Here is a 43,157-nt window from a genome sequence, read left to right as displayed (position 1 = left end):
CGGACACCTACCAGGACCACGACAGCCCCGAGAAGATGTACGCCCAGGCCGGGCTCGATGCCAAAACCATCGTCCAGACAGCCCTCGACACATTGCCGGCAGCCTCCGGCAAGGCGGAGCCGGCCAGCAACGTCGTGAGCGTGCGCCGCCGGCCGCGCTGAACCCTGCCGTTCGGCGGAGCGAAGCGCGACAGGCTCCCTCTCCCGTGCGGGCGAGGGTAGGGGGGAGGGGTTCTCGCCCTCTCCGGACAGACCCGATCCCTCACCCGGCTCTCTGCGCGACCGGACCTCTCCCGCACGGGAGAGGGGACCCACGCCTCATCCTGCGCAGCCCTCAGACTGAAGCACGGTCGCCAAAACCGCCCCTACCCCAGCGCCTGCGCCACCGCCTTGCCGCAGGCCTGCGTGTCGGCGTTGCCGCCGAGGTCGCGGGTGCGCAGCGTCCGCTCGGACAGCACCCGCTCGATCCCGCCGACGATCTCGGCCGCCGCCGCGTGCTCGCCGAGATGCTCCAGCATCATCGCCCCCGACCAGATCTGGCCGATCGGGTTGGCGATCCCCTGGCCGGCAATGTCCGGCGCCGAGCCGTGGACCGGCTCGAAGACCGAGGGATGCACCCGCTCCGGGTTGATGTTGCCGGACGGCGCGATGCCGATCGTGCCCGTGCAGGCGGGCCCCAGATCCGACAGGATGTCACCGAACAGGTTGGAGGCGACCACCACGTCGAACCGGTCCGGGTTCAGGACGAAATGCGCGGTCAGGATGTCGATGTGGTACTGGTCCCACCGGACGTCCGGGTAGGCCTCGGCCACCGCTTTCACCCGCTCGTCCCAGTACGGCATGGTGATCGAGATGCCGTTCGACTTCGTGGCCGAGGTCAGGTGCTTCTTCGGGCGCTTCTGGGCCAGCTCGAAGGCGAACTTGAGGATCCGGTCCGTCCCGTGCCGGGTCATAATCGTTTCCTGCAGGGCGAACTCCCGATCGGTGCCGGCGAACATCCGGCCGCCCGCGTTCGAGTACTCGCCCTCGGTGTTCTCGCGGACCACCCAGAAGTCGATGTCGCCGGGCTTGCGGTCGGCGAGCGGGCACTTCACCCCCGGCATCAGCCGCACCGGGCGCAGGTTGGCGTATTGGTCGAATTCCCGCCGGAACAGGATCAGCGAGCCCCAGAGGGAGATGTGGTCGGGCACCCGCTCGGGCATGCCGACCGCACCGAAATAGATCGCGTCGTGGGTCTCGATCCGCGCCTTCCAGTCTTCCGGCATCATCCGGCCGTGCGTCTCGTAATAGTCGCAGCTCGCGAAATCGAACCAGTCGAGCTGGAGCGAGAAGCCGTGCCGCTTGGCCGCCTGCTCCAGCACGCGCACGCCTTCGGGCACCACCTCCTTGCCGATGCCGTCGCCGGGGATCACCGCGATGCGGTAGCGGCGCTGCGGGCTGCTGGTCTGATCGGCCATGGGTCCTCTCAAGAGTCTCGGATACCGGGCCTTGCAGCAAGCTCCGGTCGTGGGCGCCAGGGTGGCGGAGAAGGGGATCCGGTCAACAGGCCGGCCTGACAATCAGTCGGTTTCGCCGGCCATCGCCCGGCGTTGGCGGTCGAGTTCCTCGCTGTAGCGCTTGAGCGTGTGGCTCTCGGTGAGCAGGCCCAGCACCTTCCGGCTCTCGACGCTCTCGACCACTGCGAGCGCCTCGCTCTCCGTCCGGTCGAAGGCGGCGGCGGCATCCTTGGCGTTCATGCCCGGCGTGAGGAACGCGTCGGCCTGCAGGAGCAGGTCGGCGAGCACGGGCCGCGCGTCGGCGGCGGAATCCAGGGCGGCCGCGTGCGCCTCCGGCACGTTCACGATCCCGGCATAGCGTCCGCGCCCGTCCACGACGATCACCCGGGAGGGCGAGCCGAGGGGGTGCGCGCGCAGGAAGGTGGGCAACGGCGTGTCCAGAGCCACGGTGCCGGGATTGCGGCGCATCAGCCGGCCGACGGTGAGCGACCGGATCCAGCCGACATCGTGGGGGCTGCGGATGCTCTCGCCGCGCAGGTGGAAGCGCCAGGTGGCGAAGGAGTAGCCGAAGGTCTTGCGCACGGTCAGCGAGGACGCGATCACCGCCGCCAGCACGACGCCGGTGATCGGCAGGCTGCCGGTGACCTCCAGCGCCAGGAACGTCATGGTGAGCGGCCCGCCGATCACCGCCACGGCCAGCGCGCTCATGCCGATCACCGCGTAGGCGAGCGGCGTGAGGCCGAAATCCGCGAGCGGCGGCACCAGCACGGGGGCGAGGGCCGCGAACAGCTTGCCGGCGATGGCGCCGAGGAACAGGGACGCGAAGAACAGGCCGCCCCGGAAGCCCGAGCCGATCGAGATCGCCGAGGCCGTGGCCTTGGCGGCGAACAGCCCGGCCAGGACCGCGATGCCGTGCCCCTGTCCCTCGGCGGCGAAATGCATGTGCAGGGCGCCGTGGCCGCCGGAGAGCACCTGCGGCGTCGCCAGCAGCGCCAGCGCGCCGACGCACAGGCCCCCGAAGGCGGGTGCCGCCACCCGCGGGACGCCCGATGCCTGGACCAGGCGCTCGACCAGGGTGACCCCGCGCATGATCAGGATCCCGAGGCCCGCGCAGACCAGCCCGAGGGCGAGGCTCGGCAGGATCTCCAGGCTGGTGACATGCGAGGTCGTGACCGCCTGCATGTCGCCGAGGTCGACCAGGGGCTGGGCTGCGATCAGCGACCGGGAGATCAGGTTGCCGCAGAGCGCGGCGACGACGACGGGCGTCAGCGTGGCGATGGAATAGGTGCCGATGATCAGCTCGAAGGCGTAGAAGGCCCCGGCGAGCGGCGCGCCGAAGCCGGCCGCGATGGCCCCGGCGGCGCCGCAGCCCACCAGGGTACGCAGATCGCTGCGCCGCACTTCGAAGGCGATCCCCAACCGCGAGGCGAGTCCGGAGGCGATCTGGGTGTAGCCGGCCTCAAGCCCGACCGAGGCGCCGGACCCGTTCGAGATGACGTTCTGGAAGGCGAGATAGAGGCTGTCGCGCAGGGACATCCGGCCGCCATGCAGGGCGTTCGCCTCGATCGGGTCGATGGCCGGGCGCTTGCGCGGGCCGCGGATGTAACTGGCGGCGACGATCACCAGGCCGAGGACGGCGCCGCCCAGGCATGGGCCCACGAGCAGGAGAACGGGAGACACGGCATCGACTGCGCTGAGACGCGCGCCCGCGGGCAGCTGGTAGAGGACCTCGCGCAGGCTCTGGGTGATCCAGGTCATGGCGGAGACCGCCACGCCGGCGACGCAGCCCACCAGGGTCGCGAGGGCGACGAGCCCTCCTTCGCTGCGGCGGACGAGGCTGCGCAGCCGTCCGGGCGCCTGGACGAGGCCGATTCCGGCCCAGCGCCCACGAGCCCGTCGGTCCGGCCGGGCAGCCGTCCGAGCCGGGGCATCGGCTGATCCGTCGCCGGGTGCCCTGCCCCCACCGGCGGCGCCCGCTGGCTGTCGCGCGCTCACGGTCCGCTTCTTCGCCTCCGGTCCGTCCGATGGGCCAGGCCGACGCATCGGCCTTGACGCCGCAGTTACAGCCGGGCCCGATCCCGTTGCAAACGGGGGCGCGCCCGGGGCCGCGCGTCTCCCGGGCGCAGGGGCCCGGACGGCTCTATCCACGGAGTCCAAATCCCGTGCACACATCGCCTTGAAAACTGCCGCGGCCCACGATACACCCCGCGCCAGTGCCGCCGTAGCTCAGTTGGTTAGAGCACCAGATTGTGGATCTGGGGGTCCCCCGTTCGAGCCGGGGCGGTGGTACCAAGGACTTAGCTGGTTTCAGACAGCTCGAATGTGGGCCGGGGGTAACGCTGGGGGTAACAGCGACCCCTGGTTTTCTTTTCCCCGCACCGGACGCGCGAGCGGGACTTGCTTTGGTTCCTGCCACAGACCTGAGGCCTGAGGCGGTCCGCCGCATTTTTCCATGCGGGAGCCGGGGCCACATCACAGCCCGCTCGTCACGAGCCTTCGACATCGGCCGCGACACGATCGCGGGCTTCGCATCATGGCCTCCATCAAAATTCGTGTGTCCGCCGACGGGACCTATGCCGTCTGTCGCAACGGCGCCGCTGTCGCTTCAGGGCTGACCCGTGCTCAAGCCGATCACCTAGTGACGGTCCTCGGCTGGATTTCGTAGGGGGTAGAGGCCTGTCCATTTCCGCCCGCACCTGATGCGCGAGCGGCGTTCGGGGGGGCGCGATTTTTGGGTTGAAATGTACCAGTTCAGACATTAGGCCGCCGCCGCTGGCTTCAGGCTGGCCGTCCACGCCCGCCTGCAGATGTGCCCCTCAGCTGTCGAGGGCGGGCGTGGATGCGTTGACCCATTGCCGTCCGCACCGGATGCGCAGTGGACACAGAAACGTGATCGAACGCTTCGATTGAGTTTAACATTTCGGCCTCGTCGACATCGGTCGATCTCCACGCCCGCCGCCTGGTGGACCCCTCAAGCCCCTGAATGGTGGGCGTGGATGCATAATTTTTGCGTTGGCTCCGCGTCGGGCCTTCTCCCGACCGCCACGCCCGCCCAGACGTTCGTCCCCCCAACCGAGGGCGGGCGTGGATGCTGACGAGTTCCTGCCAACGCCACAGATGCGCGAGCGGCGTTCAAGCCTGACCATTTCGTAACCCCAACTCCGGAACCATCGATCGGCACCGCGGCTTCGTGAGACGCCACTGTTTCCGGTGGCGGCACGAGAGGAACTACCCCTTGCGCACATCGATGATCACCGCGGCTCTGCTGGCCGCGCTCGGCACCGCCGCCCTCACCATGCCGGCCTCGGCCGCGCCTCTCAGCCCGGCCCCAGCCGCGGCTGTCACTGGCGCCCAGGACAGCATCACCAACGTTCGCTGGCACCCGATCCGCCGCATGCATCGCGCGGAACGTCGCTTTATGCATCGGCACTTCCGCCACCGCAGGTAGCAGCCAGGCAGTCGCTACTGGCGACCCTGCTGGAGGCCCGGCCGCGGTGTCACCCGCAGCCGGGCCTTTCTTGTGCGAGCTGACGCACATCGTCAGCGCATCGCTGCCAGCGACGGCAGATCCGCCCGAGCTGCCAGGGCTTCCGCTAGCCGCACCCGCTCCCGCGATTGGGCGAGAGCAGCATCTGCATCGGCGATCAGCGCGTCGTGCCGAGCGAGATCGAAGCGGGCGAGCCGGAGCATCCGGACCGCGAGGAAGGCGTAGATCAGCCGCATAGCGCCACCACCTCATGCAAGAGAGCGATGAGCGCGCGATGCCCCTCATACTTGTCGCCGTCATCGTGCTCGGCGATGATGAGGCGCGCCTTCGCGGCGAGGTCTCGCAGTCCTTGGCTTGGCTCCTGAATGGACCGCTGAACGACGATCATGAAGCGGTCGATTTCCGCATCCATCCGTTCATCCGGCCATGCGTCGTCTGGGTGGTTTGGATCTTTGACCCAAGCCCACCTAGCGGCCGCAGCGTTGCAAACTGCAGCAAGGTCGGAGGTCGGAGCGGCAAGAGCCGGCACGGATGCCAGCGGGGCCGCGAGGATGGCGCCGAGCGCGGCGCGACGGGACGTGCGGCCGCTCATAACTGAGCTCCCTTCAAAGCGTCGAGCGCATCCCCCAAATGCAGCTTGAGGTCGTGGCTATGGTCCAGCAACAGACGGGCGGGCACGGTGAGCGCGTCCGCCGTGATCTCGCCGTCTCGCTCGCCGAGGTACAGGAGCAGTTGCCCGATCCGCTCAATGGTGCGGATATGGTCCTCCATAGCCATGACGTACGTCAGAGCCGGATTGCGCTCGCTCATGTGCGGCCTCCCTTCAGGGAGGGAGCGCTCGCGTCGGCTGCCCGCATGTTGCGGATGGCCTGTGTGACCGGTCCTACCTGTGCTGAAGGCAAGCGCGGGCGTTCACCGCCGCCGAGGGGCGGTGTAGGGTGGTGGGTAGCCATGAACAGCACTCCTGGTGCGGTTGGTGGTTAGGGCCGTGAGCGAGGGTTCCAGCCTTGCTCCGGCTCGCCTTTTTTGCTAAACCTAAAACATGCACCTGTCAATTATGGCTGAACCAAAAAAGCGCGGCCGCCCGGCGACAGGACGCGATCCGATGTACGGCTTCCGTATGTCGGACGGCCTCCGCGATGGCATTGACGATTGGCGTGAGGCTCAACCCGACAAGCCCTCTAGATCCGAAGCCATTCGCCGCCTCGTGGAAGAAGCCTTGAAGGCGAAGCGATCGTAATGCGCTGCGCTCTCGCCTATGCGGTAGCCGGGAGCGCATTGGCGGTGATCTCCGCCCGAGCAGATGAGCAGCTGCCAACGATCAATGGCACGGCTTATTGCACTACGACTGCCGAACTCGTGGATGACGAGGCCTTCGGGCGGCAATGTCTCGACAGCGAGGCCAAGGCTGAAGGCCATGTTCGCGCGCTATGGGCGGAGACGCCCGACAGCGTCCGAACTGCATGCGTGAGGGAACTCATGCTGGTGACACCGTCCTACCAGACCTTGTCGACCTGTATGTCCACGATGGTGGGCGACATGTGGATGTCCGGCGAATTGAAGGTGGTCCCTCGCTGAACTCCAGCCTCGCCTCGTCGAGGACTCGATGGCGGCGAGTTGGTGATGACGGCTCGAATTGGTGCCCTATCTCGGCCCGACGCTGGTCAACGAGAAGGTGCATGTCTCACTTCCAGGCTTCCCGCTATTCCGATCGCACAAGTTCGCAGCTGAAAGCGGAGACCCGCGAGGCTACGTCGCTTGAAGTTTGGGAAGAGATCGAGGAGGAGCGCAAGGCCGTTGACGAGCGCACCGAACGGTTGCGGGCGATCCGGCTAGCGCGCGAGAATGACGCTTCCTGACTGGCTCACCGGCCAGGGGTTACCTTCGGCACCGCGAGGATCCGGAAGGTTTAAACTGAGAGATACTACATGGCCGATAACCACAGCAAACAGCGAATGCAGGCTGAGGCCGCGTTTGCAAAAACGCAAGATCGTCCTGGCGATAATACCTCTAAGCAGCCGATGGCCAGTGCCGCCGACCAGAATACCGCACGCCTGAAGGCTGCGCGCCTCGAACGGGATGCCGCCAAGGCGGGGTCCAGAAAGCCGTGATGCACGACGCCATAGGCGAAGCCCTCACCGAGCACCTGAAGGCCAAGGGCTATCTGAAGGGTGATCCCAAGCCAGATGTCTAAGCTGCCCTTTAATGCCCGCGGCCAACTGTCGACACCGACCGCGAGAGACGCAGCTCGTCAGCAGCAGGCGGAACAGGCTCAGAAGGAATTCGACGCTGAGAAGCGCGAGATGGAAGAGCGGACAGCAAAGCTGCGAGCGATGCGGCTAGCACGGGAGAAGGCTACCTCCTGAGATCATCTTCATCGAGCACCCGAAGGCAAGGCGGTCGTAGAGAGAGGAAGAGCATGGCCGGGGATCGACACACCTCTGACGGGTCAGTGCGTCCACTTCCGGAAAGCCTAAACCGGCTGCTGCTTATTGACCCGACACACCAGATTGAGTGGGTCGGCGATCCCGTCGCGGAATACCTCCGACCGACCGTGGTTGACCGCGTGCTGTGGTGGTTCAGCGTCGCGGCCTTCGGGGCGGCTGCTTTCATCACGAGCGCAACCATGACGATTAGGCTGTTGCAGTGAGCCAGATCCCCACCGAGCACCTGAAGGCGAAGGGTTATCTGAAATGAGCGCTGACGACGCTCAACGCTCTAGCACCGCTCCGAAGCCTCCGCCTCCAAGTGCCTCTTAGCCCTGGTGAGCACTGAGCAGGGGTCGTGACCCTTGGCCTTCGCGAGTAGCAGCAGGTCCGTGATGAGATCTACGACATCACACGCTGGCACGCCGCCTATCCAGCGCCGGGCAGCCCCTTCGGCATGGATGTAGGCGTCGAGAGCGGCTTGGGCGAGCTCAATCCGTTCAGTCTTTGTAGCCATGGACGTTCTCCTCGCCGCCTGGCTTGTTAGAACGTCGAGCCAGTACGGCCATGCGCTCGCTGCGCTTGAACCAAACCTCGCGCAAATCTGGAGAGTTCAGGCCGCTACTGCTCAAGCGGTGACAATCTGAGGCTTGTGCCCGCTCAGCGGAGCCGAAGCCATCCGCCGCCTCGTGGAAGAAGTGCTGAACGCGAAGCCGTTGTGAGGGGTTGAAAGTAACTCTGAGGATGGCGTGGACGGATGGAAGTGGCCAAGCCTAAACCGGATCTGGTGAGCGTCGGCGATCTACTCCAGGCTAAGGCGATCACGCAGACCGATATCGATGCCGCGGTAAATGCCTTCCTCGCCAACCCACGAGTCGGGCTGTTCAAACTGGCTCTGGGCTGCGTCGTCGATCTGACTGCCGCGGTGAAGGCCGATCGGCACGCAACAGCTACTCTCAAAGAGCCGACTGCCCGACCAGGCAGCAAGCGAGCTGCAGTCAAATCAGCCCTCCTGCTCGCGCGCCCGGTTGAGCGCTGAGGCCGTCCTCGGAGCCGCTCCCGGCATCTTCATCGACGAGAACGGCGAGGGGCCGAGGGCGCAGCTACGGAAGGCCGCTTCCGATGCAACCTAGAGCTTCGCGCCTGCTGACGTAAGCAAAACGTGCCCTAAGTCTCTCGCCCATAGGTTGAGAGGAGCGCCGATGTCCGAGAACCCCAGCCATGTTCAAGGCTACCGTGAGACGAAGGCGGCGAAGGCTGCCGAAAGGTACGACCGAGCAAACGAAGTCTGGACCGAGGTCGAAGCTGAGCGCCGAGCTGTCGACGAGCGGACCGCGACGCTACGAGCACTGCGGCTGGCGCGAGAGCGCGCTGGATCCTGATCGGCTCGCGGGCAGGGCTACGTGCGGCATCGACAGACGATCGTAGGGTCATCCGGCCGGGATGCGCTACGCTCTGACTATTCAGGCGTCGGCTATCGGGCAATCCGGCCCATCCTTCCAGGGCCTGCCGTCGTAGCCCTCCATCCAAGCTCTACGCTCTGGCGACTTCGCTGGGTACGGGCATGCGTCTTTGGAGCGCCTGATCGCGCGAGCGTGAGCCCCTTCAGAAATGGCCTTCATGATCGGCGGCTGGCGCATATCCATGTCACCCTCCTTCAGGCAGAGACCGTCTTGAAGGTAGAACCTGCGGGAAGTCTGCGGGGATCCTCGGACTGTTGCCAGTAGTTTGTCGCCACCGCGAAGGTGTCGCGGTATATGCGAGGCTGAAAAATCGGTGTATGGGTAGTGGCCTTAGCTTTGTGAGGGCCTAGCCATGCTGAGGTCATTCGAAGAACGCGAGCGTGCGGCCGAGCTTATCTATATACATGGCGAGGAGATGCGGTTCACAAACCACATCGCTGGCATCCGAGCGGTCGCGGACTTAGCCATACGTTTGCTGGGTTTGGATGGGATGACATCAGAGGCCTATGCGCGGGCACTGATCGCCGCAAGGATCGAGGGATTGAAGCCTGCTGCGTTGCTGGAGCGTGTCCGTGCGGATTTAGCTGCCAACGGTGTGGAAGTGCCGCTCGCGGAGTTGGAAGCCGAGATGGTTCAGACCTCAGCACAGCGCAGCTTCGCGGATGGTCGGATGGCTGGCCCAACCCCTCAGCGTAACTAGCGACTACCGCGAAGGAATGGCGCCGAAGGCTAATCCGCCCTTGCCATCGGCTGCCCATGGTTCTGCAAGGCATGAGACTTTGCCGAGGGGCATGAGCATGGCATTGTGAGGCATGGCCTACACCGTCCGCATGCTGTTCCTGAACCAAGGCGAGCCTCCCCCGACCGAACAGCTGGATGGCACGTTTGCCGGTCTGCGAGAGGCATGGGATGCGGGGACCGCTCGCGTTCCGGAGCTTCAGCTCCGCTCGATTGAGACGGCCTTTCAGGTGTTCGACGAAGCCGGCCAGATCGTGGAAGTGACTGCCGGACAGATCGATAGCTGAAGTTCAATCCGCCTGCGCCATCTGCCGCCCGTGGGTCTGCACGATGTCGCGGGACAGGTTGCCGCTGGCCGAGCGGCAGCCGAAAAGGAGCAATTTTCTTGCCCGCTACCAAAGAAATATTTCAGTACACGTATAAGGATGCAAGCAGCGGAAATGCCGATCACGCTCTGGTTTTTAGCAGCACACTTCTGATATGGGCTCGCAGCTTTTCTTTGCGCTGAAAGCCCCGATTGTCGTCAACCTTATCTGACTCATCAGATTTCGTCATGGCTGTGCCCCAAGCAAGGAGCGCCACTTCAGCGGCCTTACGGCCTTGTTGAGCGGGCGGCCCTCAGTATCTGTAATGGATCGCGTGGCAAAAATCTCGACATCATTGTAGCTCAGCCGGCGAATTCACGTTTCAGAATTATTAAGGTTTATCTCTGCTTTGTGCGGCCAACCGATCTGCCGAGAGTGGGCTGCCGAGCCAATGAGTCCTCACGAGGGCTGCAGCTAGTGGAGCGATCTAGTTGTCTGAGCGCTTCTACTTCGACCTTGAGAATGGCGTAATAACCATCTCCGATAAGGAAGGTGTCGAGGCCGCCAGCCTTGAAGAAGCGATGGACGAGGCGCGCAAGGTGATCAGTGAGATGGCTGAGGAAATCGCCGAAGCTTTTCCTGGAGAGACGTGGTTGCTGGTCGTGAGGGACGAGGCCGGTTCATTGGTTGCCCGATTGCCGATCAAGGCGTGATGCGGCCGCCATTCCGCAGATCAAAATCACGAGCGCTCCGCAGGAGCCATCATCCGCCCTCGGCTCAGCACCACGTCGCGGAATAGGTTTCCAGCGGTCGAGGTCGGGACCCGAGCGTCAGGCATGGTAGCCGGCAGCGAACCACCTTCCGCCGAAAGCGTTCCAGACTCTCAACAGCAAGGAATGCGACATGAAGGTGATCTCGGCGACCGTCCTCGGCCTGGCGTTACTGAGCGGAGTGGCTCCAGCCCTGGCGCAACCCTACGGCGGGCGCGATTACGGCTACGATCGGGGCGACTACGGCTCCCGCGATCGAGGCTACGGAGATCGTGACCGCCGGGGTTACGATCGCGATGATGACCGAGGCTCGCGAGGCAGGCGTGGCGACTACGCTTTCAATGAGGAGGAGTATCTGCGCTGCAATCCAGACGTGCGCCGAGCGGTCATTGGTCGGGCAATCAAGTCCGGACTGGAACACTACCGGAAGGTCGGGATGGCGGAAGGCCGGAAGCTGAGCTGCTAATTGGGATTAGCCACGGGGCAGCCAGGTAGGTCTCGAAGCCGCCCGCACCGGATAGCCGGGCGGGCGGATCTCGATCCTCAGCCGCTCAAGTTGGCTGAACCTCTGTGTCTTCGACTTCGGGATCGTCCTCTTCCGGCACGGTGGGCTTTGGTGAGGGCTCGATCTCATCGAGGCGCGAGGGATCCTCGATCAAAGCGCCGGGATCTTCTCCCGGCATCGGGGTGTCAGCCTGCATCATGGGGAAAGCCTCCGTTGCAGAAGGCTACGTTCCGCGATCCGCTGCGTTCCCCTACAGGATCTCAGGTGCCCGCGGCCGGAGCCATCGTCCGACCTCGCTGAAGCACCACATCCTTGAATAGGTTGCCAGAAGCAGAAGACCGGACTCGCGTCTCCGGCCCTGGCTTCTCAATCACGTTGGTGACGCTTCCATTCACCTCGACTTTTTGCCCGCCCACAACTCCGGCACGACCAGCAGAGGCGACGAGCCGACCCTCGCCCTGCTGCATCGCCTCGAACGCTCGCCAGGCCTTCTCCCGGGACGCCCAGCCTTCGCCGTCGGCCTGGCCGACATCTGGGCGCGGCATGCCGGGCAAGCGATCGGACACTGCTCCAGCCCCCTGGCGCCGCAATCGGTCGAGGTTTGGCTTCCGGAAATCATAGGCAAGCGCCGGATACTTCGGCCGCTCAAAGCCGCCGATGAATTCCTGCAGCTTCTGCTCGCCGCTCGGCGCCTGCAGGATACGGTTCCACACCCCACGGTAGCGACCGTTCAGCGTCTCGTTCCGGAAATGCTGCTGCTGAGCCCCGAGATCGGTCCAGTCAGTGCCCATGCGCGGGGCCATCGCTTTCAAAGCCTCAAAACGCTCAAGCCGCCATTGCGCCGTGCCGAACGCTGTCGGACCAATCCTTCGCTTCGGATCTTTATAGTCACCCTCGGCCTTCGGGTTCAGGTTGGCACCCGACTCACCCTGCATCCCGACCACGATCGCACGGGCCGTCTCCAGATCGGCGCCCATACCACCCTGGCTGATAGGGGCTTGGAGGAACTGGAGCCAGGATCCTACGCGCGCCTTACCTGCGGAAGTGCTGGCGCCCGGGTTCCAGCGGTGACCGTGGACCGTAACCTGATCATCAGTTTCGCCAGATGACTTGCCGCCATCGCCGCCAATCCCTGGCAACCGAGGCGTCCCACCACCGAGCCCAGGGATGCGGCCGTCGGGCTCTGTCGGCACCATGGCCCCACCGTCGTAGCCCGGGACCTTCTTCATCAAGTACTTCCGGAAGGCCTCGCGGGCCGCGTCACGCTGAGCCTCCGGGATTGGACCGGTGCCACCTGGGCCACCGCAGATCCGGGCGCTGCCGAGCGAAGCCGCTTGAACCCTGGCATCACTGAATAGACCATCGGCGTCCAGGCTCGATTTTTGAGCCGTGGCTTCCTGCCGGGTCTTCAGCTGCTCGCTCAGGCCGTCGACCGACTTGCGCAGGCGCTCTGTCGATTGGTCGTAGTCCTTCTGCCGTTGCTCGGGCGTGCGCGCCTTGAGGCGGCTCAGCTCCGCCTCGGCGTCGGCCAGCTTCTTCTCCGCGACCTCCTGCGTGTCGAGCAGCCCCATGCGCTGCTGCGTCCGGCCGATCAGGTGCTGCGAGGCATCCTTCGACACATCCCGCAGCTTGCGCAGCCGGTCGACGTTCTCCTGAGCGTTGATCTCGTCATCACCCACCATCGGTGCGAGCCGGCGGGCGAGCGGGCCGCTAGCGCCATCGAGGTGCCGCAAGGCCTCGGCCGGCTTGCCCTCGTTGAAGCTTTTGATCGCGGCTGCGATCTCCTTCACGCTTTCGGCCCGCGGCTTCACCAGCATCGTCGTGCTCGTGAGCATCTGCTCGGCGCTCTGGCCAGCTGACTTCCAGTCGATCTTGCCCAGTTCGTCGCCGATGTCGTGCATGCCCTTACGCACGCCGTCGATCAGATCCTTCCGCTTGCCGGAGGCGATGTCGTCGATCCACGATGTGAACCGCTCGGCCGGCTCCATCAGCTCGGAGGCGATCGTCGTCCCGATCCGCGACATGGACGAACGCAGATCAGCGAGCGCCCGCTCGTACCGCTCGGCAGACTCGACGGTCTTCGGATCGAGCGGACCCAGCTTCTCCGCGGCTTTGGCGTTCAGGTCCCGGATCGCGCCGAGATGTTTGTCGCCGAGCCGGCCCAGATCCATGTTGCCGAACAGCTTCTCGGCGAAGCGGCCGCGGTCCACCGCGTTCGGGATCTGCTCCATGAACTCCTCCGCCATTTTGAGGGCTTCGTCGTTGTTCGTGGTGCCTTTGAGCTTGATGGCGAACTGAGCGACCACTTGGTTCTGCGACTGCAGGAAGCCCATGGTTTCGCCGACGCCCCGGCGGATGTCGCGCATGTTCTGAGAGAAGGTCTTCGCAGCCGCCGAGGAGGCATCACCCGACACGCCGAACTTGCCGGCCACCGACTGGAATACCCGTGACCTGGCCGGCTGGCTTTGGACCGGGCTGATTGAGAGGATCAGCCTGGACCAGAGGAGTTGGGGATGAAGCGAGGTCAGAAGACGAGCGCGGAGCAGGTTGTGCTCAAGCTGCGCCAGATCGAGGTGCAGACAGCCCAGGGCAAGAGTTTGGCCTTGGCCTGCAAGGAAGCGGAGATCTCCGAACAAAGCCACCGTGATGCGTGCCTGCGTCAGGAGATCTTCTACTCGCTGAAGGAAGCGCAGATCGTGATCGGTCTATGGCGAAACACAGACAACCGCGTCCGCCCGCATTCGTCGTTAGGCTACCGCCCGCCCGCGCCTGTCAGCGACCCGGATCGGGCCTTCCGGCTACCCATGGCAGCGACCATGCAGTCGCCTCGCAAATGGCCCGGTCCAAAATACCGGTCCGGTCAGTCCGCGGCGTATCCAGCGCCACGGGCTTCAGGTCAGGACGGCTCCGGCCAATGCTGACGTAGGACGCGACGTGTCGGTCCTGGCGGATGTTGGCGATCGGGAGGTTCATGTCGATCTCCCTCAAGCTGCACGAGCGAGGGCGGGAGCGGCTGGCGGGGTGCGGGGACCGTCATCCGGGCTGAGCCGCACACCATGACGGGCGAGATGCGCACGCAGGCTCTGGCGCGTGAACTCGCTCATGGTCTGGCCGCGCTGGCGGGCGGTAGCTTCTACGGCTCGGGCGAGGTCTGTCTCGACCTTCAGCCGGAGCAATGCGACTCGTCGGAGCGGGTTAGGCATCGTGCAGTCCACCGCGTTGCATTTGCGTGGCATTTACAGTGCTATCTTGATGACAATCCAGCAATAGCAATGGTATCGACATCTAATGCCGGACAATTTCCGCTGTTATGCTGTGTTATTCATTGTTATGATTTTTTGAACTGGCGCTGAGTTGTTCTGTCGCAGCGACCGCTGCTCATTTTCCATCGCGGGCGCTCTCTCTCAGCCCCCTCCGCATTCCCCACCCTGAAAGGTGAGGTGTGGAAAGGTGTGGAAGTGGGGGTAAAAAGCCCTGTTCCGAACTCCCCACCACCACCCACCCCCTTGATTAGGGGGTGGGTGGTGGTGGGGAGGGCAGCGAGCGTCTGGGCGAGGTGTGGAGGAAACGGCCACATGAATGACCGCAGCGTCGAATGGACCCTTGGTTCTATCGAGCGCGCGTGCGATGAGAACTGATGCAAATCAGCGACTACGACTACGGCGAAAGCCTCGAATGCCAAGCCTGTGGTTCCGTCTATGCTGCCACCGGTGACGGCGGACACATCCTGACGGAGGACGATGCCCGCTGCGTCTCATGCTGGAGTGTCATGACCCATTGGCCGCAGCGAGTATCCTTCGAGATGATCGAGACGGCTGTGGAAGCTGGGCGCTGACGGCGAACTGACGCTCAGGACTCTTAGTCGGCCGCCAATTCGCCGACTTCAATGTATGGCCGGTCCATTCCCTTGTTGTCCTTGCCGGTGACCACCACGAACATGCCGGTCTCGATCCAGACCTTGGGCATGGCTTGGACGCGCTTCTTTCCGGCAGCGTCGAGTTCGATACCGAGGTCTCTGGCTATCGGGATCCCGACCCACTCCTTGGACTGAGCATTCTCCCGCCACCGGCCTTCAGCGACTGCGCGCTGAGCCTTCCGGAGGTGATCGACGGTCAGTCCCTCAAGCATGTCCGGCCACTGCCAGGGCTCGACGACGGCGACGTGATCGCCACCGTCGACAGAGTCCGCGGGGCCGTTGCCGAGGTCGACCGGCACGAGGTGAAACCATTCGCTGCGCTCGGGTGGCGGGGCGAGGTTCGCCTTGCCATTGTCGGCACGGAAGTAGCCGCGGTTTGTCGGCAGCCCGGCGCGGTCCGCCTGCTCCTTGGTCATGGGATTGAGCACCCGGGCGCTGCGAGCGGCCGCCAGCAATGCGCCGGCTCCGCGGCCGTCCTCGACCGTGTACTCGCCTGTGGACCCGCTCTGTCCCTTGCGGACGTGGTGGATTAACTCGACGGCGGCGCGGCCTTCCTCCGCGACGCGGTTCCAGGCCTTGGCGACGATGTCGATGGCGGGGTTGTCGTTCTCGGTCACGCGGTGCGAGCTAACGAACGGATCAATCACCGCTACGTCGATCCTGTTGTCGAGGACGGCGCGGGTTAGCCCCTCCACAACTGGCTCGGCGACCTTGGTGCCTTCGCGGGTGGTGGTGGCGATGACGATGCTAGTGGTCCGGCCGGAGTTGAGGAACAGGCGCCCCTCAACCTCGGCCGGCTTGATGCCGTAGTGTAGGCAGATCGCGACGACGCGGCGCTCGATCTCCTCCATCGGGTCTTCGAGGTTTAGGTCCCCGCCAAAGCAGGCGCAATTCGTCGTCGCTCAGGACTCGGTCGCGCCTCGTCTCGGCTGCCGGCGCCTTGATCCGCACGCACGGGTTCGCGTCAATGACACCGCGATCGGTCGCCCAGTTGAACAACTTGGACAGCGCCGCGCGCGTGCGGTTGGCTGCCACAGGCGTTCCGGCATCCACGATCCCGTCGAGCAACTCGATCACGTCGCGGCGACCGATATCCTGGATCTTCCGGTCGTCCCATGCCGGCAGCACCTTGGTCCGCAGGATCCGGATCGTTTCCTCAGCCGTGCGAGGTCGGTTCCGGGGCTTCACGTGCCGCTCGATGAAGCTCTCAATCACCGAGCCGACCAAATCCCGCGTCGGCAACGGTGCGACAATTTTGCGCTCCGCGACCGGATCCTGCCCCAGGGGCACGGCATGAAGGGCCGCCCTCCCGTCGGTTCGAGCTTTGGCGAGATCGAGAGCCGGGTAAGCACCGAGGGTGAGCTTCCGTGTCCGGCCTCCATGCCGGTACCGGACCGCCCAGCTTTTCGCGCCGGACGGCTGGATGATGAAATACAGCCCCGGCAGCGTCGCGTCGGGGATCTCCAGCCGGCGCGCAGCATCTGGCTTCAGGCGTTCTATGGCTTGCACGGTGAGGACTCGCGCTGCCACTCTGGTGATCCTCCAGGGTAACCAGGGGTAACAGAAACGGGCAATTGTGCCCTGTTACTCCAGTGTTACTAACAAAGCATCACAATGGCAGTTTTTGCTAGGTCTGGCAAAGCCGTTGACCGCTCCCGAACCACCTGAATGTTAGGGCTTGTTTTGCTCCCTAACCAGATTGTGGATCTGGGGGTCCCCCGTTCGAGCCGGGGCGGTGGTACCATCCATTCAGCTCGACGGCGCAAGGTTTGGCGGATCGCCAGCCCCTTTTGCGTGTGCGGGCACGCGGCCATCGGTCGGATCGGGCCCATGCCAGCGCGCACCGAACCCGATGACGCGGGTGCACCGCGCCGAAGCCGAACTGTACACGGCCGGCTTCCCAAGGCGCGCATGTTATAGAATCGCCCTATTTGGCCGCATACAGTCATCAATGGGAGTTAATTATCTTCGTTGGCGTGAAGACTGACATGAAGACCACGACACAGCAGGATCAGCTCGAAATCGTGAGCGCCCTTGCGGCCTCGCTGGCCGACCGGATGCTGATGGAGCGCCTGAGGCAGGGGACATTGCCGCTCGGAAATGCCAGCCGGCTCTGGACCGCCTCGCTGCTCCTGGAGGAGCATGCGCGCCCCGTCCCCCGCATCGTGACGGACGTGCTGGAGCAGGTCCGGCATGGCGAATCGAACGATCGTGGCCGGTCGAACGATCGGAGCGAGCCGAACGATGCGAAGGAGCCGGAGCCGCAACTGACCACCGAGCCCCATACGGGCAGGACCCCGCCACGCAGGCGCCGGCTGACCCGTCTGCTCCGTCCGTTCCGGCCGGCGGCCGAAGCCTGACACCGTCATCGCGCGGGTCCCGGCCGCACCGCATGACGGCGCCGGGTGGTCGTTTCGGATCCGGAGTTTCCCGCGCGCGCCCGGGACGCTAAGACCGTCTCCGAGCGCGGCGGATACCGCCCCGCGACCGGGCTTCGGGACACGAGAGATGAGCATCCCTGAACGGCGCGTCCGAACCTTGTTCGACGAGGCGGCCATCGCCAAGCGCAACGACGAGCTCGCCCGCGAGATCCAGGCCGCGCGGCCCGAGAACCTCCTCGTCGTGGCGGTGCTCAAGGGCAGCTTCATGTTCGCAGCCGATCTGCTCCGGGCGCTGCACCGGGTCGGGCTCGCGCCGCAGGTCGAATTCGTGCACCTGTCGAGCTACCGCACGGGGACCGTCTCCAGCGGGCAGGTCGAGATCCTGCGCGACGTGCAGAGCGAGGTGCGCGGGCGGGACGTGCTGCTCGTGGACGATATCCTGGAATCGGGCCGGACCGTCGTCTTCGCCAAAGACCTGCTGATGGCCCGGGGCGCCCGGCGCGTGCTCACCGCGGTGCTGCTGGAGAAGCCCGGCAAGCGCGCCGTGACGATCGACGCGGATTTCGTCGGCTTCACCTGCCCCGACGTGTTCGTCGTCGGCTACGGGATGGACGCCGCCCATGCGTTCCGTCAGCTCCCCTTCGTCGGCGTCGTCGATTACGGCGACAACGCCCCGGATCTGTTCGACGCCTGATCGCCTGCGGCAGCGCGGCATTTTCGCCCCGCGACGCGATGCCGGGGGTATTTCGACGCGCGGCGTCTTGACAGATGGCGAGTGCGTCTGTGTCTGTCGCCGTTTGGGCGCTCGCGTCATCCCAGCGGGATGACGCCTGATTTCGGGGACGGTTACGGAACCACATGGCGCGCATCCTCCTGGTGGATGACGAAGAGACCGTCCGGGGCTTCCTCAAGCGGGGGCTCGAGATCGACGGCCACGCGGTCGTCACGGCCAACGACGGCAGCGACGGGCTCGACCGCCTCAACGAGGCCGATGGCGGCTTCGATCTGATGCTCACCGATATCCGCATGCCGCTCATGGACGGCATCGCGCTGGCCCTCGCCGCCAAGCGCGACTTCCCCGACCTGACCATCCTGCTGATGACCGGCTTCGCCGATCAGCGCGAGCGCGCGCGCGGGCTCGATGCCATCGTCACCGACGTGCTGACCAAGCCCTTCTCCCTGGCGGATCTGCGCGCCACGGTGAAGCGGGCGCTCGCCGCCTGAAGCGGCCGGCGCGGCCGCCCGTTCAGCCGAACTTAAACATTTCCCTTAGGTTGGGCTTCACGAAAGCGTGGCAGTCTCGGACTGACTTGATCAGACCGAGCACACGATCGCCATGTATCGCCGGGACCGGGACATCGACGCGGCGTATCAAGCGGACCGCTATGCCTGGGAGCCGGATGACGGGGCCTGGGACGAGGATCGGGAGACACGGCGTCCGCGCAAGAGCGTTTTCGGACGGCTCGTCTCGCTGATGAAGCTCTCGGCCCTCGCGGTGCCGGCGGCGCTGTTCCTGTACGGCAGCTTCGCCGATTGCAGCGCCCCTCCGGCGGCAGGCTGGCTCGGGCTCGTCGGGACCGGCGCATGCGCGCGCACCGAGATGCTCGGCAACGTCCTCTCGATTCAGGAGAATCTCGCGCTCCTGAAGCGGCTCATCAATTGAGTCCTGGGCGCATCGCGCCGCGCCGATCCGCCCCGAACCGTCTCCTGTGAGGCCGCCATGTCCAGCCGCCCGCTCCTCCCCGCCTCATCCAGCCGTGCCCCGGATGCCATCGAGGAGGCCCAGTTCCGCGCCCGCATGGCGCGGGTCGGTCCGGACGCGGCGAACCGGCCGGCCCGCCGGAGCCGGGCGCCCGCGCGGGTGCGCGGCTTCCGGCTCGGCTGGAAGGGGTGGCTCGTCGTCGACTGCCTGGTCGTGCTGCTGGTCGTCGCCGGGGTGGTGGCTTGGCCGCCGATCCAGTCCTGCCGGACTCAGGATCAAACGGTCGGGTTCTACGCGGGCGATTCCGTCGGGAAGTGCATCCGGCGCGGCATCGCCGAGCGCCTCGATACCGCCGACCAGCGCCTCAAGAGCCTGATCCGCCGCTCGGGCCGGTGAAGCCGGGCCGCGCAGGTCCGGCGCCGTCCGGGTTGAGCGGAGGGCACGGCAGCCGATAGCCGGCGCGTGGCGAGCCCATGTCGCACGGCCTGCGTGCCGCAATCGTGTCCACCGAATGCCTGTCGCGCGTCCCCGCACCTGCCTGTTCGATCCGTGCGTAAGCCGCGGCGTGACGGCGGGTCCCCCGCTCCATCGCGGCCCTCGGTGATCGCCGTGTCCGGCCACACCTCGGGCCCCAAGCCCGGGCGGTAAACACAACGTTTCAGGGGTGGAGGATCCCTATGCGGCCCGTCGACATCTATCGTTCGTCCGCGCGGACGCTGGCCCTGTTCCTGGGATCCTGCGGCTTCGCCGCGGCCTGCGCCTGGATCATCTTGGCTCATTCCGGCAGCGGAGATCAGGTCGCCACACGCGGCAGCTTTCGCGCGTTCGAGATGTATCTCGGCCTGGTGTTCTTCGGCTTCGGCGCGATCGTGTGGGGCTCCAGGCTGCGTCAGCACGGACCGGTGGTGTCTGTCGGGCCCCGCGGCATCTATGATCGGCGTCTCTCAACGGACTGGATCCCCTGGGCGGCCATTCGAGCCGTCAAGCCGACGAGGGTCCTGACCGCCTGCTCGTACCAGTTGGAGATCGATCCTGAAGCGGATGCCGATCTCCCGTGGACGAGGCAGGCCCGGTTTGTGTCCGGGCTGAACCGGATGTTCGGGCGGCGCTACTGGATCGGCACGGCCGAACTGACCGGCGGCTTCCCGGCATTGGCAGAGGTGATCGGACGCAACCGGCCGCTTCCGTAGCGGTCAGTACCGAACGCTGCGGAAGCCGCTCTCACCGCCGCCGACGACGCTCCGGATCACCTCCTTGGTCGACGGGCTGATCCCGCCATCGCCACGCAGACGGCGCCCGTCCGCCCGTTCGAGACGAGCGACGTCGTCGGAGCATCGATCCAGCGCAGAGCGGATCCTGGACGAGAGGGGGGCGCCCTGGTGCGGGCCGGCGCCGTTCATCTCGAACCGCAGGCAGGACGCCAGATAGCCTTTCAGGTCGTCGAAGGCGGCGGCTTGTGCGCTCGACGTAAGGACGATGAAGAGCAGTGCGGATCGGGCGAGCATCGAGCACTCCAGGCGAAGGCGGTCCGCACCGACAACGCGCGAGCCGAGCGTTCGTCGCCAGGCGGGTGGCTGCACCGCCGGTCTCCAGGCGGTCCATTGCGCGCGCCTGAAGGTCGGTGCGGAAGCGCTGGGGCCGGAATCTGCCGAGATCGGTGCCTTGACGAAGCGCCCTCAAACGTAGTCAAAAGCGCCTCTGACGCTCCGAAACCGCCAATTTCCTCAATGGTTTCAGAGCGCCTGCCGGTGTAGCACAGCGGTAGTGCAGCGGTTTTGTAAACCGAATACCGGCCTCACGCGCTTCGGGAAATTCCATTTCACCATCTTAGACTTAGACGTTGTCGGTCGGTGAAAACCGATACACCTGTGCCGTCTTTTGTGCGGCGGCTTCTTTCGCGGCCTGAGCCTCCTCGGCGGTGAGGAAGGCCAGATAGCCCTCGGTCACCTTGAGGCTCGTGTGGCCGAGCTCGTGCTGCAGCTCGTAAATGCCGCCGCGCCCGATCCGCAGGTAGTCGACGGCGAACCGGTGCCGCAGATCGTGGAAGCGGAAGCGCCGGAACTCGCCGCCCTTCTTCGCCGCCTCCTCGGCGAGTTGCCGCCCGTACAGGCTGAAGCGCGTGGCGACATTCCGGAACGGCTGACCGTCCGAGTGCCAGAACACCCGCCGCGTCACCATGCTGACCGGGATCTCCCGAAACAGGGCGACTGCCTCCTCGGATAGAGAAACGACCCTTCGCTTATTGCCCTTTCCGAGCACCGAGATCGCCTCGCGCGTGAGATCGACATGCCGGCGCTCCAGGGTGACGAGCTCCTCCTGGCGGCAGCCTGTGAGCAGGGCCGCCCGGATCAGGAACTTGAAGTTTCCGGGCGCTCGGTCGACCGCGATGGCGATGTCTCGATCCTCGGGCAACACGATCGGGTCGCGCCGCTCCTTCATGCGCCGGCTCTGCTGCGCCTCCAGCGCCGGATTGCCGCGCCGCCATTTCTCGTCGACCGCGAATGCCAGCACGCTCGACAGCGCGGTGAGATCGCGGCGGATGGTGGCGGTAGTCACCTTCTTGGCGCGCCGAGCCTTGATGATCGCGGCCACGGTGTCGTCGTCGATCTCGTCGACGAACATGCCTGTTAGGTTTGGATCGAGGACCTCGAGCGAGCCGAGATATCGCTTGAACGTGCGCTCCCCGATATGATGGACGATGTAGGAGCCCCACTCCTCCAACGCGTCTTCCCAACGCTTACGGTCGTCACCGAATGAGGCGGCGGCCGTTATCCGTGCGTGCTCCGCGGCCTGGCGGCTGCGCGCAATGACTGGATCACCTGTCTTGAGGCTGAACCGGTACTCCTTCCCGGCGATGGTAAAGCGCGCCCAGAGTGTGCTACCTCGCCAGTAGCAGCCCTCCGGGGCCTTCTTTCGATCTGTTGGCATGGTGGCTTGCTCTCCTGTTCAACAAGCCAGGCGCGGATCGCCGCTTCGTTGAACGTCCACAGCCGACCAACTTTCGCGGCGGTGGGCAACTGACGCTTGGATGCTAGCCGCTGTACCACCCGGAGCGAAACGCCGAGGATCGCTGCAGCTTCGGCGATAGTGACGCGTTCGCGGTTCGGGATCTTAATGCTCCGGAACCTCACATAGCCTCCAGCCTTAGAGGTCAAAGAAGCCTTTCCCTGCAACGGGTTGGCGGCCGCTTTGAAACAAGGCACGTCACAATAACGAGACATGGAGCCTCGTTGCCGTATAAGCGCGCAAAAACTGCGAACCTGCAGATGGCTCTTGCGACAGTTGCGACACTTGCCACGGTCAGGGGGGTAAGGTCGTGATGTGTCGCAACTGTCGCAGCGACAATTCCGATCGTTATGCATGCGGAACTAACCATCCGCGACCTCCTCCGGGTAAGCCCGGAAAGTGCGCGGACGAGGGCAAATCTCCACTACCCACCCGTGAGCGCTAAGTATCTTGAGAGAGATTTCTGCTGTCTCAGCCGACCGCGCAGTGACCGGACCGAGTCGGACCAAATCACGGAATCGACAGATCCCGTCGGGCTGATCACGCATCCAAGTTAGCAGCGCCTGAGCGTTGAGGAGCTTTGGATCGGTACGACCAGCGCCTCGAAGCCGCTGCGCCTCCCCGAGATACCAAATTGTGATTTCGACGGCATTGATCATGACCCGCTCGAGGATCTCGGAAGAATGCACATTCGCCACAATCGTCAGAACACCAGCGATGCGTGCAGCGTGCTCCGCGGCCTTGGCCGCCAAATCACGAATTGGAATGAGGTCACCGCCGGCGCCTAAACGTCTCTCGACGTCATCGTGGAAGTCGCGCCAGATTTGTTCCGCTGCCGCGCTCATCGGCAGCGCACGCGGCACTAGGCCTTGCGTACGGTCATCGGCCACCGGCTTATTTGACCGCAGCAGCGCAAGCAGCTGTTCCTGATATCGGCAAATCTGATTCTCGTCGCGCTTACATACCGGACGGTACAACCGCGTTCCGGCTATACTATCGGGCGCAGCGAGCAAAATGCGCGAATGTAGCCCCTGATCGCGCAGTACCGCGTCGCTTAGAAACTCAGCCGCCGCACTGGGCTGTATCATGAGATGTAGCGCGAGCCGCCGGCCCTTTAATTTTAACACCCCATCATGCGCTCTCAGACGAGTAATCGCAGCGCCGTCCCACAGGAGGCTGAAGTTGGCGGCGGACCGGAGCCTGTTTTCGGCCGACATGTTGAATCCGCCGAGGAAGGCCCCTCCTTCGGTGGTGAACAGGCCGAGTGAGGGATGTAACTCCGACCAATTTTTCACCAAACCTTCGAAGGTCGGTTCAGGCACAATCATGAACGGGTGCAGCGGCGGCTGAGGTTCCGGGCCGAGTTCAGAAAGCCGTATCTTCCGGTCCAGGAATCCGAGCTTCCTATCAGCTCCAATTTTCTTATGCTCCGCAACCCAAGCCGCGTGCTCAACCAGCCAATTTTGCCGATCAACTTGGTAGATTTCGTCTAAAATAGATTGCCATTGCGTCAGCGGGCGTAAAGCCTCCTGATCCGAAGTGGTCTTCCGGTCACCAGATCCGCCGATCGACAGCAGGAATAGACTTAGTGGCCGAAGTTGACCGTAAGGCATTCGGACATCAGCTAAGGCCTGAGCAATCAAAGATGCCACGGACAACACAGATTGCGCGGCGATTGCTGAAGGCACCTGCACCTTTCTAGCGATAGCGTTGACCCCCTCGGAGAGAACGGGGCCGAGGGCGTTCACCGGGAACGGCCTAGAAGGTGGCAGCGGTGAGAACAGCGGCAGGCGGTCTGCCCCCTCGTCGGATCGTCCGTTGTCGCGGCGCCTGTCGGGTTCGCCCCTGCCAACGCTATTTGGCTTGAGCCGATCAAGCTCAGAAGCGAAGTGTGCCACTTGGTTCACTCACTTGTCCTCTTCTGAGAGGCTGGCTGCCGAACCGGAGAAGGCTGGCGTTTCTTGAGACGCTGCTTCTGGTCTTTCAGGTCGGCGAAGATATTGAGCGCGGCCCGGAGTTCCGCCGCAGCGCATTGAAGGGTGTACTGAAGGCCAGCATCATCGCGCAGATACGCGTAATCTCCAGCCATATTGGAACGCATGGCGATAGCCGCCATCAACTCTGCGATGATGGCTCGAAGTTTATCCGGATCGCCATAGGCAAAATCTTCGGGCCTGAAAGAGGATTTACTCATACGCAGAGCACCTTCCTACGGGGCCTGGGACAAACTCAGAGTCAGATATTGCGTCTGCCACGGACCACTTCCGCAAATACAACTGGCGGTATCTTGGCCGCGGGTCACTTAAGCGGGCTAAGACGAAGTCGTCTGCGAAGCAGCAATAAGGCTGCGGAGATCGAGAGTAGGCAAAGCTCCGCAGACCTGCTCAGGATGGGCACCTGAACGTCGGGCATCCCTACAGTCTTAATTGCATGTCGCGACTGCGGCTTAGAACCGCCGCTGTCAGGGTGCTGCGAGTGTAGATTGGAGGACTAAGGATTTCATTTCGATCTAGAAGCTCGCTATTGGAGTTTTACGTTGGCGTCATGCCCTAGCTGCATCTCAAACAGCAGTCAAGTTGCCAATCCTCACACCGAAAGAAGAAATGCCCACTTTCGTAGTACGAAAAACTATGGCAGGCCAGCTTTAAGCTTGTCTAAAGCAATATATCCAGAAATAAGCTCGGCAATGTCATGGAATTTCTACACGCGCGCCTTCAGAGAAGAAGACGAATTTTTTATATTCCAAGCACTTTCTGAGTAAACCCGCGAGAATATATCGCGCCAACCACGAGATTGATGCTTTCATGCGACATCAAATACCTCTGATAAAACTAGCCCTAGTGTCGTGCATCAAGGTCGCCGGGAACGCTCTGCGGAGTGCCAATCGCTCAATCTCGTGGCTGCAGTATTACCCTGTCTGCTGACGGTCGTACTCGGCATGAGCCTGAACGAGGCGCTGATGCCGGAAACCCCGAGAGCTGCACCTCAGACAGCAGATGTGTTTTGCCGCCGTGCTGGCTGACAGATCGTTGGAGCTGTGCTGTACGTAAAGCCCAGAAGGGGTTCATCGATTTTCGCCGCGGGCGAGCGCCACGCGTGTTGCTCTCACCTGCGGCCGTACGCTCGCATGCCGGCGACACAGCTCGACTTGTTCGCGCGACTGAGCTTAACGTTGAAGTCGGTATTTAACGTAGGCCATTGCTGAAGTCCCGAACCTCCACGAGTAAACTGTGCGCGTACATACCCCTGTCGCTAAAATGACGTTGCCGCGGTTGGCTGATGTGCCCGGTGATTGCAGAGATGTATGCGACGCGAACGCGCGGACTCATTTAGAACATCTCAAAAAACTCCCGATAACGCGGAGCCTCTCCTTCGGCCACGACGGTGCCGCGAGAGTTCTGTGAGAGGCTCTAAGCTCGACTTTGGCCATTCATGCGGCGTGGCAGAGCGCATAAGCCCAGGGCGCCGGCAAACGGAAGCGGTGTTTTGTTCGGGCGCGTCGGAGCGATGATGTTGCCAAAATCCGCTCGCGCTAGATCGCACAGCGCACGGCGGCCAGAGCGTCGGCGAAGGTCGGGCGCGGTTTGGGGTACCACGCGGCCGCCGCGACGCGTCGCCGTTGGCGAGCCGAGAGGCGTGCGGCCAGCAGTGTGACGATCGAGAACAGAGAGAGCAGGCAGGGCGTGGTGCGGGCGATCGCCGTGTCGGACCACTGCCGCTGCGTCTCGACCCCAAGATGGGCGCGCGCTTCCTGGAAGGTGACCTCAACGGTCCAGCGACGCACGAACCACCCCACGATCTGCGCGGGCTCGCGCATCGGTTCGGTGCGGAGCAGGGCCTGGGGCGGGAAGCGCGCCTCGGGATCGCGGATGAGGACCCAACGGATCGGTACGACGGGCAAGCCACCGTGCCGCCACACCGCGGTGTCCGAGGCGATCTCGATCGTGCGCTCGCCTGCCCCGTACCAGCCGGGTACCACGACCGCGTGCCAGCGCGTGTCGCCGGACTTATCCTGGCGTTCGCACCGCTGTTCGTCCACCGCTCGTGGCGACACGCTCAGAACCTTCTGGTCGGCGCGATCCTCACGCCGGGGCAGCGCATCGTGACAAGCATCCTGCGCATCATGGGCCGCGCGCAGGAGCGGCGATTTGTGAACGTCCACCGCATCCTCAACCGGGCGGCATGGTGCCCGCGCTCCGGCAGCCGTATCCTGTTCGGGCTCCTCGTCGATGCGTTTGCGCAACGCGGCCCCGTGGTCCTGGGACTGGACGATACGATCGAGCGCCGCCGCGGCAAGCGGATCGCCGCCAGGGGTATCTATCGTGATCCGGCTCGCTCTTCCGACAGCCACTTCGTCAAGGCGAGCGGGCTGCGCTGGATGAGCCTGATGGTGCTCGCCACGGTGCCCTGGGCGGGGCGCGTCTGGGCGTTGCCGCTCCTGACCGCGCTGGTGCCGTCAGAGCGCGCCTGTCGTGAGCGGGGCCGCCGGCACAAGCCATTGCTCAACGTCGGCGGCCAACTCGCCCTCCAGGCCGGACGCTGACTGCCGAGGCGCGACCTCGCGGTGGCGGGCGACAACGGCTTCTCGGCCTTGCTGTTCCTCGACGCGATGCGCCGCGCTCGCATCACGGCGATCACTCGCCTGCGGCTCGACGCAGCACTCTACGATCCCGCCCCGCCGCGCCCGCCTGGTACGATCGGGCGCCCGCGGACCAAAGGCGCGCGGCTGCCGACGCTCACTGCGATCCTCGCGGCCGAGGAAGCGGGCAGGCAGGGGCAGCATGGTGGTGTCTCTTGGCGGGGACGCCACCAGCCTATTCCTCACGCCCGCTTCGTCACCTCCACCCACTCGACGCGCCGCAAATGGCCAAAGTCGAGCTTAGACGGCGTTCGAGCGCCGTGGTCTGCCACGCGGGCGATAAGTTCCAGCCGCAATTCGTGCGTTCTTTTCCTCATCGCGCCGCCGGCGCCCACGCTCGGCTTCCCGTGCTCTATCGCGTTGACGGCGATCGGCAGCGGTTCCAGGATCAACGATGCCGGCGTCCGCCTCACTACCGTGACGTTGGCGCACGACAGCCATGAGCCCAGGCTCGTCGACTGTCTCTATAGTCACGTCGTCGTAACCGTTGGCGATCAATATATTACGTAGCCGCCCTGCCTGCTCGCAATCATATACGTGGACGTCATAGCCCCCAGCATATGCCGGATCGCGGATCGCGCCGCGCGTTACGAACTGCAGGAGATCCTCGTCCTCACGGGCCGCTCGGACGACGTCACGATCGAGCCCAAGCGCTTCGATGATTGCGGCGTCGGCGCGGGTAGCCTTGGCCGAATAGATGATCGCGCAGCTCTCATGGTGACGCAGCGAATTCGTACCCGACAGGCGCGGGCTGCACTCTGGGCCGTCGAGGCGCCCGACGAAGTAGGGTCGGGTGCTGCTGTTCGAGCTCCAGTACCCTTCGAACCCCGCCTTCTCCAGGTGCTTTGAGATCGCCGCGAGGCAGGTACGCCCATCCCCCGCCCACCACACCGTCGAACCCGCATGCCGCGTGTAGAAATGGATCCGGATCTGCGGTTGACCGGTGCGAGGTGCTCCTGCCTGCAGCGTCTCCACGCGTACGCCACCGGCGCGCCGCGTGGCATAATCAACGAGGCTGCCGGAGTACCCGGCGGCCGCGAGTTTCAAGCTGCGGCAACCGCGAAGCGAACCCAAAGGCCAGATCGAACGCCACCGAACGCGACGATCAGAGACGCTGGCATCCTCCCAGTTCGCGAGATCGACCTCGACGATCCGTCCCCGCGAGGCGGCGATGCGATGCACCTCGACGAGCGAGCATCCGACGTCTCCGAGGATCTGACGCAGGCCGATCGACTTCGCATCGGCGCGCAAGGACAACCGGAACCATCCTGGCTCGCGGCTCGGGATGAGATCGTACAGAGCGGCCATCATTGGCCATGATGCACCGAGGCCGATCTCGTCGGCGACGATTGCCGTCTCGGGTAGCTCGTCGATCCGCACATGACAGCCGACGAGATCCCCCTCTCCCAAGCCCATGAGGGCAGTGTGCGTGGTGACGATGATGAGGTGTGTGGAGACGGGCTCGTAAAGTGCCTCTCGCAGCCGGCGATCGACAGACTCCCGTACCGCTTGTTGGGAGTGGATCATCAGGATGGTCGGCCGCGAACCCGTGTCCATGTCATCGATGAGCGCGCGCAAACGTGCGTGGTGTTCCTCGACGAGGTCGATACGTGGCGCAGCGATGATGTAGATCCCCGGAGCGTCAATCGCTTCCAGGATCAGCGCCGTCGATTTGCCGCTGCCAGGCGGCCCCGCGAGTACGACGCAAGTGAGTTCGTCTCGGATCGCGCGATTGTCAGGCTGAAATAATTCCGTCCGGCGCATGTCTAAAGAGAGCTGTTGGTGGACGGAATTACATGCCTCGCCTGCTAAGCAACAATCAAATCTAGATATATATTGACACGGCACGTGCTCCTTCCTAAGCGCGTGCCGTTCTTTCGGGGGCGGGCGAACGCCCGTGCCTGCAAAGACGAGCACGCACAGTGGCGGGACGGCACGTCCCGCCCTGTCCTCAATCTCTGCAGAAGGTGGAGATCGATCCCGCGGCGGCGCGAGCAGCGCCGCAGCACGATCTCATGTCACTTCGCTCCGCTTCGCTCGGGGCTGCCGCCCCGATCGGTCTGCGCTCGTGACATCACTGAAGCGATCAGATTTCGGCGATTTGATCTCCCCAGGACTCGTCCTGTTTGGCAGCTGCCCTTTCCTCGTCGGCGAGCTTGATCCCAATCCAGCGCGCCACCGGCGCGCCTAAGCACGCAACGGACGGGTTTGGCTGCATCGATCCCGGGGAGCCCCGGCACACCCGTAAAGCCTCCTTGCAGAGCTGAGCGCGCGAGGCATCGGCGGACCCGCCGCGCTACCGGTGATCAGGGGCGTCAGATGAATTTCGACTTCGCGGTCGGCGGCTTTGTAGGGTCGGTTCATTCACAAACCCAAGAGACGTTGCTCGTGCCCAACTACGCCTTTAACCGCCTCACCGTGACTGGTCTCCCAAACGAGATTGCTCGTTTCGTGGGCGAATGCATCCGCATCCGGGATGACCAGCCCAACGAGCTGCCGAGCCTTGATCTCGATGCGCTCGTGCCGATGCCGTCACAGATCCTGGCGACCTGCGGCCGCGGCGATGCCGCGATGCGCAAGACCGCCTCTGCCGCGGCAGGTTTGCCGGATTGGTTCTACTGGCGCGCGGTGAATTGGGGCACGAAATGGAACACGTGCGCTTTCTTCGGCGGGGTGATCAGCGAAACGATCTACGACTGCCAATTCGACACCGCTTGGTCCTGTCTTGAGCCTGCCTTGAGCACCCTCGCAGCGCGTTACCCTCGACTCCGCGGCACTGTGATAGCGCACGATGCGAGTAATGACTGGTCGCTGATCGCCGTCTTCCGAGAAGGCCGGTATCTCAGCGCGATCGGCGGTTACGATCAGCGCTTCGGGTTCTTCGTCGATGCTGGTCATGCTTTGGATGCCGTCGGTGTGGCGTCGGCCAAAGCCTTGATCTCCATCGTCGATGATCCCGAGCTGTTCGGCGCGACACTCTCGTCTCACTCACCCGCGTCGAGTGTCAGCACGTCTGATACTCTGTGGAACCGTCGTGAACTCGCGATTGAGCAGTTCGGCCGTTTCTTCGGCAGTGATCTTCCGCGACGGCTTGCATTCGAGAGGACCGTGTTTGACCTCTGTGACATCGCCGATGATCAGCCCGTTAAGACTGCCGCTGACGCGGCAAGATACTCAGGGCAAACCGAGGCCGACGTTCGGTTCCTCACCGCCTGCGATCGTACTCGAACGCCTGTCGACCGGAAGCTAATGACCATCTTGGCGATGAGCGTGCGCAGTGATGGGATGTACGATCATGATGACGCGACAAGTGAGGAACACCATAGATTGATCGAAGAGGAAATCCTCGATTCATTCTTGGTGAACGAGTTGAGCGATTGGGCTTCTGCGGCGACGTGCCGTTCTGGAGTGACGCTCGACAGCCAATGCGAAGAGACACTGCAGGCGAGCTTCTTGAGCTACGCTGACGGCCTCCGCAACGACATACTCGATCACCTGCGTGCATCCACCGATTGTGCGTCATTATTTTCGCTGACTGTCAATCCATAGACGGCATCCTATTAGCCGCACCGATCGCAACTTCCGTTTCATCTTCGCGTAGAGAGCAATAATTTAATTCGGATTCGATCTGCGATCCTGTGTCGCGTATTCATTGCGGGCAAAGAGGAATATTACTCATGTCAGACGCATATACTTGCCGCCTTACGATCACCGGACCTGCTGAGGAGATCGCCCGTTTTCGGCGCGAATGTATCCGCGTCCTCAGCGATGAGCCCGAAAATCCGCCGAGCTTCGACCTCGAGGCGCTCGTACCCATCCCGCCCGAGATCGCGGCGATTTCTCAGGGTTGTTCCGACGAGGCATGCGCGATCGCCCGCGCCGCGACTGGGCATGGAGATTGGTGGGACTGGTCGACCGCAAACTGGGGGACGCGAGGAAACACCCACTCATTCCGGGGCAGATTGCTCGACGACACGACCTACGACTGCGCCTTCCTGGCGGGAGACGCACCTTCCCCCGTCATCGAGGCACTCGCAAGGCGGTACTCGAAATTGAGAGGCACCTTCGTGACGAGCGCTCCCGGCTGCGAGTGGTGCACGGTGGGAGTTATCCAGGACGGCGAGTACAGCTTCGATGAGGAGCTCTATCATCCGCTGGTCCTGCTCCTTGCAAAAAGTCACTACTGGCCTGCACCCGCCGCGGAGCAATCTGCCCGTGCGCTGCTCTCGACCCTGACGGACGGTGCGCAGCTCGAAGCTCCGCGAGAGACGGGTGCCATTCCGGCGTATGTCGCGTGCACGCGCGCAGTGTTTCGGGAGCTCTGCCGAACCCTGGACGGTAAGCTTGCCTCGTATCTCGCCCTCGAGTGCGTCGTTCTCGACGTTCACGACCATCTCGAGGATGAACTTTCGAGGAAGGACCTGTACGATCTGAAGCGGTACGACCAGGAGTTGGATCCGTACGGCGGTCCGTGTTGGGCGCCCAGTCACGAGGCCCATGTGGCGTTCCTGCGCGAGCAGCATTGCTTCCGCACGGAGATCGAGCGCCAACTGACCCTGACACTCGTAGGCTGCATGCGTGATAGGGCGTTTCGCGGCGATGATGGAAAGCCGATTACCTTGCCGGAAATGTGGATCAGCGACGACCGTCTTCGCGATTGGGCGCACCTGACGCTGAGCCGATCCGGCATGTCATTCGACTGCACGGATGAGGAACTGCTGCGGGAGCACCTGCGTGTGCGTGCTGAGCGTCTCGCTCGCGATATCGTCGCGCATCTTCATGGAGCGGAAAGCTGGTCGCCGGTGGTCATGCTGTATCAGCGGCGCCAGGTCTTTAGCCTCTCCTGACGTGAGGCATTTCATCGGTCATGAGACCCTCGTAGTAGAAACCTGAAGCTTGGCACCTGCTTGCGGGACCGCAACGGATGGCAAACCATCAATGGGTTGTCATCCGAAAGCCGACATTCAGCTTTGCGCCCATCCCAGTCATTCAGCTGCCTCTGGCGTTTTCTCCGAAGCGGACGCTCTGGCGGGCCGCCGACGAGGCGATGGCCTTGCTTCGAGACAGAGGCCCATTCAGACGGCAGGTCATGGTTGCCAGCGCAGCCGGAGGACGGGCCTGATCCCGAACTCATGCGCGGTGACGGAGCGCCTCGACCACTAGGGCGAACGCCGGCGTGGGTTGGCGTCGGCCTGGGTAGTAGAGGTGATAGCCCGGGAACGGCTCGCACCAGTCGGCCAGCACTTGCATGCACGGCGACCACGCCGTCGCGGTGCTGTCGGAAGCGGTGTCTGACAGCTACCTGGCGGAGTTGCGCGAGGACGGCCTGTCCTACGTGTTCGCCGGCCCGGATGGCCGCGACCTCGCTAACGCCATGGATGCGCTCGGCGGGACATTCGACATCGAGAGCCTCCTGCTGGAAGGGGGCGCGGCCATCAACGGCGCGTTCCTCAAGGCCGGCCTTATCGACGAGATTGGCGTCCTTATTCACCCAACCGTCGACGGTCTCGCCGGCGTGCAGAGCATCTTCGATTACCAGGAGGAAGCCGACGAGCGCCCGGGTGCAGGCCAAGCGCTCCGCCACGTCCACACCGAGACCATGGAGGGCGGCATGGTCTGACTACGTTACAGCTTGGAGAAGCCCCCCGACCGACGGAATGTATTGACAGCAGGTAGTATCAAGTAGCTTAAGCTGCCATGATGGTGAATATTTCGAACATTGTCATGGCAAATGGACGAACTTATCTACCTAATGTTTAGCGTTGATCGAGTGAATTCTTCGACGTTGTCGATCAGGCTGTTCAGATAATTTGCCGCCGTTTCTCGTTCTTGCGCGGCGACACCTCGGGCGATTCCTGCATGGAGACGCGTCGTCTCGCCAAGATTGGCGTTGTCGCCGTAGGCGTACCAGAAACGGCGCGCCAAGCCTTGGATCAGCTTCATTGCGTTCGTCGCGAACTCGTTGCCCGCGCTCGTGAGCAGCAGGAGGTTGAACTCGCGGTCGAGCGCCAGGAAGGCCTCGCCATTCCCGCGCGCGCCCGCGTCGTCCATCAGGTCGGCGATCTCGCAGAACCGCCGGCGCTCCGCCGCCGTGGCGTGTGTCGCCGCGGCCTCGACGACGTAGCGTTCCAGGTACCGGCGCAGCTCCAGCATTTTGAGCTGACGCTTCACGTCGATCTCGGTGATGACCACCCCCCGCTTCGGGTGAACCGCGACGAGGCCCTCCCGGGCGAGTTGCTGGAGGGCCTCGCGCACGGGCGTCCGGCCGAGGCCCAGCATCGCCGCGAGCGACGTCTCCGAGAGCACCTGGCCGGGCGCGAGCGCGAGCGTCGCGATCCGTTCCTCAAGGGCGAGGTAGGCTTGGCGGACCTGCGAGTCCGCCTCGCCGGGAAGCCCAGTGCCGCGCTTCTCCGGCTGGCCGGTCGCCGACGAGGTGATTGCTTCGAGGTTCAAGGGTCTACCTTATCGAACTCCCAAGACCGCACCCTTCGATAGCGGCTGGACGAGTTGCTGGTAAAGGGCGAGCCATCCCTTCTCGGTGGTCGGGGCCCGCGGCACGAGCGCGCCGATCCGCGCGGACAACTCGTCGTCGTCGATGGCCAGCGTGAGACGGCGCTCATTCAGGTCGATGAGGATGCGGTCGCCCGACTCTACGACCGCTAACGGACCGCCCTCTGCCGCCTCCGGCATGACCTGGCCGATTGTGATGCCGCTGTTGAGGCCGGAGAGCTCGCCGTCGGTGATGACCGCGACGCTCTCCCCGAGGCCGGCCCCGACCAGGGCGGCCATGAAGCTCGCCGCGAAGACTGTGCCGGGTCCGCCTTTCGGGCCGAGCATGCGCAGGACGACGACATCCCCCGGCTTGACGGCACCCGTTCGCAATCCCTCGATGGCCTGGTTCTCGTCCTCGAAGACGGAGGCGGTTCCCTCGAAGCGCCGTATCGCGGCAGGCACGGCCGACAGCTTCACGACCGCTCCGTCCGGGGCGAGGTTCCCGCGGATGATGATGAGGCCGGGCTCGTTCCGGAACGGGTCCGCCAAGGGCCGGATCACGGCCGGGTCCGGGTCGGGACGGGCATCGAGGTTCTGGCCGAGCGTCTGCCCGCTGACCGTGAGGACGGACAGGTCGAGTTCGCCGGAGATCTGGCGCATGGCCCCCGACACGCCGCCGGCCTGGTCGAAGGTCTCGATCCGGTCCGGTCCGTTCGGCCGGATACGCGTCACCTGGACGACCCGGTCGGCCGCGCGCTCGAACTCGGCGATGATATCGACATCGCACTCGCTCTCCACCGCGACCGCGATCAGGTGGCGCATGACGTTCACGGACGTGCCGATCGCGCAGGCGACGGTGACGGCGTTGCGGAAGGCGGCCGGCGTGAGGATCTGGCGCGCGGTGACCCCTTCCTCCGTGAGTTCGACGATGCGGCGGCCGGCCTGCCGCGCGAAGTCGTAGAGACGGTCGCCGCCCGCCCGGATCGGCGCATTGCCTGGGAGCGCCATGCCGAGCGCCTCGGCCATGCAATGCATCGAGTTCGCCGTCGCCAGTCCGGCGCAGACCCCGGGGCCCTTGATCGCCTGGCAGGTCATCTCGGTCAGGTCGCCGAGCGAGATTTTCCCCGCTTTCAGCGCGCCGACGGAGTTGTAGACCTCCTCGATGTCGACATGGTGGCCGCCGCACTCGCGGCCGAGTTGGTAACCGCAGGCCAGCACCAGGCTCGGAAGATTCAGGCGTCCGGCCGCCATGAGCTGTGCCGGGGTGGTCTTGTCGCAGGACGCGAGCAGGATCATGCCGTCGAGGACGGCACCCTCGACCTGAACCTCGACATCGTTCACCAGAAGATCGCGCGTGGGCATCAGGTAGCGGCCGCCCTTGCCCGCCGAGGTGACGAAGTCGGAGGGGGCGACGGTCCTGATCTCGAAGGGCAGGCCGCCGGCCGCGCGGATCGCCTCCTGGACGACCTCCGATACTTGATCGAGGTGCTGGTAGCAGACGGACAGGCGGCTGGATGAGTTGACGACCGCGATCTTCGGCTTGTCGAAGTCCGCCTCCGAGATCCCCATCGCGATCCATTGGGCGCGCCGGACCGCCCACCGCGTGGTGCCCGGCTCGAAGTAGCTACGATACTGTCTGGTCATTGCGGAAGTGTCCTTTCAATCGAGCTGAGCGCCGTCGCGGTTCAGCAGCACGCGGATGGTTGATCCATCGATGTCCCCCGGCTGCACGCGCTCGCGGACCGCGAGGCCCGCGGCGTGGCCGATGGCGTGCCCGTAGGCGAAGCATTGGGCAGTGACCCGGGCCGAAGCGACGGCCTCATGCTCGGCCGACAGGCATCGCCCGGCAGCGAGCAGCGACAGTCCGCGCTCCGGTACGAAGCAGCCGTAGGGGACCTCGTAGAAATCGTCGATCAACCACTCGACCCGCGGACGCTCGCCGCTGTGAAGCTCGATGGGCCAGGGCGAGCGGGCGATGCCGTCGCCGCGCTTGCGGCCCGACAGGATGTCGGTGTTGAGCAAGGTCTCGCGGCCACGGACTTGGCGGGTCTGCCGGACGCCGACCTGCACGCCGGTATCCTCCATCCAGCTCTGCTCGCAGCCCGCGAGGTTTGCCCGGAAGAACGCCGCGTAGGCCCGGGCCTGCCGTCGTCCGCGGATCTCGGCCTCGGTGAAATCGCGATGGTAGGTGGCGTTGAGCTCGCGACCGTCACCGCCGGTGACCCGGGTGCAGTTGCAGAGCAGCTCGCCCGGATGCGTCGTCGGGAAGAGCCAGATCTTGGTGCGCGGCAGGATACTCCCGCTCGGGTCGGCAGCCCGGATCGCCTCCGAGACCGCCATCGGCATGATCGTGTCGTTGCCGTAGGTCTCGCGGAAGCGCTCGACGTCGACGCCCTGGATGCGGAAGATCATGGTCGGGTTTTGGACCTGGCCGTCGTGCCCCATGAAGGTCGATAGGCCGGCCATCGCCGTGACGTCGGCGTCGCCCGTGGCGTCGACGGTCACGCCGGCGCGGACGCGGATCTTGCCCTGCTTCGTGTAAGCTTGGACGCCCGCGACGCGGTCTCCCTCGAGGAGCACCTCGGTGACCGTGCAGTGGTGGATCACCGTCACGCCGGCATCGACGAGCAGGTCGTCGGCGACCTCTCGCCAGACCAACGGATCGTGCACCCGGGTCCGGGTCAGGCCGTAGACGAGCGGAGGCGTCAGGCCGCCGCGTTCCTCCATGGCGGCGACGAACGTGCTCGCGAAGCCGTGCACGACGATGTCCGGCTCGGCGTTGCGCCGCGTGGCCTCGTACAGGCCGCAGACCGTTCCTGACAGACCGGCGACCGCCCCTCCGCCGCAGAAGCCGTAGCGTTCCAAGAGGATGACGCTCAGGCCCTGGCGGGCCGCCGTATGAGCGGCCGAGAGGCCGGCTGCCCCGCCACCGCAGACCAGGACGTCGGTCGCGAGTTCCTCGACGGGCCTGCGATCAAGCGTTCGCGCTTCTACCATGCGCTTCCTCCCTTTGGTCGGCCGACCGAGCGGCTCCTTCTGTGCTCTCGTATCTTACTAGTATGTTAGTCGCATGCAAGAGATTGACGTGCGGAATTTTCTTGCCTACTCGTATGCTGCTGACATGCTAGAAGTATGTGAGGGAGGAAAAAATGCGGTTTGGAGCAATCCCATACCGCTGGGTGATCGCGGTGACGTTATTCGTCGCCTACAGCATCCAGTATCTTGATCGTGTGAAAACGAATGTACTAAATCCCGTGATTGCGCACGATGTTGGTCTCTCAACGGCTGATCTCGGAACAGGCGCGTTCCTGATGCTGCTTTTCTATGGTCCGTCGCAGTACGTATCGGGTATCCTAACCGACCGTTTCGGAGCAAAGCGCATCTTGATATTCTCGGTCATCGCGTGGTCAATTATGACGGCATGGATGGCACACATTCAAACTCGGGACGAATATTTCTTCCGAATGGCGCTGTTCGGAGCGTTGGTCGGAACGGAATACGTACCGTCTGCGCGCATCCTCATGCGTTGGTTCAACAAGGAAGGGCGGGCGCGAGCGCAAGCGCTCCTGTCGTGGGCCTGGATCCTGACCCCGGCATGGGCGAGCGTGTTCGCGACCCAGTTCGCGCATGCTGCTGGCGACTGGCGCATCGTCTTCTACGTGACCGCAGCGTTCGGCGTGGTGCCTTTGCTGATGATCATGTTGATGATTTTCGACCGGCCTGAGCAGTTCAAGGGCGCGACTCCCAAAGACCTGGAATATGCCTACCGCGACGAGATCGAACGTGGTGAAATTCGCGTCGGCCACTATCAGGACGTGGAAGCAAAAGCACGCGCATCCGGTGGCATTCGATTTGTCGATCTGTTTAAGAGTCGGAGCTACATCGCGGTTGTCGTCGTCGATATCGTCATGCAAATTACGCTCTACGGAGCTCTGACCTGGATCCCATTATACCTATCCGATGTATTTCATTTCAAACTTCAGGAAATGGGCCTGTGGAGCGGTCTATACTTCGCTGCGGGCGCCATCGGTAGCTTCACCTCGTCCTATCTCTCGGACAAGGTTTTCCGCGGCAATCGGCGCATCATGATCCTGGCCTGCTTCGTCGGCCTGGCGCCTTTCGTCTTCCTGCTCGCACGTCTCAACGAAGCGGACCCGACGATGCTGGCCATTTGCCTGTGCGGCATGGGCTTCTTCGGCAACATGGCCTGGGGCCCGTTCCTGACCGTGCCCGCCGAGATCTTCTCGCCGGAGGTCTACGGCAAGGCAATGGGTTTCGTGAACGGGGCCGGCTACACGGTCGCCGCCTTCAGCGCCAAGATCTTCGCGAGCCTAGTGGTCGTCACCTCGACAGGGAAGGACTACTCGAACGGTTGGCTCTTCATCGGCGCGTGCGTGCTGGTGGGCGTGGTCGCGGCCAGCTTCATCAAGACGCGCGAGAACGAGGAAAGTCAGCCTGCCGGCAATCCGGCAGTCATCAAGGTCGGCTGATCGACATGGAGGCGGGCCTCGGATGCGGGGCCCGCCGCGAACTGCGAGGCGACGTGAGGCAGGCCCTAGTCCCGTCACGAGCGCCGCGCGGACACCGAAGCCTGAGGCTCGGCCACGAACCCGCACGCCATCCGGCAGATGGGGCGGAAGCACAGGCTCCGGAGCGATGCGCGCGTCTCGGGCTCACGTCGACGGCCACCGATCCCGCGTGGCGACTTGCGGGAGACTCGATTGCCGAGGTCGTAGTGACCTGAAGGCGTGGCACGTCAGACCGGGAGACTAACCCCGGCGCGATACAGCAAGTGCGATCCGCCCCGACAAATGACCGATGACAACAAAAACGATGAAGCCGGAGGAGACATCGATGCGAAGCCTTGCGATCCGTGCGGCGTGTCTCGCCGCCTTCACCATCGGTACGGGTACGGCCTCTGCCGAAGTCTTGAGGATCGGTGTCCTCTCGGACATGTCCGGACCCCAGGCCGATTTCGCGGGGCCCGGCTCAGTCCTCGCGGCACGGATGGCCGTTGCCGATTTCGGCGGGACGGTCGCCGGCATGCCGGTCGAGGTGCTGTCCGCCGACCATCAGAACAAGGCCGATGTGGGCGCCAACATCGCGCGGCAATGGATCGACGCGGACGGGGTCGACGCGATCTTCGACGTCCCGAATTCGGCCGTCGCCCTCGCGGTCAGCGGCTTGGTCGCGCAGAAGAACAGGGCGCTCGTCGTCTCGGGCGCCGGCACGTCCGATCTGACCGGCAAGAACTGCACGACCAACACCGTGCATTGGACCTACGACACCTGGGCCCAGGCCAACACGGTCGGCAACGCCGTGACGAAGTCCGGCGGGGACACGTGGTTCTTCATGACCGTCGACTATGCGTTCGGGCATGCCCTGGAGCGCGATGCGACGGAGGCGATCAAGCAGGCCGGCGGGCGCGTCGTCGGCACCGTGCGCCACCCGCTCGGGACTTCCGACCTGTCCTCGTTCCTGCTGCAGGCCGAGGCGTCGCGGGCGAAGGTGATCGGCCTGGGCAGCGCGGGCGTCGACACCGTCAACGCGGTCAAGCAGGCGGGCGAGTTCGGCATCACCGAGCGCGGCCAGAAGCTCGTCGCGATGCTGATGGTGCTCAACGACATCAAGGCGCTCGGCCTGCTAGCGGCGCAGAAGTTGCTGCTTTCGGAGGCCTTCTACTGGGACCTGAACGACGGCACGCGCGACTTCGCTAAACGCTTCGCGAGCGGCTTCGGCGGCCGCTACCCGAACATGGTGCACGCCGGCGTCTATGCCTCGGTCCTGCATTACCTAAAAGCCGTCGAGAGGACGAAGTCCTCCAAGGACGGCGCCGCGGTCGTCGCCGCGATGAAGGACATCCCGACCAGCGATCCGGTGTTCGGCCAGGGCAGCGTGCGCAAGGACGGTCGCGTCATCCACGACATGTACCTGTTCGAGGTGAAGGCTCCTGGCGAGTCCAACGGGCCGTACGATCTCTACAAAACCTTGGCCACCGTGAAGGCGGACAAGGCCTTCAGGTCGATGGAAGCCGGCCAGTGTCCCATCGTCGGCCAGAGAGCAGATTGATCTCCCACCGTGATCCGCCGGTGCGTCTAGGGCAGGCCAGATATGGCCGCAGCGCCGTCCGGACTGTTCGATGCCTCGGATGACAGCGGAGGAAGGTTCCTGCCGTGGGACAATTTCCCGGCACGCTTCGGATCGGCCAAAGATGGCGAGACCTGCGCGGTGGTGACACCTCGACGCCGGCGCACGTTCTTGGCCGAGGAACCTTCGCACACAAGCGTCGACGCACCTTTACGTCAGGAAGACAGCGATGAAGACTTGGAGTGAGATACTAAGAAGATCCGTTCTGGTGGCGTTCGCCGTCCCTGGCTTGTGGCCACTTCACTGCGCAGCCGAGGCTCCGGTCACCATCGGCCTGATCACCGACATGTCGGGTGTCTTCGCCGACGCCGACGGGCCGGGAGGCGCCGAGGCCATCAAGATGGCAATCCAGGATTTCGGCGGAGAGGTGCTCGGACAGAAGATCCGCTTCGTCTCGGCGGACCATCAGAACAAGGCCGATGTCGGTGCCGCCAAGGTGAGGGAGTGGTTCGACCGCGACGACGTCAGCATGGTCATCGCTGGGCCGAACTCGTCTGTCGGCTTGGCCGTCAACAAGCTCGCGCGTGACCGCAAGCGGGTGTTTATGCCGATTGGTTCCACGACCTCCCGCCTGACGAACGAAGACTGTTCGCCTTTCACGGTGCAATACGCCTACGACACCATCGCGCTGTCGAAGGGGACAGGCCTCGCGATCACCAAGCGGGGTGGCCGGAACTGGTACTTCGTCACCGCGGATTTCGCCTTCGGCACCTCGATCGAGAAGGATACCCGGGAGGTGGTGCGGGCGCTCGGCGGCAACGTCCTGGGCTCTGTCAAGCACCCGCTCGGCACCGTGGATTACTCCTCGTACCTTCTCCAAGCCCAGGCCGCCGCACCGGACGTGCTTGGCTTGGCCAATGCCGGGGCCGATACCGTCAATTCAATCAAAGCGGTCAGCGAGTTCGGGCTGGTCGGCCAGATGAGCGTCGTCGCGATGAACCTGTATCTCAGCGATGTGCACGCCCTGGGGCTCGACGCGGCAAAGGGCATGTACATGACGGACGGCTGGTACTGGGACCTCAACGACCGGACCCGGGCCTGGGCCATGCGCTACTTCGCGCGCACCGCGCGGATGCCGACGCTGCCCCAGGCGGCCGACTACTCCGCGACGTGGCATTATCTCTCCGCCGTGAAGGCCGCTGGCACCCGCGACAGCGAGACCGTGATGGCCAGGATGCGAGAGACGCCGGTCGATGATTTTTTCGCGCACGGATACATCCGCGCGGATGGGCGCATGGTCCACGACATGTACCTCATGCAGGTCAAGACGCCGGCCGAGTCCAGGTACGCCTGGGATTACTACAAGGTCATTGAGACGATCCCGGCCGAAGCCGCTGCGGCCACGAAGGCTGAGAGCCGCTGCGAGCTCTGGCGCTGACGGGACGGCTTCGGCGTGACGGTGGCGGTCACGACCTTGGGAGACGACGTGCCGGGAATGGGCCACGTCACGGTGTTGATGAGACAGCTGCTGGAAATGTTGCTTAGCGCTTCGTAACGAACAATCGAATGGACAAGGCGCAGAGTCCATAAGCGCTCATCCCGCTACATTGGCCTGAGTCACGGATAATGTCCCCTTACCCATGCGGTGAACTCTGAAGCAGACGGGCTGAAATCGGCCAGCCTCGGTTGCGCCGAATCGCCGGTGCGCGCAGGGCCGGACGTTCGGCTTGGTCCACGTTACCGAGGCAGTCAAAGCGTATCGGGCGGATCGATGGCGGACCGTAGGGCTGCTCTTGCCGCGTTGGGGCGCCCGGATAGAGTAGCTGCCCCTGCAGCGCCGGTGTGACGGCGTCAACTACGAACCTGTTCACCTCCTGCCACGAGCCGCGCCAATCCGGATGTTGTCCTCGCCATCCCCCGATCTGTCCGCCTTCCACGAGTTCCTCGGAGAGGGTGGTCTTATCACCGATGCCGCCAGCTTGACGCGCTACACCCACGATCAGCGCGCGTTGATGCAGGGGCAGACGCCTGGCGTTCTGCGCCCGCGCTCGACCGAGGAAGTCCTGGAGATCGTCCGACTTGCGGCGCGCCTCGGCTTCGGCCTCGTGCCTCAAGGAGGCAACACCAGCTATGTCGGCGGTGCCACGCCCGAACCCGGCCGCGAACAGCTCGTCGTGACGCTCGAGCGGATGAGTCGGATCCGATCCGTCGACGCGACGGGCTTCGCTCTTGCCTGCGACGCCGGCACGATCCTCGCCGACGCGCAGGCGGCTGCCGAGGCACGCGGCTGTCTGCTGCCCCTGAGCCTAGGTGCCGAGGGCAGTTGCCGTCTCGGCGGCAATGTCGGCACCAATGCCGGGGGACTGCAGGTGCTTCGTTACGGTATGACTCGCGACCTCATACTCGGCCTGGAAGTTGTGCTGCCGGACGGATCGCTGTTCTCCGACATGCGGACGTTGCGCAAGAACAATATCGGCTACGACCTGAAGCAGCTTTTCGTCGGCGCCGAGGGCACGCTCGGCATCGTGACCGGGGTGGTGCTCAAGCTCTGGCCTGCGCAGACACGGCGTGCCACGGCTTGGGTGCAACTCACGGCGGGCGCACATATCCCGAAGATCGCCGCTCTGGTCCGACAGGAGACAGCAGACCTCGCTTCCACCTTCGAGCTCATCTCGGCCTCATCGTTGGAACTCGTCGCCGACATGCGCGGCGCCGAACTCGGGCTCGCGTCCGGGCCCGGCGGCGCGGTGCTGCTGGAACTCTCCGCGTCCTCGGAGCGCATCCCGCTCGACGACATCCTTTTGGGCACTCTGGAAGCGCTGATCGAGGCTGGCCATGTCGAGGATGCTGTGCTCGCCCAGTCAGAGCGGCAGCGGCGCGAGATGTGGACGATCCGAGAGACCATCCCCGAGGCGGAGAAGCACGCGGGTGGATCGGTCAAGCTCGACATCGCCGTACCGACATCGGCCGTCTCCACCTTCCTGATCCGGGCCAGCGGGGTCGTGGAGGCGCATGCGCCGGGCACGCGTCTGTCATTCTACGGGCATGTCGGCGACGGCAACATCCACTTCAATCTAATGGTGCCGAAGGGCCGCGACCGGATCGCCTTCACGCGAGAAGTTGATGAGGGCGTTGCTCATGCGGTCTACGCGGTGGCGATCGACCTCGGCGGGAGCTTCAGCGCTGAGTACGGCATCGGCCGGTTCAAGCGCGATTTGTTGGCCCGCTATGGCGATCCGACGCGACTGGCCCTACTCGGCGCTCTTAAGCAGGCAATTGATCCGCATGGATTGATGAATGCGGGGGCGATGATCTGACCGGAAGAGCCAAGCCGCCCCGGCGGTTCAGTAAGTGTGCACGACACCAGTCGTGAGCCGGCTCGCGCGGGAAATAGACCTCATCGACCACTTCAGTCAGGCACCGATCCGAGCTGCCTAGCGGCCGAAGCGTGCCCGACACGGCGAGCCCAGCGAGGGAAAGTTTTGTGTCCGCTTTTCCGCTTTTGTCGCCAAAAGCAGACGCGCTGCTTTCGACCAGCATCGGCCACCGCGCATAGGTTGACTGAACGTCTCAGATGGGTGGATTTCTTCCGGGCCGCTTCCGAGCAAACATTCAGGAAAGCGGACATCGTCGTCGAGCCCGCTTCCGACCCTGGCTGTGTCAAAACCCCGAAGGTGGTAGCTTTCCTCTGCACGACCGGAGGATGGCATGGGACGGTTCGTTGTCGGTGCCGAGCGCGATCAGA

Annotated in this window: 45 protein-coding genes, 1 tRNA gene and 2 pseudogenes; 28 read left to right on the top strand and 20 right to left on the bottom strand. The window is 64.2% G+C overall.

The window, feature by feature from the left end:
- Positions 1-364: 364 nt before the first annotated feature.
- Both CIW48_RS29710 and CIW48_RS29705 read right to left on the bottom strand, forming a co-directional pair.
- A complete protein-coding gene (locus tag CIW48_RS29710; RefSeq protein WP_149314002.1) occupies positions 365-1,456 on the bottom strand; it encodes a tartrate dehydrogenase in 1,092 nt (363 codons plus the stop codon).
- A gap of 102 nt (positions 1,457-1,558) precedes the next feature.
- On the bottom strand, positions 1,559-3,490 hold the full coding sequence (locus CIW48_RS29705; protein WP_246695479.1) for a chloride channel protein: 1,932 nt from the start codon (positions 3,488-3,490) through the stop codon (positions 1,559-1,561).
- Between the two features lie 220 nt (positions 3,491-3,710).
- On the opposite strand from CIW48_RS29705, the gene CIW48_RS29700 reads away from it, so the two are divergent.
- Both CIW48_RS29700 and CIW48_RS29695 read left to right on the top strand, forming a co-directional pair.
- Positions 3,711-3,787, top strand: a tRNA-His gene (locus CIW48_RS29700).
- Between the two features lie 943 nt (positions 3,788-4,730).
- On the top strand, positions 4,731-4,943 hold the full coding sequence (locus CIW48_RS29695) for a hypothetical protein (protein WP_149314001.1): 213 nt from the start codon (positions 4,731-4,733) through the stop codon (positions 4,941-4,943).
- 92 nt (positions 4,944-5,035) lie between these two features.
- Here CIW48_RS29695 and CIW48_RS29690 read toward each other — a convergent pair whose 3' ends face one another.
- The 3 genes from CIW48_RS29690 to CIW48_RS29680 are packed head-to-tail and all read right to left on the bottom strand — an operon-like array spanning position 5,036 to position 5,792.
- Positions 5,036-5,218, bottom strand: a complete 183-nt coding sequence (locus CIW48_RS29690; RefSeq protein ID WP_149314000.1) for a hypothetical protein — start codon at positions 5,216-5,218, stop codon at positions 5,036-5,038.
- Positions 5,209-5,574 carry a hypothetical protein gene (locus CIW48_RS29685; protein WP_149313999.1) on the bottom strand — a complete coding sequence of 122 codons (366 nt, stop codon included), beginning with the start codon at positions 5,572-5,574 and terminating at the stop codon, positions 5,209-5,211. The genes CIW48_RS29690 and CIW48_RS29685 overlap by 10 nt, the downstream gene beginning before the upstream one ends.
- Entirely contained in the window at positions 5,571-5,792 is a 222-nt protein-coding gene (locus CIW48_RS29680; protein ID WP_149313998.1) for a hypothetical protein, read from the bottom strand. The genes CIW48_RS29685 and CIW48_RS29680 overlap by 4 nt, the downstream gene beginning before the upstream one ends.
- 468 nt (positions 5,793-6,260) lie before the next feature.
- On the opposite strand from CIW48_RS29680, the gene CIW48_RS29675 reads away from it, so the two are divergent.
- The 3 genes from CIW48_RS29675 (at position 6,261) to CIW48_RS29665 (ending at position 7,093) form a co-directional block, all read left to right on the top strand.
- Entirely contained in the window at positions 6,261-6,560 is a 300-nt protein-coding gene (locus CIW48_RS29675; RefSeq protein WP_149313997.1) for a hypothetical protein, read from the top strand.
- A gap of 101 nt (positions 6,561-6,661) precedes the next feature.
- Positions 6,662-6,841: a hypothetical protein gene (locus CIW48_RS29670; RefSeq protein WP_149313996.1), complete on the top strand. Its 180-nt coding sequence runs from the start codon at positions 6,662-6,664 to the stop codon at positions 6,839-6,841.
- Positions 6,842-6,910: 69 nt separating this feature from the next.
- Positions 6,911-7,093, top strand: coding sequence for a hypothetical protein (locus CIW48_RS29665; protein ID WP_149313995.1), 183 nt, complete (start codon positions 6,911-6,913; stop codon positions 7,091-7,093).
- 607 nt (positions 7,094-7,700) lie between these two features.
- Here the strand turns inward: CIW48_RS29665 and CIW48_RS29660 are convergent.
- On the bottom strand, positions 7,701-7,925 hold the full coding sequence (locus CIW48_RS29660) for a hypothetical protein (protein WP_149313994.1): 225 nt from the start codon (positions 7,923-7,925) through the stop codon (positions 7,701-7,703).
- Between the two features lie 240 nt (positions 7,926-8,165).
- Here CIW48_RS29660 and CIW48_RS29655 point away from each other — a divergent pair, with 240 nt between their 5' ends.
- Positions 8,166-8,447, top strand: coding sequence for a hypothetical protein (locus tag CIW48_RS29655; RefSeq protein WP_149313993.1), 282 nt, complete (start codon positions 8,166-8,168; stop codon positions 8,445-8,447).
- A 424-nt stretch (positions 8,448-8,871) separates the two neighbouring features.
- Here the strand turns inward: CIW48_RS29655 and CIW48_RS34785 are convergent, their stop codons facing one another.
- On the bottom strand, positions 8,872-9,030 hold the full coding sequence (locus tag CIW48_RS34785; RefSeq protein WP_348645148.1) for an Rmf/CrpP family protein: 159 nt from the start codon (positions 9,028-9,030) through the stop codon (positions 8,872-8,874).
- 193 nt (positions 9,031-9,223) lie between these two features.
- On the opposite strand from CIW48_RS34785, the gene CIW48_RS29645 reads away from it, so the two are divergent.
- The 4 genes from CIW48_RS29645 (at position 9,224) to CIW48_RS29630 (ending at position 11,150) form a co-directional block, all read left to right on the top strand.
- Entirely contained in the window at positions 9,224-9,571 is a 348-nt protein-coding gene (locus tag CIW48_RS29645) for an ATPase inhibitor subunit zeta (RefSeq protein ID WP_149313991.1), read from the top strand.
- 112 nt (positions 9,572-9,683) lie between these two features.
- Positions 9,684-9,896 (top strand): hypothetical protein, encoded by a 213-nt coding sequence (locus CIW48_RS29640; protein ID WP_149313990.1) that lies wholly within the window; start codon positions 9,684-9,686, stop codon positions 9,894-9,896.
- Between the two features lie 509 nt (positions 9,897-10,405).
- The gene (locus tag CIW48_RS29635; RefSeq protein ID WP_149313989.1) at positions 10,406-10,627 is read left to right on the top strand and encodes a hypothetical protein; all 222 of its coding nucleotides are present in this window, start codon (positions 10,406-10,408) and stop codon (positions 10,625-10,627) included.
- Positions 10,628-10,817: 190 nt separating this feature from the next.
- Complete coding sequence (locus tag CIW48_RS29630) at positions 10,818-11,150, top strand: hypothetical protein (protein WP_149313988.1); 333 nt, start codon at positions 10,818-10,820, stop codon at positions 11,148-11,150.
- Positions 11,151-11,235: 85 nt separating this feature from the next.
- On the opposite strand, the gene CIW48_RS33590 is transcribed toward CIW48_RS29630, so the two are convergent.
- The gene (locus CIW48_RS33590; protein WP_173009447.1) at positions 11,236-11,388 is read right to left on the bottom strand and encodes a hypothetical protein; all 153 of its coding nucleotides are present in this window, start codon (positions 11,386-11,388) and stop codon (positions 11,236-11,238) included.
- A 61-nt stretch (positions 11,389-11,449) separates the two neighbouring features.
- Positions 11,450-13,621 (bottom strand): phage tail tip lysozyme, encoded by a 2,172-nt coding sequence (locus tag CIW48_RS29625; protein WP_149313987.1) that lies wholly within the window; start codon positions 13,619-13,621, stop codon positions 11,450-11,452.
- Between the two features lie 210 nt (positions 13,622-13,831).
- Between CIW48_RS29625 and CIW48_RS34345 the strand changes: the two are divergent.
- From CIW48_RS34345 to CIW48_RS29610, 3 genes and pseudogenes are all read left to right on the top strand, one after another.
- A pseudogene (locus tag CIW48_RS34345) lies at positions 13,832-14,110 on the top strand (integrase core domain-containing protein); the annotation flags it as partial.
- Between the two features lie 135 nt (positions 14,111-14,245).
- A complete protein-coding gene (locus CIW48_RS34340) occupies positions 14,246-14,542 on the top strand; it encodes a hypothetical protein (protein ID WP_246695478.1) in 297 nt (98 codons plus the stop codon).
- Positions 14,543-14,826: 284 nt separating this feature from the next.
- The gene (locus tag CIW48_RS29610; protein WP_149313985.1) at positions 14,827-15,024 is read left to right on the top strand and encodes a hypothetical protein; all 198 of its coding nucleotides are present in this window, start codon (positions 14,827-14,829) and stop codon (positions 15,022-15,024) included.
- 23 nt (positions 15,025-15,047) lie between these two features.
- Here the strand turns inward: CIW48_RS29610 and CIW48_RS29605 are convergent, their stop codons facing one another.
- Complete coding sequence (locus tag CIW48_RS29605) at positions 15,048-15,956, bottom strand: AAA family ATPase (RefSeq protein WP_149313984.1); 909 nt, start codon at positions 15,954-15,956, stop codon at positions 15,048-15,050.
- Positions 15,889-16,635, bottom strand: coding sequence for an integrase arm-type DNA-binding domain-containing protein (locus CIW48_RS29600; protein WP_149313983.1), 747 nt, complete (start codon positions 16,633-16,635; stop codon positions 15,889-15,891). The genes CIW48_RS29605 and CIW48_RS29600 overlap by 68 nt, the downstream gene beginning before the upstream one ends.
- A gap of 458 nt (positions 16,636-17,093) precedes the next feature.
- Here CIW48_RS29600 and CIW48_RS29595 point away from each other — a divergent pair, with 458 nt between their 5' ends.
- The 6 genes from CIW48_RS29595 (at position 17,094) to CIW48_RS29570 (ending at position 20,378) form a co-directional block, all read left to right on the top strand.
- The gene (locus CIW48_RS29595) at positions 17,094-17,465 is read left to right on the top strand and encodes a hypothetical protein (RefSeq protein ID WP_149313982.1); all 372 of its coding nucleotides are present in this window, start codon (positions 17,094-17,096) and stop codon (positions 17,463-17,465) included.
- A gap of 148 nt (positions 17,466-17,613) precedes the next feature.
- Positions 17,614-18,180, top strand: a complete 567-nt coding sequence (gene hpt, locus CIW48_RS29590; protein WP_149313981.1) for a hypoxanthine phosphoribosyltransferase — start codon at positions 17,614-17,616, stop codon at positions 18,178-18,180.
- 164 nt (positions 18,181-18,344) lie between these two features.
- The gene (locus CIW48_RS29585) at positions 18,345-18,710 is read left to right on the top strand and encodes a response regulator (RefSeq protein WP_010687322.1); all 366 of its coding nucleotides are present in this window, start codon (positions 18,345-18,347) and stop codon (positions 18,708-18,710) included.
- A gap of 112 nt (positions 18,711-18,822) precedes the next feature.
- A complete protein-coding gene (locus tag CIW48_RS29580; RefSeq protein ID WP_091788418.1) occupies positions 18,823-19,149 on the top strand; it encodes a hypothetical protein in 327 nt (108 codons plus the stop codon).
- 57 nt (positions 19,150-19,206) lie between these two features.
- The gene (locus tag CIW48_RS29575) at positions 19,207-19,584 is read left to right on the top strand and encodes a hypothetical protein (protein WP_149313980.1); all 378 of its coding nucleotides are present in this window, start codon (positions 19,207-19,209) and stop codon (positions 19,582-19,584) included.
- 281 nt (positions 19,585-19,865) lie between these two features.
- Positions 19,866-20,378: a hypothetical protein gene (locus CIW48_RS29570; RefSeq protein ID WP_246695477.1), complete on the top strand. Its 513-nt coding sequence runs from the start codon at positions 19,866-19,868 to the stop codon at positions 20,376-20,378.
- Between the two features lie 3 nt (positions 20,379-20,381).
- Here the strand turns inward: CIW48_RS29570 and CIW48_RS29565 are convergent, their stop codons facing one another.
- The 4 genes from CIW48_RS29565 to CIW48_RS29545 all read right to left on the bottom strand — a co-directional run bounded on the left by CIW48_RS29565 (position 20,382) and on the right by CIW48_RS29545 (position 24,388).
- Positions 20,382-20,693, bottom strand: coding sequence for a hypothetical protein (locus CIW48_RS29565; RefSeq protein ID WP_149313979.1), 312 nt, complete (start codon positions 20,691-20,693; stop codon positions 20,382-20,384).
- A 328-nt stretch (positions 20,694-21,021) separates the two neighbouring features.
- Positions 21,022-22,116 carry a site-specific integrase gene (locus CIW48_RS29560; RefSeq protein ID WP_149313978.1) on the bottom strand — a complete coding sequence of 365 codons (1,095 nt, stop codon included), beginning with the start codon at positions 22,114-22,116 and terminating at the stop codon, positions 21,022-21,024.
- A gap of 440 nt (positions 22,117-22,556) precedes the next feature.
- The gene (locus tag CIW48_RS29550) at positions 22,557-24,101 is read right to left on the bottom strand and encodes a YfjI family protein (protein ID WP_149313976.1); all 1,545 of its coding nucleotides are present in this window, start codon (positions 24,099-24,101) and stop codon (positions 22,557-22,559) included.
- Positions 24,098-24,388, bottom strand: coding sequence for a hypothetical protein (locus CIW48_RS29545; RefSeq protein WP_149313975.1), 291 nt, complete (start codon positions 24,386-24,388; stop codon positions 24,098-24,100). The genes CIW48_RS29550 and CIW48_RS29545 overlap by 4 nt, the downstream gene beginning before the upstream one ends.
- 1,542 nt (positions 24,389-25,930) lie before the next feature.
- On the opposite strand from CIW48_RS29545, the gene CIW48_RS29535 reads away from it, so the two are divergent.
- Complete coding sequence (locus CIW48_RS29535; RefSeq protein WP_348645147.1) at positions 25,931-26,737, top strand: transposase; 807 nt, start codon at positions 25,931-25,933, stop codon at positions 26,735-26,737.
- Between the two features lie 336 nt (positions 26,738-27,073).
- On the opposite strand, the gene CIW48_RS33720 is transcribed toward CIW48_RS29535, so the two are convergent.
- Positions 27,074-28,597, bottom strand: a complete 1,524-nt coding sequence (locus CIW48_RS33720) for a DEAD/DEAH box helicase family protein (protein ID WP_197739398.1) — start codon at positions 28,595-28,597, stop codon at positions 27,074-27,076.
- Positions 28,598-29,152: 555 nt separating this feature from the next.
- On the opposite strand from CIW48_RS33720, the gene CIW48_RS29520 reads away from it, so the two are divergent.
- Together CIW48_RS29520 and CIW48_RS29515 are read left to right on the top strand one after the other, a co-directional pair.
- Positions 29,153-30,382, top strand: coding sequence for a hypothetical protein (locus CIW48_RS29520; RefSeq protein WP_149313971.1), 1,230 nt, complete (start codon positions 29,153-29,155; stop codon positions 30,380-30,382).
- Positions 30,383-30,510: 128 nt separating this feature from the next.
- Positions 30,511-31,680 (top strand): hypothetical protein, encoded by a 1,170-nt coding sequence (locus tag CIW48_RS29515; RefSeq protein ID WP_149313970.1) that lies wholly within the window; start codon positions 30,511-30,513, stop codon positions 31,678-31,680.
- Between the two features lie 283 nt (positions 31,681-31,963).
- On the opposite strand, the pseudogene CIW48_RS34330 reads toward CIW48_RS29515, so the two are convergent.
- Positions 31,964-32,083: pseudogene (locus CIW48_RS34330) on the bottom strand (LysR family transcriptional regulator); the annotation flags it as partial.
- Here CIW48_RS34330 and CIW48_RS29505 point away from each other — a divergent pair.
- On the top strand, positions 32,082-32,453 hold the full coding sequence (locus CIW48_RS29505) for a dihydrofolate reductase family protein (protein ID WP_246695475.1): 372 nt from the start codon (positions 32,082-32,084) through the stop codon (positions 32,451-32,453). The pseudogene CIW48_RS34330 and the gene CIW48_RS29505 overlap by 2 nt on opposite strands.
- 125 nt (positions 32,454-32,578) lie before the next feature.
- Here CIW48_RS29505 and CIW48_RS29500 read toward each other — a convergent pair whose 3' ends face one another.
- The 3 genes from CIW48_RS29500 to CIW48_RS29490 are packed head-to-tail and all read right to left on the bottom strand — an operon-like array spanning position 32,579 to position 36,322.
- A complete protein-coding gene (locus tag CIW48_RS29500) occupies positions 32,579-33,286 on the bottom strand; it encodes a GntR family transcriptional regulator (RefSeq protein WP_149313969.1) in 708 nt (235 codons plus the stop codon).
- A 9-nt stretch (positions 33,287-33,295) separates the two neighbouring features.
- Complete coding sequence (ilvD, locus tag CIW48_RS29495) at positions 33,296-34,969, bottom strand: dihydroxy-acid dehydratase (protein WP_197739397.1); 1,674 nt, start codon at positions 34,967-34,969, stop codon at positions 33,296-33,298.
- A gap of 15 nt (positions 34,970-34,984) precedes the next feature.
- Complete coding sequence (locus CIW48_RS29490) at positions 34,985-36,322, bottom strand: FAD-dependent oxidoreductase (protein WP_149313968.1); 1,338 nt, start codon at positions 36,320-36,322, stop codon at positions 34,985-34,987.
- A gap of 152 nt (positions 36,323-36,474) precedes the next feature.
- On the opposite strand from CIW48_RS29490, the gene CIW48_RS29485 reads away from it, so the two are divergent.
- From CIW48_RS29485 to CIW48_RS29465, 5 genes are all read left to right on the top strand, one after another.
- Positions 36,475-37,815 (top strand): MFS transporter, encoded by a 1,341-nt coding sequence (locus tag CIW48_RS29485; RefSeq protein WP_149313967.1) that lies wholly within the window; start codon positions 36,475-36,477, stop codon positions 37,813-37,815.
- A gap of 364 nt (positions 37,816-38,179) precedes the next feature.
- Positions 38,180-39,394 (top strand): ABC transporter substrate-binding protein, encoded by a 1,215-nt coding sequence (locus CIW48_RS29480; RefSeq protein WP_149313966.1) that lies wholly within the window; start codon positions 38,180-38,182, stop codon positions 39,392-39,394.
- 42 nt (positions 39,395-39,436) lie between these two features.
- Entirely contained in the window at positions 39,437-39,658 is a 222-nt protein-coding gene (locus CIW48_RS29475; RefSeq protein ID WP_149313965.1) for a hypothetical protein, read from the top strand.
- 22 nt (positions 39,659-39,680) lie between these two features.
- Positions 39,681-40,850 carry an ABC transporter substrate-binding protein gene (locus tag CIW48_RS29470; protein WP_246695474.1) on the top strand — a complete coding sequence of 390 codons (1,170 nt, stop codon included), beginning with the start codon at positions 39,681-39,683 and terminating at the stop codon, positions 40,848-40,850.
- A gap of 460 nt (positions 40,851-41,310) precedes the next feature.
- Entirely contained in the window at positions 41,311-42,729 is a 1,419-nt protein-coding gene (locus tag CIW48_RS29465; protein ID WP_149313963.1) for an FAD-binding oxidoreductase, read from the top strand.
- Positions 42,730-43,157: the final 428 nt, after the last annotated feature.

Origin of the sequence: Methylobacterium sp. P1-11, from assembly GCF_008329595.1 — a bacterium.
Lineage (GTDB): Bacteria > Pseudomonadota > Alphaproteobacteria > Rhizobiales > Beijerinckiaceae > Methylobacterium.
This window is presented reverse-complemented; position numbering and strand designations above follow the sequence as displayed.

What these genes read in the sequence shown, in the direction of transcription:
- CIW48_RS29710 (WP_149314002.1), bottom strand. Translation starts at nt 1,456, where the DNA reads ATGGCCGATCAGACCAGCAGCCCGCAGCGCCGCTACCGCATCGCGGTG.
- CIW48_RS29690 (WP_149314000.1), bottom strand. Translation starts at nt 5,218, where the DNA reads ATGCGGCTGATCTACGCCTTCCTCGCGGTCCGGATGCTCCGGCTCGCC.
- CIW48_RS29685 (WP_149313999.1), bottom strand. Translation starts at nt 5,574, where the DNA reads ATGAGCGGCCGCACGTCCCGTCGCGCCGCGCTCGGCGCCATCCTCGCG.
- CIW48_RS29680 (WP_149313998.1), bottom strand. Translation starts at nt 5,792, where the DNA reads ATGAGCGAGCGCAATCCGGCTCTGACGTACGTCATGGCTATGGAGGAC.
- CIW48_RS29670 (WP_149313996.1), top strand. Translation starts at nt 6,662, where the DNA reads ATGTCTCACTTCCAGGCTTCCCGCTATTCCGATCGCACAAGTTCGCAG.
- CIW48_RS29665 (WP_149313995.1), top strand. Translation starts at nt 6,911, where the DNA reads ATGGCCGATAACCACAGCAAACAGCGAATGCAGGCTGAGGCCGCGTTT.
- CIW48_RS29660 (WP_149313994.1), bottom strand. Translation starts at nt 7,925, where the DNA reads ATGGCTACAAAGACTGAACGGATTGAGCTCGCCCAAGCCGCTCTCGAC.
- CIW48_RS29655 (WP_149313993.1), top strand. Translation starts at nt 8,166, where the DNA reads ATGGAAGTGGCCAAGCCTAAACCGGATCTGGTGAGCGTCGGCGATCTA.
- CIW48_RS34785 (WP_348645148.1), bottom strand. Translation starts at nt 9,030, where the DNA reads ATGAAGGCCATTTCTGAAGGGGCTCACGCTCGCGCGATCAGGCGCTCC.
- CIW48_RS29645 (WP_149313991.1), top strand. Translation starts at nt 9,224, where the DNA reads ATGCTGAGGTCATTCGAAGAACGCGAGCGTGCGGCCGAGCTTATCTAT.
- CIW48_RS29640 (WP_149313990.1), top strand. Translation starts at nt 9,684, where the DNA reads ATGGCCTACACCGTCCGCATGCTGTTCCTGAACCAAGGCGAGCCTCCC.
- CIW48_RS29630 (WP_149313988.1), top strand. Translation starts at nt 10,818, where the DNA reads ATGAAGGTGATCTCGGCGACCGTCCTCGGCCTGGCGTTACTGAGCGGA.
- CIW48_RS33590 (WP_173009447.1), bottom strand. Translation starts at nt 11,388, where the DNA reads ATGATGCAGGCTGACACCCCGATGCCGGGAGAAGATCCCGGCGCTTTG.
- CIW48_RS34340 (WP_246695478.1), top strand. Translation starts at nt 14,246, where the DNA reads ATGACGGGCGAGATGCGCACGCAGGCTCTGGCGCGTGAACTCGCTCAT.
- CIW48_RS29610 (WP_149313985.1), top strand. Translation starts at nt 14,827, where the DNA reads ATGCAAATCAGCGACTACGACTACGGCGAAAGCCTCGAATGCCAAGCC.
- CIW48_RS29605 (WP_149313984.1), bottom strand. Translation starts at nt 15,956, where the DNA reads ATGGAGGAGATCGAGCGCCGCGTCGTCGCGATCTGCCTACACTACGGC.
- CIW48_RS29595 (WP_149313982.1), top strand. Translation starts at nt 17,094, where the DNA reads ATGAAGACCACGACACAGCAGGATCAGCTCGAAATCGTGAGCGCCCTT.
- hpt (WP_149313981.1), top strand. Translation starts at nt 17,614, where the DNA reads ATGAGCATCCCTGAACGGCGCGTCCGAACCTTGTTCGACGAGGCGGCC.
- CIW48_RS29585 (WP_010687322.1), top strand. Translation starts at nt 18,345, where the DNA reads ATGGCGCGCATCCTCCTGGTGGATGACGAAGAGACCGTCCGGGGCTTC.
- CIW48_RS29580 (WP_091788418.1), top strand. Translation starts at nt 18,823, where the DNA reads ATGTATCGCCGGGACCGGGACATCGACGCGGCGTATCAAGCGGACCGC.
- CIW48_RS29575 (WP_149313980.1), top strand. Translation starts at nt 19,207, where the DNA reads ATGTCCAGCCGCCCGCTCCTCCCCGCCTCATCCAGCCGTGCCCCGGAT.
- CIW48_RS29570 (WP_246695477.1), top strand. Translation starts at nt 19,866, where the DNA reads ATGCGGCCCGTCGACATCTATCGTTCGTCCGCGCGGACGCTGGCCCTG.
- CIW48_RS29565 (WP_149313979.1), bottom strand. Translation starts at nt 20,693, where the DNA reads ATGCTCGCCCGATCCGCACTGCTCTTCATCGTCCTTACGTCGAGCGCA.
- CIW48_RS29560 (WP_149313978.1), bottom strand. Translation starts at nt 22,116, where the DNA reads ATGCCAACAGATCGAAAGAAGGCCCCGGAGGGCTGCTACTGGCGAGGT.
- CIW48_RS29545 (WP_149313975.1), bottom strand. Translation starts at nt 24,388, where the DNA reads ATGAGTAAATCCTCTTTCAGGCCCGAAGATTTTGCCTATGGCGATCCG.
- CIW48_RS29535 (WP_348645147.1), top strand. Translation starts at nt 25,931, where the DNA reads ATGGGCGCGCGCTTCCTGGAAGGTGACCTCAACGGTCCAGCGACGCAC.
- CIW48_RS33720 (WP_197739398.1), bottom strand. Translation starts at nt 28,597, where the DNA reads ATGCGCCGGACGGAATTATTTCAGCCTGACAATCGCGCGATCCGAGAC.
- CIW48_RS29520 (WP_149313971.1), top strand. Translation starts at nt 29,153, where the DNA reads ATGAATTTCGACTTCGCGGTCGGCGGCTTTGTAGGGTCGGTTCATTCA.
- CIW48_RS29515 (WP_149313970.1), top strand. Translation starts at nt 30,511, where the DNA reads ATGTCAGACGCATATACTTGCCGCCTTACGATCACCGGACCTGCTGAG.
- CIW48_RS29505 (WP_246695475.1), top strand. Translation starts at nt 32,082, where the DNA reads ATGCACGGCGACCACGCCGTCGCGGTGCTGTCGGAAGCGGTGTCTGAC.
- ilvD (WP_197739397.1), bottom strand. Translation starts at nt 34,969, where the DNA reads ATGACCAGACAGTATCGTAGCTACTTCGAGCCGGGCACCACGCGGTGG.
- CIW48_RS29490 (WP_149313968.1), bottom strand. Translation starts at nt 36,322, where the DNA reads ATGGTAGAAGCGCGAACGCTTGATCGCAGGCCCGTCGAGGAACTCGCG.
- CIW48_RS29485 (WP_149313967.1), top strand. Translation starts at nt 36,475, where the DNA reads ATGCGGTTTGGAGCAATCCCATACCGCTGGGTGATCGCGGTGACGTTA.
- CIW48_RS29480 (WP_149313966.1), top strand. Translation starts at nt 38,180, where the DNA reads ATGCGAAGCCTTGCGATCCGTGCGGCGTGTCTCGCCGCCTTCACCATC.
- CIW48_RS29475 (WP_149313965.1), top strand. Translation starts at nt 39,437, where the DNA reads ATGGCCGCAGCGCCGTCCGGACTGTTCGATGCCTCGGATGACAGCGGA.
- CIW48_RS29465 (WP_149313963.1), top strand. Translation starts at nt 41,311, where the DNA reads ATGTTGTCCTCGCCATCCCCCGATCTGTCCGCCTTCCACGAGTTCCTC.